We start from the raw sequence: 56471 nt of genomic DNA on the forward strand, positions 1-56471 counted from the left end.
CCCAAGGTATTGGCGGCGATTCGCGATGCTCTGGTTGAGTTGACTCGTTATCCCGATGGTAATGGCTTTGCGCTCAAGTCGCTGTTGGCAGAAAACTGCCGCGTTGACCTGAACCAGGTGACCCTGGGTAATGGTTCCAACGACATCCTTGAGCTGGTCGGTCGTGCCTATCTGGCGCCGGGCCTGAATGCGGTGTTCAGTGAGCATGCGTTTGCGGTCTATCCGATCGTCACTCAGGCCGTTGGCGCTGAGGCGCGCGTGATTCCTGCGAAGGATTGGGGTCATGACCTGCCGGCCATGCTGGCGGCCATTGATGACCAGACCCGTGTCGTGTTTATCGCCAACCCGAACAACCCGACCGGCACCTGGTTCAGCGCCGAGGTGCTGGACAACTTCCTGCAAGACGTGCCGGAGCACGTGCTGGTGGTCCTGGACGAGGCTTATATTGAGTACGCCGAAGGCAGCGACCTGCCGGATGGCCTGGACTTCCTTGCGGCTTATCCGAACCTGCTGGTCTCGCGCACCTTCTCCAAGGCTTACGGCCTGGCGTCGCTGCGGGTCGGCTACGGCCTGTCCACCGCGGTGGTGGCCGATGTGCTGAACCGCGTTCGTCAGCCATTCAACGTCAACAGCCTCGCGCTGGCGGCGGCTTGTGCTGCGGTGCAGGACGCTGAATACCTGGAAGAGGGCCGTCGCCTAAACGAAAGCGGCATGCTGCAGTTGCAGGAAGGTTTCCGTGAGTTGGGCCTGGGCTGGATTCCGTCCAAGGGCAACTTCATCTGTGTCGACCTTGGCCAAGTGGCTGCTCCTGTGTTCCAGGGCCTGCTGCGTGAAGGCGTAATCGTGCGCCCGGTGGCCAACTACGGCATGCCGAACCACCTGCGTATCACCATTGGCTTGCCGGCAGAGAACAGTCGCTTCCTTGAGGCGCTGGCCAAGGTCCTGGATCGTGGTTGATGTCACTGCATTGCAACCTGCTGTGCCTATGATCGGTCGCTTGGTGGTGGTCGGTCTGGGATTGATCGGTGGTTCCTTCGCCAAGGGCTTGCGTGAAAGCGGTCTGTGCGGCGAGGTGGTTGGTGTGGACCTGGATCCGCAATCGCGCAAGCTGGCAGTTGAGCTGGGTGTGGTGGATCGCTGTGAGGCTGATCTGGCGGTTGCCTGTCAGGGCGCGGACGTCATTCAGTTGGCGGTGCCGATCCTGGCCATGGAGAAGCTGCTGGTGCTGTTGGCTGGCATGGACCTGGGGCAGGCAATCCTGACGGATGTCGGCAGTGCCAAGGGCAATGTGGTGCGAGCGGCGCGGCTGGCCTTTGGTGGTATGCCGGCGCGGTTTGTGCCGGGCCATCCGATCGCAGGCTCCGAGCAGAGTGGGGTAGAGGCGTCCAACGCGCAGCTGTTCCGTCGCCATAAGGTGATTCTGACGCCGTTGGATGAAACGGATTCAGCGGCCTTGGCGATGGTTGATCGGCTTTGGCGTGAGCTGGGGGCGGACGTCGAGCATATGCAGGTCGAGCGACACGATGAAGTGTTGGCTGCGACCAGTCATTTGCCGCATCTGCTGGCGTTTGGCCTGGTGGACTCCCTGGCCAAGCGCAACGAGAACCTCGATATTTTCCGCTATGCCGCCGGTGGCTTCCGCGATTTCACAAGGATCGCCGGCAGTGACCCCGTCATGTGGCATGACATCTTCCTCGCCAACCGCGAAGCAGTGTTGCGCACCCTGGATACCTTTCGTAGCGACCTTGACGCCTTGCGCGATGCGGTTGATGCGGGTGATGGTCATCAGTTGTTGGGCGTGTTCACTCGTGCTCGGGTGGCGCGGGAGCATTTCAGCAAGATTCTGGCGCGCCGGGCTTACATGGACACGGTCGTGAATGCCGATAACCTGGTTTTTCTCGCCAGCCCGGGTGGTCGTCTGAGTGGGCGGATTCGGGTGCCGGGGGATAAGTCGATCTCCCATCGATCGATCATGCTGGGGTCCCTGGCGAACGGTATCACCGAAGTCGAAGGCTTCCTTGAGGGCGAAGATGCCCTGGCAACGCTGCAGGCTTTCCGTGACATGGGCGTGGTGATTGAAGGCCCGCATCACGGGCGCGTCACCATTCATGGTGTTGGCTTGCATGGCTTGAAGCCAGCGCCTGGCCCGATCTATCTAGGCAACTCTGGCACTTCCATGCGGCTGTTGTCCGGTTTACTGGCGGCGCAGAGTTTCGACAGTGTCTTGACGGGGGATGCGTCGCTGTCTAAGCGCCCAATGAGTCGTGTGGCCAAGCCATTACGGGAAATGGGGGCGGTTATCGAGACGGGGCCGGAAGGGCGTCCGCCACTGACGATTCGTGGCGGTCAGACGCTTAAAGGCCTGACCTATACGCTGCCGATGGCCAGCGCCCAGGTGAAATCCTGCCTGCTGTTGGCTGGGCTGTATGCCGAGGGCAAAACGGCTATTACCGAGCCTGCACCTACCCGTGACCATACCGAGCGGATGCTGCGTGGTTTTGGTTATCCGGTGGAGGTGGCGGGTGCTACCGCTTCGGTTGAGCCTGGCCATGCGCTGACCGCGACGCATATCGAAGTGCCAGGAGATATTTCTTCCTCGGCGTTTTTCCTGGTAGCGGCCTCGATTGCCGAAGGCTCCGAGCTGTTCCTTGAGCATGTGGGTGTCAATCCGACCCGTACCGGTGTCATTGATATTCTGCGCTTGATGGGCGCCGATATTACGCTGGAGAATCCGCGGGTAGTGGGCGGCGAGCCTGTGGCCGACTTGCGTGTACGGGCGGCTGCGTTGAGCGGGATCGAGATTCCAGAGGCGTTGGTGCCACTGGCTATCGACGAATTCCCCGTGTTGTTCATTGCTGCGGCGTGCGCAGCAGGACGAACGGTGCTGCGCGGAGCCGGGGAGTTGCGGGTCAAGGAGTCTGACCGGATCCAGGTCATGGCCGATGGCCTCCTGGCGTTGGGTGTGAAGTGTGAACCGACTCCTGATGGGATTATCATTGATGGCGGCCTGATGGGCGGCGGCGAAGTCCATTCTCATGGCGATCATCGGATTGCCATGGCGTTCAGCGTGGCTTCCCTGCGTGCTGCTGCGCCGATTCGTATCCATGACTGTGCCAACGTGGCTACGTCTTTTCCGAATTTTCTTACACTGTGTGCCCAAGTCGGCATTCGTGTTGCCCAAGAGGCTCAATTGTGAATATCAAAGCACCGGTGATTACCATCGACGGGCCAAGCGGCTCGGGCAAAGGCACGATCGCCGGCATCCTGGCCAAGCGCCTGGGCTGGTGCCTGCTGGATTCCGGGGCGTTGTACCGCCTGCTGGCGTTCGCGGCGCGTAACCATGGTGTCGATCTGACCAACGAAGAATCTCTCAAGCTGCTGGCGGCGCACCTCGATGTGCAGTTTCTCGGGGCGACGGAAGGTCACCCGCAACGCATCATCCTAGAAGGGGACGATGTTACCGACGACTTGCGTAATGAGCAGGTGGGTGCCTGGGCTTCCCAGGTGGCGGCATTGCCGGCGGTACGTGATGCCTTGCTGCAGCGCCAACGGGCGTTTCAGGAGCCGCCGGGTCTTGTAGCGGATGGTCGCGACATGGGCACGGTAGTGTTTCCCGAGGCTCCGTTGAAGATTTTCCTGACCGCCAGCGCCGAGGAACGAGCCCGTCGCCGATACTTGCAGTTGAAGGGCAAAGTCGATGGTGTTAGTCTGTCGAGTCTGCTAGATGAGATCCGTGCACGCGATGAGCGTGACACCCAGCGTGCGGTAGCCCCGCTAAAGCCGGCGGCTGACGCCATACAGCTGGATTCCACGGAGTTGTCCATTGAGCAGGTGCTGGAACGCATCTTGAGTGAAATCGCCATTCGCGATATCACCGGGTGACTCAGAAGGAGCGCAGGGGACCAGTCTTAGTCCTGCATTCCTTCTTTTATATGAACGTAACCCACACCGTCTGGGGTGTGGCAGATGGGCGTATTCTTCGCCCTTATCAACAGGAATTAAAATGAGCGAAAGCTTTGCGGAACTCTTTGAAGAAAGCCTAAAAACCCTGAACCTTCAGGCTGGCTCCATCATCACCGGTGTTATCGTTGATATCGATTACCAAGCTCGCTGGGTAACCGTTCACGCTGGTCTGAAGTCTGAAGCACTCATCCCGCTTGAGCAGTTCTACAACGACGCTGGCGACCTGACTATCAATGTCGGTGACGAAGTTCACGTTGCGCTGGACTCGGTTGAAGACGGCTTCGGTGAAACCAAGCTCTCCCGTGAAAAAGCCAAGCGCGCTGAATGCTGGATTGTTCTGGAAGCAGCCTTCGCAGCTGAAGAAGTGGTCAAGGGCGTTATCAACGGTAAGGTTAAAGGCGGCTTCACTGTCGACGTTAACGGCATCCGTGCGTTCCTGCCAGGTTCTTTGGTCGACGTTCGTCCAGTGCGCGACACCACGCACCTGGAAGGCAAAGAGCTCGAATTCAAGGTCATCAAGCTCGACCAGAAGCGCAACAACGTTGTCGTTTCCCGTCGCAGCGTCCTGGAAGCAGAGAACTCCGCCGAGCGTGAAGCTCTGCTGGAATCCCTGCAGGAAGGCCAACAAGTCAAAGGTATCGTCAAAAACCTCACCGATTACGGCGCATTCGTCGATCTGGGTGGCGTCGATGGCCTGCTGCACATTACCGACATGGCTTGGAAGCGTATCAAGCATCCATCGGAAATCGTCAATGTTGGCGACGAGATCGATGTCAAGGTTCTGAAGTACGATCGTGAGCGCAACCGTGTCTCCCTGGGCTTGAAGCAGCTGGGCGAAGATCCATGGGTCGCTATCAAAGCTCGTTACCCAGAAAGCACTCGCGTAACCGCGCGCGTTACCAACCTGACCGACTACGGCTGCTTTGCTGAGCTGGAAGAAGGCGTGGAAGGCCTGGTACACGTTTCCGAAATGGACTGGACCAACAAGAACATCCACCCTTCGAAAGTCGTACAAGTCGGCGACGAAGTGGAAGTTATGGTTCTGGACATCGATGAAGAGCGTCGTCGTATCTCCTTGGGCATCAAGCAGTGCAAATCTAACCCATGGGAAGATTTCTCTGGCCAGTTCAACAAGGGCGATAAAATCTCCGGCACCATCAAGTCGATCACCGATTTCGGTATCTTCATTGGTCTGGACGGCGGCATCGACGGCCTGGTTCACCTGTCCGACATCTCCTGGAACGAAGTGGGCGAAGAAGCTGTTCGTCGTTTCAAGAAGGGCGACGAGCTGGACACCGTTATCCTGTCGGTTGACCCAGAGCGCGAGCGCATCTCCCTGGGTATCAAGCAACTGGAAAGCGATCCGTTCTCCGAGTACGTTCAAGAGAACGATAAAGGCGCCATCGTTAAAGGCATCGTGAAGGAAGTTGACGCTAAAGGCGCCATCATCACTCTGGCCGACGATATCGAAGCGACTCTGAAAGCCTCCGAAATCAGCCGTGACCGCGTTGAAGACGCGCGTAACGTTCTGAAAGTTGGCGAAGAAGTAGAAGCCAAGATCATCAGCGTTGACCGCAAGAGCCGCTTGATCTCCCTCTCCATCAAGTCGAAAGACGATGCTGAAGAGAAAGAAGCAATCCAGAGCCTGAAAACGGCCCCGGAAGCTGCTGCACCTGGTGAAACCACCATGGCTGCACTGCTGCGCGAAGCAATGGCTAAGCAGAACTAAGTTCTGTAAGGCAGTAAAAAGGGCGACTTCGGTCGCCCTTTTTTGTGTCTCGAATTCCGTTCCTGCGGGCTGATCGTTGGGGTCGTGTCTTCTGCGGTCTTGTGGCTGCGTTAGTTGATGATTGGTTGTAACAGGCTCTATCTGATGATGCTGGCCGTTGGGTGTCTCCTGTGGCTTCTGAGGAAGTGGGGCGCCAAGCCTCGGACTTACGCTTAAAGCTCTAACTTCTGAAAGATAAGTCAATACTCGGGCTGTTCAAACTGCTCTGGTCATGCTAAAACCTTCGAAGCGCTTTTCCTAGCTGCTTGAAAAAGAAGGGAAAAATATGACGAAGTCGGAGTTGATCGAACGAATTGTCACCCATCAAGGGCTGCTCTCATCCAAGGATGTGGAGTTGGCCATCAAGACTATGCTTGAACAAATGTCCCAATGCCTCGCTACCGGCGATCGCATCGAAATTCGCGGGTTTGGCAGCTTCTCACTGCACTATCGTGCGCCCCGGGTCGGCCGTAACCCGAAGACCGGGCAGTCCGTCAGTCTTGACGGCAAATTCGTGCCCCACTTTAAGCCGGGTAAGGAATTGCGGGATCGGGTGAACGAAGACGAAGAAGGCGTCGTCTGAGTGTTTTTGGGATTAGGAGAAAATTATGCGCGGTGCTAAGCGCGTTGCCTTGGTGCTTATTGTGCTGGTCGTCGTCCTGGCGATCCTGGCGTTCATATTGGAAAATCAGCAGGGCGTTGCCCTGTCGTTTTTTGGGTGGGCTACTGCACAGATGCCCGTATCGGTATTTATTACATTTTCTCTGATTCTTGGAATGGTCATTGGTCCGGTGCTAGGTGTGCTGTTCAGGCGTAAAGGTGTTCGGTGATTTAAGGTGGTCAGCGTAACTAGGTAGGCTGCCTGTCTGATCATAAGGGCAGAAAAATCTCTTGGCGACTTCAGAGTTGTCTTACAGACATGTCAAGTCTTGTAATGTTACCAGTAGATGGCAAAATGCTCGCTGTTCTCGAAAACAGTCATTTTGCGAGCCTCAAGCCTAGCAGCGACGCCGGGTATTGCTGGCCGAATACTATAAGTACAAAAAAACGCAAATAGTCTGCATAACGAGCCCGCAGTTTCTCTTTGAAGGCAGGTTTTTGTTGTGAGTAGTAGCTTCCGCGCTCCGCCGGTCCATTCTTCCGAACAGATTGATCTCATTACGCTTTTTCAGGCTGTCTGGAAGCAAAAAAAGTTGGTTATGGCTGCTACTACAGGCGCCGGGCTGATTGCTGTGATTTATGCGCTCCTCACGCCTCCTCAGTACGAAGTCAGTAGTGTGTTGCGCCCGGCAGCAATCAACGAACTGGATGCGTTGAATCGTTCCGAAATTTATACACTTCCTCCCGGTGATGCACTTGTCAGGGTGGGGGCATCGTTAGAATCTTACGATACTCGTTTGGGTTTTTTTCGTTCAAACCAGAAACTGTTCAAAGCGTTTGAGCAGCCTGGCAGGACCTTGGAGCAGAGCTTCGAAGAGTTCAACCGAAACTCTATTGAGCTCATTCTGCCCGACCCCAAGAAGGCCAACTCCCTCAGTGCCTACATCAAGATTGAGATGAGTTATCCGAAAGGTGTTGATGGCGTCACCATTCTCAACGGTTTCATTGACTATGCGATAGCCACTGAGCGTGAGCAGATTGCGGCGGATCTGGATGTTATCGTAAAAAATAGGATGAACGAACTCAAAGGCAAGATCGATGCTGCCCGTTCCAGCTATGAAGTTGATAAAGAGGCAAGGATCGCGGCTCTTCGGGAAGCGGATAGCTTGCGACGGGCTCAATTGCAGGATGAGCTCAAGGCGCTACGAGCACAACTGAAAACTGGGCGCACTGACCGAGTGGCGCAGTTGAACGAAGCCATTGGTATTGCCATGTCTCTAGGCATCAGAAAGCCCAGTACACCTTCCTCGCTGGGTGAGTCGGACCGTAACGGTTCAACAAGTGTGATGCGCACCGAAATAAACAATCAGCAAATCCCTCTGTATTTCATGGGGGTCGAGGCGCTTGAGGCCGAGCGCACTGCGTTGTTGCAGCGTAAATCGGATGATTTTGCAGAGGGTCGTATCGCGCAGATTGCCAAAGAGCTGCAATTGCTCCAAGCCAATCGTGAAATTGAAGTGCTTAATCGTCGTGAAAACGAAGATCTGTTCCTGGCAGGTGTTCAGCCGGTGCGTGCTGAAGTGGCCCGGTTACGTAACCTGAGCATTGATATGAGCCGACTGAAGTTGGTGACTATCGATAAGCAGGCACTGGAGCCTTTGCGTCCGGTCAAGCCTCAGAAGGCGTTGATTATTCTGCTTGGGCTGATTTTGGGCGGTTTCGTCGGGGCCTTTATTGCCGTGATACGTCATCTTGTCGCAACGCGTCAACCTCGACAGAAACCGGTGGTGCTATCCGTACAGCCTGGCTCACCGACGATGGTGGGTAGCGATGCAGGATTGAGCAAGGCGCAGTAGAGAGTCGTACGGTCGGTGTTTTACTTTCCAGGCAACGTGGGATTTTATTCCGTGAGGAAACTAGCCCGCAACTTGCTGTCTAAACGCACCAGGATCAAAGGTTACAGGCTCCAGGGCTCAATTGGCTCCTAGAGTCGCCGGAGTGACTGGTGTTCGTTGAGCGGGCGACCCTCCTCAGCGGGTTAATCATGTAAAAAGCGGCAGCTCCCGGCCCAGATGGATCATAATCACGCGAGTCGATCAGCTTGGGAGCGATTGTTTTCCTGCACCGAGTATTTTCTGTGTTGTGCAGGAGGTGGCTGCAGGTGCAGGCTCTGCTTTGAAAAATTTACGATTTTACATTGGCAATTTCGGGTTACCGGCCGCTGGCATTGAAATTGCCGCGCAATACCGAGAATCTACGCGCTATTTTTCGCCCGCCTACCTGTGTGTTGGCTTGGTGTAATGCAGGTATTTAAGGAAATTTTACAGATATGAAGGACATCAAACGCAAAGGCATCATCCTCGCTGGCGGCTCGGGTACGCGTTTGCACCCACTGACGTTGGGCGTATCCAAGCAAATGTTGCCGATCTTCGACAAGCCGATGATTTTCTATCCGCTGTCGGTGTTGATGTTGGCTGGCATGCGCGAAATTTTGATTATCTCCACCCCTGAAGATTTGCCTTGCTTTAAAAAGCTCCTGGGTGATGGTAGTCAGTACGGCATCCAGCTCAGCTATGCCGAGCAACCTAGCCCGGACGGTTTGGCTCAGGCTTTCCTGATTGGCGAGGAATTTATTGGTGATGATCCTTGCTGCCTGATCCTTGGCGACAATATTTTTTACGGGCAGCATTTTTCCGATAACTTGCGTTCCGCTATGTCCCAGAAAACCGGTGCGACAGTCTTTGGCTATCACGTATCAGACCCTGAGCGTTTTGGTGTTGTTGAGTTCGATGCCACCGGCCGTGCACTGAGCATCGAAGAAAAACCAACGAAGCCAAAGTCCAACTATGCAGTGACAGGCTTGTACTTCTACGACAATCGAGTTGTAGAAATTGCAAAAAGCATCAAGCCTTCCCCGCGTGGAGAGCTTGAAATTACGGACGTAAACCGTGCCTATCTGGATGACAAATCGTTAACCGTCGAAATGCTGGGACGTGGTTTTGCCTGGCTGGACACGGGCACTCACGAGTCGCTCCTTGAGGCGAGTCATTTCGTTCATACCATCGAGCACCGCCAGGGGTTGAAAGTCGCTTGCCTGGAAGAAATTGCATTTCATAAGGGCTGGATTACCCCAGAGCAACTGGGTGTCCAAGCGGAAAAGCTGAAGAAGACAGGCTATGGTCAGTACTTGCAAAAACTTCTAGAAGAGGCTTCAGAGGCATGAAACTGATTCAGACTGCTATTCCTGACGTCGTGATCATTGAACCGAAGGTTTTTGGCGATGATCGTGGCTGGTTTATGGAAAGCTTTAACGAAGAGCGGTTTCATACAGCGCTTACAGAACTGGGGTTGCCTGTACCGCGAGCCTTTGTTCAGGATAATCACTCCTGTTCGGCAAGGGGCGTGCTGAGGGGGCTGCACTTCCAGCGCGCTCCCCATGCACAAGGCAAACTGGTGCGTGTCGTGCGGGGCGCTGCTTTTGACGTGGCGGTAGATATTCGGCCTGAGTCCAGCACGTACCTGAAATGGGTTGGTGTGCAGTTGGATTGCACCAATAACCATATGCTGTGGATCCCGGAAGGTTTTGCGCACGGCTTCGTTTCGCTAGAAGACGATACTCACTTTCTGTACAAGACCACTGATTACTACGCTAAGGAGTCTGAGGGCGCGCTCCATTGGAGTGATCCAGCTCTCAATATTGAATGGCCTGATGCGGAAAATTATCTCGTTAGTGAAAAGGACGACAACGCGCCAGGGTTGCAAGCCTTTCTGGAGGCACAGCAATGAGTTTGATCGAGATTTTAGATATCCAGTCGAGAGGGGATGAGCGGGGCCAGTTGATCGCTCTAGAGAATAATATAAATATTCCCTTCGAAATCAAACGTGTGTATTACCTTACCGAAACCCGGAAAGACGTTGCTCGTGGTTTTCATGCTCATAAAGAATTGATGCAAGTCGCAGTATGTATATCAGGCCGGTGCCTTATGAAATTGGATGATGGGACCAATCAGGAAGAGGTTTGGTTGGATTCTCCCGTCAAGGCAATTCTCATCAGGAAGATGATTTGGCGTGAAATGCATCAGTTCAGCCCAGATTGTGTGTTGCTCGTCTTGGCGAGTGAGCTTTACAATGAGCAAGATTACATTCGTAATTATTCTGATTTTAAGCTGCTGGCTAAGTCGTATTAATATTCTGTCGATCGCCATGGACTGCAATGACGGTTGTGAATTAGTGTGTTGTATCGAATTTAGTCTGTTGTTTAGTCGGAACGATCAGGTATCTGTAGAATGATAAAATTTTTAGAGTTGAAAGATATAAACAACCGTTGCCGCGACGAACTGGTCGCCGCCTGCACGAGGGTTGTTGACTCCGGTTGGTACATCGGCGGCACTGAACTTCATGATTTTGAGCGCGAATTTGCGGCGTATTGTGGTACTCGGCACTGTATTGGTGTTGCTAACGGTCTTGACGCCTTAGTGTTGGTTATCAGAGCGTGGAAAGAGCTCGGTTACATGAGTGAAGGGGACGAAGTTATCGTTCCTTCCAACACCTACATCGCTAGTGTTCTGGCTATTTCCGAGAATGGACTGGTCCCCGTGCTTGTGGAGCCAGATCCTCGCACACTGAATTTATGTCCGGTTAAAGTCGAATCTGCGATTACGAATAAGACAAAGGCGATTCTTCCTGTTCACCTGTATGGTCGAATGGCTAATATGCCCAAGATTGCGGAAATTGCAAAACGCCACAACCTCTTGGTTCTGGAGGATTCGGCGCAGGCGCACGGTGCGCACATTGATGGTAGAAAGGCGGGTAACTGGGGGGATGCATCGGGATTCAGCTTCTACCCAGGAAAAAATCTCGGTGCACTAGGTGATGCAGGTGCCGTGACAACCAACGATGATAAGTTGGCTGCGACGATTCGAGCATTGGGTAACTACGGATCCTATGAAAAATACAAAAATACTTATCGTGGTGTAAATAGTCGGCTTGATGAAATTCAAGCGGCTTGCCTCTCTGTCAAACTTAAGTACCTAGATGCCCAAACGGCTTATCGTCGTGAAATTGCACAGCTTTATACAACATCAATCACCAATCCGCTTATTAGCCTGCCTGTCAGGTTGGATTTCGATGCGCTCGGTAACTCCAGTCATGTATGGCATGTCTACACAGTGCAGTGCGAACAACGGGATGAGCTTCAGAAGCACTTGTTGGGCCATAACATACAAACATTGATTCACTACCCCATTCCTCCTCATCAACAACAAGCATATGCCGAGCTTGCCGATCAGTCCTATCCGGTTGCGGAGCGTATCCACCAACAGATATTGAGTTTGCCAATCGGTCCTACATTATCTATGGCGGAGGCACAGGCTATTGTCTCGGCGTGTAATAGTTTTGGTCGATATTGATGAACCTTGTTAAAACCAGTCTTTTGAATGGGATCGCTGTCGTCATAAAGATGTTGACCTTGTTGGGCTTGAATAAGGTCCTGGCTATTTATGTCGGACCGAGTGGTTATGCGGCGATCGGTCAGTTTCAGAATGTTGTACAGATGCTGACCACATTTGCCAGTGGTGCTATTAATAATGGGGTGACTAAATATACTGCTGAGTATGCCGAGGAAGAATACCGGCTACACGCTTTGTGGAGGACCTCGGGTACTATTGTTTTAATAGGGGCAACACTTGCCTCACTGTTGATAGCGTTGTTCAGTAAAGAGCTAGCGCTGTGGACGCTGGGTGACGTCGAATTTTCTGGCGTATTTCTTTGCTTTGCCGCTACCTTGGTACTGTTTAGTTTCAATACCTTGCTGTTAGCTGTGTTGAATGGCCGAAAAGAAATTATTCTTTATGTCTTTGCCAATATAGGAGGCAGTCTTTTTTCATTGGTTGTTACCTCGGTAATGGCGATTTACTTCGGGCTTTATGGGGCGCTGGCTGCTCTGGCGATATATCAATCATTAAGTTTTTTGGTGACGATTATTCTCTGTCGGCAGACGACGTGGTTTAAGATTCAATTGTTTTTTGGTGCTGTAGATCGAGCGGCTGCATTGAATTTGGCAAAATTCACTGCCATGGCTTTGACGTCCGCTATATGCATGCCTATTAGCACGATGCTGATTCGAAGTGATATTGCCGCAACGCTCGGCTGGGAAGCAGCAGGATATTGGGAGGCAATGCTTAGGCTGAGTGCTGCATATCTCTTGTTAGTGACTACGACGCTCAGTGTTTACTATTTACCACGTCTGTCAGAACTCGGCACCGCTAGAGAGTTGATTCATGAAATAAAGCAAGGTTATAAAATTATTTTGCCTTTCGCTGTTTTGGCCGGGGTCGTGATGTACTTTGCGCGAGATCTGATAGTATTTTTACTGTTTACAACGGACTTTTCTCCGGTACGTGAGCTATTTGCTTGGCAAATGGTGGGTGACACGTTGAAGATCGGTAGTTGGATTCTTGCTTATCTACTGTTAGGTAAGGCGATGTACAAAATGTACATCATTACGGAAGTTGTTTTTTCTGCATCATACGTATTTTTTGCGTGGTATTTTGTACGGCAGATTGGCTTGGAAGGCGTGGTAGTGGCTTATGCGGTGAACTACGCACTTTACTGGGCGGTCATGGTTGCTTGCGTGGCAGGATATTTTAGGACGATGCGCAGCACTGCATCCGTTAAGGGTAAATAAGGTATATTAGATGCTGACTATTGTTATTCCTGCCTACAATCATGAGCGCTATGTTGTTGAAGGGCTGGCGGCGGCATGCGCGGTTGATTTGCCAGGAACGGAAATAATTATCGTGGATGACGGGTCTACTGACTCGACAAAACTAAAGATAGAGCAGTTTCTTAATGAGAAAACCCCAAGGAATGTTAACTTTGTGGTTAAGGATAATAGCGGTGTTGTTTCGTCGTTGACCCTTGGGCTTGAAATGGCGAAAACCGAGTTCATTTATTTCGTTGCGTCGGACGATGTGCTTTGTCCGGCAGGGCTCGCAGAGTGTGTCCAGAAACTGAAAGATCATCCTCTCGCGATGTTTTGCATCGGTGGTGGGGTGAGCTTTGCTACCGAAGATCCAGAAGTACATACGCCAGTTTATAATAAATCACACGAAAATTTTTTTTCCATGAGTGCTTCGTCTAGAGCTGATGCACTGTATTTGGACTATCCGCAACCCATTCTTATCCAGTCGACAGTTTTTAGGAGCGCTGGCTTGAGAGAGGTCGGTGGTTGGGATCAGCGTGTTATCTTAGACGATTATCCAATGTTTATAAAAATGCTTACTCGATTTCCACTGCTGAACCGGGATTTTTTATATGAGCCGGAACAAATAGTAGTGAAATATAGGCAGCATGGGGCTAATGCCTTTAAAAATATACCTCGGCAATTTTTCATAATAAAACAAATGCTGAATTTTTCAGCGCCTGCGAAAATTTACTCAAAAGCACTGGGTAAAGTGCTTGCGATGCATTTTTTAGGTGCTGTTCGGTTAGGTCGTATCGCTGATGGAGTTGATCTTTTTAGGGGGAGCTCAATTGGTGTCAAGTTGTATTTTTTCTATTATTTTTTGACCTATTCTTTCAGCTTCTTCCGGCGCCGTTTAACTAAGTTAGTGCGGAGAATATTCAGTTGAAATCATCAGGACATGAGCCAACTCATCAATTTCATTTGAGTGGACGCTGGAGAGTGACGACTCCAGGTGCTATTGCGGTATTTGTTTTCGCTGCAATAGCCTCACTGTTGATCGCATTGCGCCCAATGGGTTTTGATTATGATTATCAGAACTACCTAGAGTATTACGATAATATCGTCGCTGGCACCCCCCCAGGAGTTGAGGTCGGTTATCAGGTTCTATCACTGATTTTTGATTATGTTGGAATAGGTTTTGTTGGGGTGCTTTACACATATGCGTTTATCGCATTATATGCAAAATTTAAGTTTTTTCAGAGGGTGGAGAGTAGTTACGGCGTTCGTGAAGGGTTGTTTTTCGGAGTCGTCTATGCACTTGTTTTTTTTCCAGTTTGGGAATTGACGCAAATTCGCAACGCGGCCGCGGTGGCGGTGGTTGCGTTGGCTATTCTTGAAAATCGAAAAACCAGTTCGGTTTTCTATTTTTTATGTGCTGTGCTTTTACATAACGTTAGTTTTTTGATCATCGCTCTGTGGCTCGTTCAGCGTTTTTTCGGGTCGCTGAAGTATCCTATTGTCATTGGCGTGGCGCTGGTAGTTTTTTTGGGACTCGAGTATGCACCTTATTATCAACAGTATGCTGCTGATGTATATAAAGAGGATTTCAATCCGCTCTCGTTAAAGAATTTTTTTATCGTTTTTACATTCTGCTATGTGCAGTTTTCAAAGCGGCCTTTGGCGAAGCACTTTGCATATTATTCGGTGGCTTTGCTGTTGTTTTATCTGGCGATGGGGAAAATGCCAGCCGCTGCTATTCGGGTCGCAGATATTTCACTTTTTTTCGGCTTGTTAGCATTGTCCCTAACGCACCTTCGGTTTGGTTGGCTCTATAAGCTAGTGACTATTCTTGCATTGGGTTACGTTTTTACGAATATCAGTTATTTAGGGGAAAATCCTCTAATTAAGCTGGATGCAATTTCGTGGGCTGGCTGAGGAGTTGGCCTCCTATTTTAGCTGTACTTGAGTTTGATGTTAGAGGTGAAAGTGGCTAAGATTGCTGCAGTAGTAGTCGGTTATATGCCGGAAATAGACGTCCTAGACAAGCTTCTGGTTTCGCTTGCTTCACAGGTGGATATGTTGGTTTTTCTCGATAATGGAGGCTCGTCCCAAGTATTGATGAGCGCTCACGACGAGCGACAATCCCTCGTCTATGTGGATATGGCAGGAAATAAGGGTTTGGGGGCTGCTTTAAACGAAGGCTTCGAGTTAGCGGTCAATGCTGGTATGGAATTTGTGGTTACTTTCGACCAGGACAGTCATGCTGAGCCTGAGTTGATTGCGAATCTTCACGCAGCGATGACTCAAGCAAAATTGAAGGATCCACGCTGTATTGCGGTTAGCCCGACTTTTTTTGACCGCCGTGATGGTAAGAAAATTAATTTCCCATTTTATCAATCGGTTAATGGCGTTATTAAACCGGTGTTTCATTCCGACGACGAGCACGGCTTGGTAAAAGTTGATGTTTTGATTACGTCGGGAATGTTCATCAGCACGCATGCGTGGATTGAAGGCAGTCGGTACAACGATGGGCTGTTCGTCGACTTTACCGATTCCGAGTGGTGTTTTCGGGTTAGAGATCTGGGATATACACTTTACGGATGTCTAAACGTTGAGATGGGACATGCCTTGTCCGATGCGCCACCAGTCAAAATTTTGGGGTTTAGTTTTCTTCGATACTCCCCGGTGCGCCGTTATTTTTTCTTCCGTGGCACGGTCGCAGTGTGTCGGATGAGCCACACTCCCGCATGTTGGAAAAAACGCCTGATGCTGGCATTGATATTACGTTTTTTTGTTAACCTAGTGATCGACAAAAACAAATTTCAGTCCATGAAAATGATGTTGCGTGGAGCGCTCCATGGTTGGCAAAAAAAATTGGGCCCGTTGCGTTAATCTTCGATTGTGATTGAGCGCCCTCGTGCCAGTATGTGGGTTAGGTATTAAAGGTAGAGAGTTATGCAACCACGTATCTTGGTTTTACTCGCAGCATACAATGGTATGCGTTGGATCGCTGAACAGGTCGAATCGATCTTGGGCCAGGAAGAGGTTTCTGTTTTTGTGCTGATCAGTGTCGATCGTTCGGATGATGGCACTGAGAGTTGGGTCGACGAGTTGTGCCTGCGGGATTCAAGGGTTAAATGCCTGGCTCACGGAGAAAGGTTTGGGGGGGCGGCTCGAAATTTCTTTCGTTTGATTAACGAAGCATCTGTTGAAGATTTTGATTACTTTTCATTTGCAGATCAGGATGATATTTGGCTGTCAAACAAGCTGATCAGTGCGACCCGGTTCATGCTTGAGAATAAATCTAATGGTTACTCCGGTAATGTCACTGCATTTTGGCCTGATGGGCGTGAGTCGATCATCGTCAAGTCGCAGCCTCAGGTGGCATTTGACCACTTGTTCGAGGCGGCCGGGCCGGGATGTACGTACGTTTTTTCTCAACCTCTGTTTGTTGAGCTTCAACGAGATATCAATAGTCGGTTTTCGCAGGTGCAGAATGTCACTCTGCATGATTGGTACTGCTATGCCTACAGTCGCTCACGCGGCTTTAAATGGGTGATTGATAGTCGGCCTTACATGCTCTATCGCCAGCATGGCGGTAATCAGGTAGGTGTAAATAGCGGCCATAAAGCATTTAAAAAGCGTTTGTCTCAGGTTTTTGATGGGTGGTGGCTAAACCAGGCTGCGCTGATTGCCAGTATGGTTGGCGTGGCAAATGATCCTTTTGTTCGGCGCTGGATCGGGCTGGGGCGTTGGGACCTGATTCGCCTAGCCGCCAGTGCCTCCAAATGCCGCAGGCGTGCCCGGGACAAGCTGGTTTTCAGTGGATTGTGTTTGGTATTGGCCTTGTTGAGGCAAAAGAAATGAAAGCTCAGTTATTGGTCACCGGCAGCAGTGGTTTCGTCGGAAGTCACCTGATTCAGCAGCTAATGGGCCGTACAGAATACGATGTACGTGCCCTTGTCCGCCGTTTGCCCGATGTTATGGCGACAGGTGTTGATTACGCAGTACTCCCCGATTTTTCTACTGTGACGGCAGAGAGTCCCTCACTGCTTGGTATTGACGTCGTTGTTCATCTCGCATCGCGTGTGCATGTCATGAATGATACGGAATCCGATCCTCTCGAAGCGTTTCGCCGGGTGAACGTGGGCCATACGCTTCAATTGGCTCGCAGCGCCGTAGCAGCTGGGGCGAAGCGTTTCATCTTCGTCAGTTCAGTCAAGGTGAATGGCGAGCAGACAGCGATCGGCAAGCCATACACTGAAACCGATATTCCTTCTCCGGTGGATCCGTATGGCATCTCCAAAATGGAAGCCGAGGACGCACTCAGAGAACTTGCAGCGCAAACAGGTCTTGAGGTCGTCATTGTCCGTCCTGTGCTGGTTTACGGTCCGGGCGTGAAGGCCAATTTTGCGAATATGATGAAGTGGCTGAAAAAGGGCGTTCCATTGCCGTTTGGTGCGATCGGTAACCAGCGCAGTCTTGTGGCACTAGATAACTTGGTCAGTTTTATTTTGACCTGCGTGTCTCATCCGGCCGCTGCTCACCAGACTTTCCTGGTCAGCGATGGTGAAGATGTATCAACCGCTCAATTATTAATTCGATTAGGCGAGTCCTTGAGTTCGCCCGCCAGACTAATCTCGGTTCCTGAGTGGTTGTTGGTGCTAGGAGCCACGCTACTGGGTCGCAAGGCACTATCCCAGCGGCTGTGTGGCTCGCTGCAAGTGGATATTACAAAATCCCGGCAACTATTGGGCTGGGCGCCAATCGTCACCCTTAAAACGGGTCTTGACGCAACCGCGCAACATTACCTTAGTGAGCAAACTCAATGACGTATTGGTACATCCTTCCCCTTGTCGCGCTTGCGTCCCTGTTACTGACAGCTGTGCTGCGTCAATACGCGCTGCGCCGTAGCATTATTGATATTCCTAATGCGCGCAGCTCTCATACGGTTCCAACGCCCAGAGGGGGAGGGGTTGCAATTGTACTGACGTTCGCACTTTCACTGCTGGTAATGGCAGCCCTGCAACTGGTGCCGATTGCTGAAAGTCTCGCGTTCCTAGGGTCAGGTCTATTGATCGCGGTGATCGGCTTTATGGACGATCATGGTCACATAGCAGCACGTTGGCGGTTGGTAGGACATTTTATTGCCGCTATCTGGGCGCTTTTTTGGATGCAAGGATTACCTTCAATTACGGTATTTGGTTTTTCCTTGAGTCTTGGATGGTTTGGGCATTTACTCGCCACACTTTACCTAGTCTGGATGTTGAATCTTTATAACTTCATGGATGGTATAGACGGCATTGCCAGTCTTGAGGCGATTTGTGCGTGCATCGGTTTGTCGATTATTTATTTTCTTAGTGGTCATGAGGCATTGATATGGACGCCTCTATTGCTGGCCATGGCCGTTATAGGATTCCTGTACTGGAACTTCCCACCTGCTAGAATTTTCATGGGAGATGCGGGGAGTGGGTTTCTTGGCATTATTCTGGGAGTTCTTTCCATACAGGCAGCCTGGGTTGGCAGCGAGTTTTTTTTCGCCTGGCTGATCATGCTGGGAGTTTTTGTAGTGGACGCAACCTTTACCCTTGGCCGACGGCTGGCCCGTGGAGACAAGGCCTATGAGGCGCATCGCAGCCATGCATACCAATTTGCATCTCGTCAATTTGGAAGGCACCTGCCGATAACGTTGTCTATTGGTGTTATCAACGTTGTCTGGCTTCTCCCCTTGGCGCTTTGCGTTACGTTACTGGGAATGGATGGGGCTCTGGGTGTAGTAGTTGCATATGCGCCTTTACTATTGTTGGCGGTAAAGTACAAGGCTGGTATGCGTGAATAGGTACCTTGGTGAGGTATGGGCTGACCACTTTTTTCTTTTCATGCAGGCTTAACCTGTATGATCGGGGAGCTTCCCGAAAAGTACGGCAATCGTTGGTTGCCGTTCGCAGAAGCACTAGATAGTCGCTGGTCGTTAAGAGTTTTAATCTAATTGTGAGTAGTAAAGGTCGTCAAAAAAACATGGATAAATTACGGACACTCCTGCTGAACCTACCTCGCAGGCAAAAGCGTATCCTGCAGGTCATTGCCGACATCATGTTGGTCTGGCTTGCCCTTTGGATGGCATTTGTTGTTCGTCTCGGGATCGACGAGTTAGTCAACCCCATCATCCTGCATTCATGGTTGTTCATCAGCGCTCCAATCATCTCTATCCCGCTGTTTATCCGTTTTGGCATGTACCGCGCCGTAATGCGTTACTTCGGTAACGATGCGCTCATCGCAATCATCAAGGCCGTCAGCCTGTCGGCGTTGATTCTCGGGGTTGTCGTCTATTGGTACAGCAACCACGAAAACGTGGTCCCACGCTCGATCGTGTTCAACTACTGGTGGCTCAGCCTGATCATGATTGGCGGTTTGCGTCTGGCCATGCGTCAGTACTTTTTGGGCGACTGGTTTGCAGCGGCCCAGCATGTACCGTTTACCAGTCGCGATGACGGCCTGACCAAAGTCGCGATCTACGGCGCAGGCGCTGCCGGTAATCAGTTGGTTGCAGCGCTTCGCATGGGACGGGTCATGCGTCCGGTGGCGTTTATCGATGACGACAGTAGCATTTCTGATCGTGTCATCTCTGGCCTCCAGGTGTTCAAGCCCAAGCACATTCAACAGATGATCGACACCACAGGGGCCCAGGAAATCCTGTTGGCCATTCCATCGTCCAATCGTGCGCGGCGTCGGGAGATTCTCGGCCTGTTGGAAGGGTTTCCGTTGCACGTACGTAGTGTGCCGGGTTTCATGGACCTTGCCAGTGGCCGGGTGAAGGTCGATGACATTCAGGAAGTGGATATTGCCGACTTGCTGGGACGTGATACCGTGCCGGCCCAAGGCGATCTGCTCGAGCATTGCGTCAAGGGGCAAAGCGTCCTGGTGACCGGTGCCGGGGGGTCTATTGGCTCCGAGCTTTGCCGGCAGATCCTGGCGCTGCGGCCAACCACTTTGTTGCTGTTCGAACACAGTGAGTTCAACCTTTACAGCATCCTGTCCGAGCTTGAGCTGCGTATCACCCGTGAGTCGCTGCCTGTTCGCTTGCTACCGATTCTAGGGTCGGTGCGCAACCAGACAAAACTGTTCGACGTGATGAAGACCTGGCACGTTGATACGGTCTACCACGCTGCAGCTTACAAACATGTCCCGATGGTTGAGCACAACATTGCCGAAGGCGTCCTGAACAACGTCATTGGTACCTTGAACACTGCTCAGGCGGCGCTTCAGGCGGGAGTTTCCAACTTCGTGCTGATCTCCACGGACAAGGCTGTTCGCCCGACCAATGTAATGGGCAGTACCAAGCGTTTGGCCGAGATGACCTTGCAAGCGCTGAGTCGCGAATTGGCACCGGTGTTGTTTGGCGACAATGCCAACATTTCTCGCGTCAACAAAACCCGTTTCACCATGGTGCGCTTTGGCAATGTACTGGGCTCGTCCGGCTCGGTTATTCCGTTGTTTCACAAGCAGATCAAATCAGGTGGGCCGCTCACGGTCACTCATCCCAAGATCACGCGTTACTTCATGACGATTCCTGAAGCGGCCCAATTGGTGATTCAGGCGGGCTCCATGGGGCAGGGCGGGGATGTGTTCGTGCTTGATATGGGCGAGCCGGTGAGAATTGTCGAACTGGCAGAGAAGATGATTCATCTTTCAGGTCTTAGCGTTCGCTCGGACAAAAATCCCCATGGTGATATCGCCATTGAGTTCACTGGGTTGCGCCCCGGTGAGAAACTATACGAGGAACTGCTGATTGGTGACAACGTTGTGGCCACCCAACACCCGATGATCATGAGTGCCAATGAGGACCATCTGGCGTGGGAGATATTCAAAGGCAAACTGACTGAGCTACTCGCGGCTGTTGAGTCGGACGACTACAGCAAGGTCCGTCAACTGCTGCGCGATACGGTCAGCGGGTATGCTCCGGATGGCGAGATCGTGGACTGGATTTACCAGCAGCGTCGCCTAGAGCCTAAAGTCCAAGGATAGGTGCTCCATAAATCCCGCATTCATAGTCACCACCTGGCCCCTGTGCTGTGCTCCCGATTCCTGTCGGAGCCAGCACCTTCTAATGATGCATCCCAGCGCAAAATTCGAACAAGCCCAATCTCTGCCCTATCTCGTCGACTTCCGAAGATCCATCGATGGGCTCGCCGTTATGATCGAACTGGAGATCCAGGTCGCGGTGTTTGACCCGGTGCTTTTCGTGTTCCTCAACAGTCCGCCCAACACACTTTGCGTGATTAAGTGAGCGTCCACCGTAAGCGGATGGCGAACACATCTTACTTCGCCTCACATTGATCCGCTTCCAACTTCTATAAGGCTCCGTCTCGCGAAGAGGTGTGAGTAGGTCGTGGGAGCGATGCGATCATTTGATCAAAGGCCGCCACCGCATACCTTCCATCAATGCTTTTCAAGGTTGGTATTTCTGAAGGAAAGCCAAATCGCACTTTGCCGGGAAGCACTTCATTCATAGCTGAGTACCAGGTCAGCAGAGCATGTTGGAGGCGCACGTGTAGCTCGAACTTACTCCGGCGACGGGTGGTGTCTGCTTTGGCTCGTTCGCGCGCTAGCTGAGGCTCTATGGAGCCAATAATGTAATAGTCAGCAAAGCCAATACGTCCTTGTGCGATAGTTTCTCTTGTGGCGTCCAACTCTATTCGCCAGTCGTGTTCGCTCGCCTCGCCGACCTGCCAAAGGCTCCAAATGTAGTGGAGCTTGAGAGGGTCACTGTCACACAACGCCCACGAAGAAATGTCTTCCATGGCCAGCGCCGTTTGCCAGCGATCCACGTTTCGCTCTGCCCAAAAAGCTGCTGCTCCCGCTGGATCCTTTAGTCGATCCGGCTCGTTTTCAAAACGGCCGTTTTCCGGAATGACATGTTGCCCTCCATGCTTAGTACACCAAGTGGTTTTCCCGCTGGCGCTGATACCTTCAACAACCAAAATCATCGTTATGACTACTCCCTTAATGGCGTCATCCTTGTAAGTCTCAAAGCATCGGGGCTTACGTGGTTTCTGCGGCCACCCACTGATGCGGTAGCAGTTGCCCAATCTCACTCGCCCGCTGCGTCGGCAGCCCTGTGTCAGCACATCTTCCAGATAGGCATACGGATCATGCCCATTCATGCGTGCCGACTGGATCAGACTCATGATCGCCGCCGCCCGTTGCCACTGCGAAGCGACCCGGCAAACGACCAGTTCGAGCGCCCAAGCGCCCGCGGTAGGATTTAATTCTCGTATCAGTTGTCATCGATGAGCAAGCACTGTCAGCGCTGTCCAGTATTTGAGGCTGTAACCCAGCGCCTTGGCGATGACCGATTCCTCATCCGCATGCTGTCTCTGGGTGATTATTCAGGTATGAAGTGCGTCGATGAGCAGCGCTGTTTTTTCCTGCCATATTCGCTGCCGGACACTCGGCTCCAGCTCGCGTGCCTCTCGCTCAATTTCATACAAGGCCGCGATGTAATGCAGCGCTTTTTTGGCCATCTGACTCTTATTGGTTGCGTACAATCCGAAGAATTTTTGCGTGCATGCAGCCGATCTCCGTGATACCCGTTTCAAAGCCAACCTTGCCGCCAGCGAAGTCATCGCCGACCAGCTTTCCGTTCCGGCTGCGGAGGAAGACACGGGTGTATTCGCCAACACCACTCTGGCTGAAGTCGTAAACGACCGCAGCCAGATCGAAAATCTGCCTGGTGGTGTAGGCCCACTCTTGGGTTTAACTGCTGTGACATGGGTCTTCAAGATTGCGATTAAAGTATCGCTTCTTGGCGTCCGCTGCGCGGGAACAAGTCCAGAGTGTTTTCCGGACGGTTACACTTAAATCACGCTTTCATCAAGTGGATGAGCAAGTACCGAATTTTGACTCGTCAAGCTGAACATCAGTTGCGGCTTGCCGAAAAGAGAACCTAGAGTTGCTCGCACATTGTATTTACTGCATGCATCGAATATCTGATCAGGAGCAGTATGATGAGAGATTGTTACGTACGATTCTGTGAGCACTCGAGGGGGGAATTCCCTTCGGCTGACTCGACTCATCGACACGCCCAAAGGCGCGATGGCCAGCGCTGAGAGCGCGAAGGCCAACGCTCCGGGTACTGCTTGGGCAGCCTCAGTGGCTTATGAAGTGGGCAATGGATCAGCTCACAGGTGTCGTCTAGCTGCGCGTGCTGCCATATTGAAGCCGGTGCAGTTTATGGAGTACTTACTGAGATTTTGCTCGACAGCCTTGTTTTTGTTGCCTCAACGGCATCTTTTGTTATAGCGAAAATAAAGTCGAGATCGGTCTCTCCAGTTTTACGGGCCCCCATCTTTTCGTGAAACGATATGACGCGCTCATTTCCTTTTCTGACATCAAAATGTGATTTCTGGAAACCAAGGTGATCAAAGGCAAACTTGTAAACTAAGAAGGCGCTTTCCAAAGCAGCATATTTTGTTTTGTCTTCGTTGAGAATCCAGCTTCCCCAACAAAAGGAGTCCTCAGTTAAATCGTAAACTCGTACGGTACCGCAGGGTACTCCATCGTTTCTTTCAATGATGAAGTAATATTGGCTGCCTTGCGTTTCATCATTTTTGTATTTCTTTATCCACTCTTTTTGTGCTTCTACACTTGGATTTACTGAGGACAGAAACTGATTGTACTTTTCATCTAATCGTAGCTTCAACACGAAATCGGCATCACTTTCTTCAATTAGACGTAGCTTTACCGTTTTTGATTGCAGATCCATGGCTTGCTCCCTTTGAGGCGTCATTCGTTGGGTGACATGATAGCTGGCTTCCTCTGATTATTGAACTGTGGAAGCTCCTCTTGTTAACACCCTGTAACGCAACCATTTTTGACTTACCCACGACATCGCCTAAGTTTGAAAAGCAGCTTCGGAAAGCTGCTTTTCTCACTGATGTCATGGAGCGTCTCTGTTATGCGTAAAACTACTTTTTCCTCCCTCTTTTTCGCTTTCCTGGCCAGCGTTTCCCTGGCTACCAACGCAGCCCCCGCCGTTAAGCCCGAGGTTTCCACCCCCATCGCCGTTCAAATGACCAAGGCCGAGCAAACCGGCAAGGTCAATCTCAATTCAGCGGACGCCGAGACCCTCAGGCGTGATCTGTTTGGGATCGGTGCAGCCAAAGCCAGGGCGATTATTGCTTACCGTGAAAGCAACGGGCCGTTTACGGCGGTTGATGAGTTGCTGGAGGTGAAGGGGATTGGTAAATCGCTTCTGGAAAAGAATCGCGACAGGCTGGAAGTCAATTGAGGATCTATATGTAAGCCAAGAGGCCGGTCATTGACCGGCCTTCTTTTTGTCTCTGATTTGCGGGTCTACTTGTGTTTTCAGGTTCCCGCGCACCACCTCCAGTATCTACGACCCAACTCCGAAAATGCTCATCAATGGGCCACCCTGATCCGACGAAGTCTGTGCCCCTTGGAAAGGTAGCTATCAATAAACGCTTCCAACAGTTGCCCCTGGCTGTACCTTCACCACTCTTCACAAATGTGTGTCCACCCACACTCACCGACATCTGAGTTGGCACGAATAGTGATTACCTCTTGCACAACGATTGTTGAACAATCAAGAGGTGTCCATGGGTATCACATTGTCACTGGCTGATCAGATTGCCTTGGAGCTTCGAGCTGACATTACCGGTGGGCGACTGTTGCCTGGCATGGCGCTGGTCGAGGCAGAGCTGGTCAGGGCCTACAACGCCTCACGCAATACCATTCGCGAGGCATTGCATCGCCTCGGCCAAGAGGGTTTGACCCGCTATGTGCGTAACAAAGGAGTGATGGTCCGGCGGCTGGAGCGCGATGAGGTGCGCGACCTGTTTGTCGTCCGCCGCACGTTGGAGTTACAGGCAATTGCTGTGGGTCGACCCTTGTCGGCTGAGCAGTGTGACCGCATGCAGGTGGCGATCGAAGCCACCACCCTGGCTCGGGAGCGTGAAGACTGGCGCTCTGTGGCAACCCACAGCCTGGGCTTTCACCAGCAGATTGTCGGCTTGATGTGCAGCCCGTTGTTCGATGAGTTCTTTGCCCAGGTGATCGCGCAGTTGCGCCTGGTGTTTTGCGCCGCCCCTGATGAACAACATTTCCAGTCACCTTGGCTGGAACGGGATCGAGAGATTTACGCGTTATTGGCACAAGGCAATAAGCCGGCGGCAGGGGAGGCGATGAGTCTGTATCTGGACGACTCGGAGCGCCTGTCGCTGGCCCTGTTTACTCACTCTGATGGAGGACGTTCACCATGTATAAAGACTATCCCGCCGCTTACCAGGTGAGCAAAGGCTCGGCCTTGCAGGTCGACAAGGCGTTCTACGAACGGATTCGCGATGCTGTTGATCAACGCACGCTGATTGAACAGTTCGAAGTGCCGATCCGCACCGGGCAGGCGTGGAAGGTTCCGGCCGGTCACGTGTTTCGGGTGACCACGCCGGTGGGGCCGCAGGTAGGTGATTTCAACGTGTGGAATGCCAATGACCCACGCGAGCGTTTATGGGCGGCGCGTACCCGGCAGTTGCAGGGTGCCCATGTCAGTACCCACGACCGACTCTGGTCGAATCTGCCGTTCCTGAGGCCATTGGTGACCATCACTGATGACAGCCTGGCCGGTTATGGCATTGATGAACACGGTGGGCGTTTGCACGATTTGCTGGGCACGCGCTGCGATCCCTATGTGAACAAGATGCTGACGGGGGAGGACTTCCACCACCATTGCCATTCAAACCTGACCCGTGCAGTGTTGCCCCACGGGCTGACGGAGTTTGATGTGCATGATGTGCTGAATATCTTTCAGTGCACCGGGCTCAATCACGACGACATGTACTTTATGAAGGCCTGTCCTGCGCAGAAAGGTGACTACCTGGAGTTCTTTGCCGAGATTGATTTGCTGTGCGCGCTGTCGACATGCCCGGGCGGGGATCTGTCACTGCCGATGTGGGGGCCGGATGCACAGGATCCGCTGACCGTGTGCCGTCCGTTGGGGGTGGAGATTTATCGATTGGAAGACGGGTTGCTCGCAGGCTGGAGCCAACCCGAACGTGCTGCCTATAAAGGCCAGCACGGGTTGCATATCGCCAAGGCGGATTGGGAATAATCCTGATCAGCGATCCTGTGAGTCCTTGGCATCCGCCTGGGCGTTGCGTTCGGCCACGCGTTTGCGTTGTTCGTCCGTCAATTCCACCTTGTTGGCGCTGTCACGCAGCATCAACAATCCACCGACGATCGAACCGATCGCAACCACCAGAATCAACCAGGCATACCAGGGCATAACGCTCTCCTTGAGGCAGCTTGCCGTAGGAGGATTTCCCACGGCAATAACAGCTTTGAGCTACGGGGTTTATCAGTGGTTCCATTGTAGCCCCGTTCTGCCTCAAGACTCAGAGTCCGGTCAACATCGCGTCAGCCGGTGCGTCGGCGCGATCCTGCGCAGTCAGTTGGAAGTAGACATAACCCACCGCCATGAAACCGAGGAAAATCAGCCCGATCAGCGTGTTGAACCAGGCCATCGCCACCAGGCACACCACGGCCAGCACCAGGGCGATGCCGGGAACGATGGGGTAACCGGGGGCACGGAAGGTGCGTTCCAGCAACGGTTCGGTTTTGCGCAGTTTGAACAGGCTGAGCATGCTCATGATGTACATCACAATGGCACCGAACACCGCCATGGTGATCATTGCTGCGGTGAGGGTCATGCCACCCAGGTTGATCAGGCCATCGCTGTAGATCGCAGCGATACCGACGACACCACCGGCGATGATTGCCCGATGGGGCGTCTGAAAGCGCGACAGTTTGGCGAGGAAAGAGGGCAAGTAACCGGCGCGCGCCAAGGCAAAGAACTGGCGAGAGTAGCCAAGGATAATGCCGTGGAAACTGGCCACCAGCCCAAACAAGCCAATCCACACCAGCATGTGCAGCCAACCTGAACTGTCACCGACGACGGTTTTCATCGCTTGTGGCAGTGGGTCGTTGATGTTCGACAGCGTGCGCCAGTCACCCACGCCGCCGGCGAAGAACATCACGCCCATCGCCAGGATTACCAGAGTCAGGATGCCACTGATGTAGGCCTTGGGGATCGTGCGTTTCGGATCCTTGGCTTCTTCGGCGGCCATGGCGGCGCCTTCGATGGCGAGGAAGAACCAGATGGCAAAGGGAATTGCGGCAAACATCCCGGCAATAGCAGGCGCGCCGAAGGTGTCGGAGCCAGCCCAGCCATTGAGGGCGAAGTTGCTGAAACTGAAGGCTGGCGCGACTACCCCCATAAACACCAGCAGTTCGGCCACGGCCAGCACGCAGACGACCAGCTCAAAGGTCGCCGCCAGTTTGACCCCGAGAATATTCAGACCCATGAACACAATGTAGGCGCCCACGGCGGCGTGTTTCGGGTCGAGGGCCGGAAACTGCACATTCAGGTAAGCCCCGATCGCCAGCGCGATGGCCGGTGGGGCGAAGACAAATTCAATCAGTGTCGCTAACCCTGCAATCAAGCCGCCTTTCTCGCCAAACGCCCGACGGCTGTAGGCAAAGGGGCCTCCTGCATGGGGAATTGCGGTAGTCAGCTCGGTGAAACTGAAGATAAAGCAGGTGTACATGGCGGCGACCATCAATGAGGTCACCAAAAAGCCCAGGGTACCGGCCACGCCCCAGCCATAGCTCCAGCCAAAGTATTCCCCGGAAATCACCAGCCCGACGGCGATACCCCATAAATGCAAGGTGCCCAAGGTCGGTTTGAGTTGTGTGTTCATCGTGTTGCTCCCTGAACGGTGTGTAATGTTTCAGGACGTTGCAGTGGTCATGCCATTCCCGGCAACGGTGTCGTAAAGCGGTTCCGCTGTCGCCTGGGGGACGGTTTTGCGTTTGAATACGTTCCTTGCTGCACCAGATAAGTGCGGTGGTGATGCTGACGGCGCCATCGCGGGCAAGCCCGGCTCCCACAGGTGACAGCACTCCAATGTGGGAGCCGGGCTAGCCCGCGATGAGGCCCTCAAAGCCCCCCAAAACCCCAGTGTAAACCCCGCATAAACCCACTCTTTACGCGCTCTTTACGCCCTGCCCATACCCTCGCTCTCGTTCCTTTACGGCGCACCTGCGGACAATACCCCTACACACGGCAATCGCCGTACGACGGAGAACTTCCATGAGCGTTCTGGACGGGGTGTCACTGCTGTTGGCTGTGGCGCTGTTCATTTATCTGCTGGTTGCGCTGTTACGCGCGGATCGGAACTAGGAGCGGCTATGCACAGTTATGACTATTGGCTGATCATTGCCTTCTTTGCCTTGGTACTGATTCCGGCGCCCTTTTTGGGGCGGTTTTACTACAAGGTCATGGAAGGCCAGCGCACGTGGCTGACCCCGGTTTTCGGTCCGGTGGAGCGTGTGTGTTATCGCATCGCTGGCGTTGACTCGCAGGAAGAGCAGAGCTGGCAGAAGTATGCCCTGGCCTTGCTCGCCTTCAACCTTGCAGGGTTTGTGTTGCTGTTCGCGATTCTGTTGTTCCAGGACTATCTGCCCCTCAATCCGCAGAAACTGCCAGGTCAGGAATGGACGCTGGCCTTCAACACTGCAATCAGTTTCATGACCAACACCAATTGGCAGTCCTACAGCGGTGAAGCCTCCCTGAGCTACCTCAGCCAGATGGCCGGCCTTACCGTGCAGAACTTCGTCAGCGCCGCCACCGGTTTGGCGGTGCTGGTCGCGCTGTGCCGTGGTATCGGTCGCAAATCCACCAAGACCCTGGGCAACTTCTGGGTCGATATGACCCGCGCCACCCTCTACGGTTTGTTGCCGTTGTGCCTGGTGCTCGCGTTGTTCCTGGTGTGGCAGGGCGTGCCGCAAACCTTCGCCCATTACGTTGATGCGGTGACGATGCAAGGTGTGGATCAAGTGATCCCCTTGGGTCCGGCCGCCAGCCAGATTGCGATCAAGCAACTGGGCACCAACGGCGGTGGTTTCTTCGGGGTCAACTCGGCGCATCCGTTCGAGGATCCGACCGCCTGGGCCAACCTGTTCGAAGTGGCATCCATCATCCTGATCCCGGTGGCGTTAGTGTTCACCTTTGGCCATTACGTAAAAGACCTGCGTCAGAGCCGAGCGATCCTCGGTTGTATGTTGGCGCTGTTCCTCATCGGCGGCGCGACTTCGCTGTGGTCCGAATACCAGCCCAACCCGACCCTGAACAACCCGGCCGTCGAACAGACCGCGCCGCAGGAGGGCAAGGAGGCACGCTTCGGCACCACCGGTACGGTGTTGTGGTCGGTGACCACCACCGCTGCATCCAACGGTTCGGTGAACGGCATGCAGGACAGCCTCAGCCCCCTGAGCGGGATGGTCGCGCTGGTCAACATGATGGTCGGCGAAGTGATTTTCGGCGGCGTCGGTGCCGGTATGTACGGCATGTTGCTCAATGTGTTGATTGCGGTGTTCCTCGCCGGCCTGATGATCGGACGTACCCCGGAATACCTGGGCAAGAAACTCCAGGCCAAGGAAGTGCAATTGCTGGTAGTGACCTTGATGGTGATGCCCGTCGGCGTACTGGTACTTGGCGCCATTGCCGCCAGCCTGCCTGGCCCGGCCAGTGCCATCAGCAATCCCGGCCCTCATGGTTTCAGCCAGTTGCTCTACGCGTACACCTCGGCCAGTGCCAACAACGGTTCGGCGTTTGGCGGTTTCAGTGCCAACACTCCGTTCCACAACCTGATGCTCGGCCTTGGCATGTTGATCGGTCGCTTCGGCTACATCCTCCCGGTACTGGCCTTGGCCGGCAGCCTGGCGATGAAGAAAACCGCACCGATTGGCCAGAACAGCTTTCCGACCCATGGCCCGCTGTTCGTGACCCTGTTGACCGTGACCATTTTGCTGGTGGGCGGCCTGAGCTTCTTGCCGACACTGGCACTGGGCCCTATCGCTGAACACTTGAGCATGGGCTTCTAAAGGGATATGAAAATGAATATGCCTGCAAAAAACGCAGCTCCCGTGAACGCTCAGGAGCCGGCTAAAACCGCAATCTCGGCCCTGTGGCGACCGGCGATGATCCAGGCGTTCGTCAAGCTGGACCCGCGCCAGTTGCAACGTTCACCCGTGATGCTGGTGGTCGAACTGACCGCGATCCTCACCACCGTGTTGTGCTTTGTGCCGGACACCTCAGTACCGACCTACGTCGCCGTCCAAATCGCCGTATGGCTGTGGTTCACCGTGCTGTTCGCTAACTTCGCCGAAGCCTTGGCGGAAGGTCGCGGCAAGGCCCGTGCCGACAGCCTAAAGGCCGGCAGCGAAGGCCTCAGTGCGCGCCGCAAGGAAGCCGATGGCAGCTTCCAGGTCGTGCCAGCCGCAAGCCTGCGTAAAGGCGACGTGGTACGGGTTGCCGCCGGGGAAATGATCCCCGGTGACGGCGAGGTCATTGAAGGTATCGCTGCCGTCAACGAAGCGGCGATCACCGGCGAATCTGCACCGGTGATCCGTGAGTCCGGCGGCGACCGCTCGGCGGTCACTGGCAACACCCGCCTGGTTTCGGACTGGTTGGTGATCCGTATCACCGTCAATCCAGGTGAGTCGACACTGGACCGCATGATCGCCCTGGTAGAAGGCGCCAAACGCCAGAAAACTCCCAACGAAATCGCGCTGGATATCCTGCTGATCGGCCTGACGCTGATCTTCCTGCTGGTGGTGGTGACCCTGCAGCCGTTCGCCCACTTTGCCAATGGCAGCCTGCCGTTGGTGTTCCTGGTGGCGCTGTTGGTCACGCTGATTCCTACCACCATCGGTGGCCTGTTGTCGGCTATCGGTATCGCCGGTATGGATCGCCTGGTGCGCTTGAACGTGATCGCCAAGTCCGGCCGCGCCGTGGAAGCGGCGGGGGATGTGCATGTGCTGTTGCTGGACAAGACCGGCACCATCACGTTTGGTAACCGTCGTTGCACGGCGGTGGTTGCCGCACCCGGTGTCAACGGCAAGGAACTGGCCGAGGGGGCGTTGTTCGCCTCGTTGGCCGACGATACCGCTGAAGGCAAGTCCATCGTCGAGTACCTGCGGGCGTTGCACCCTCAGGCCGAGCCATCGGCTGAAGAGCTGACCGTGGTGCCGTTCAGCGCCGAAACACGCCTGTCCGGCGTCGATTACAAAGGCCGTGTGTTCCGTAAAGGCGCCGTGGATTCGCTACTGGCATTTATCGGCCTGCAACGCAGTGATCTGCAACCGGCGCTGTCCCGGGAAATCGACAAGATCGCCCAGAGTGGCGGCACCCCGTTGCTGGTGTGCGCCGATGGCAAATTGCTGGGGGCGATTCACCTCAAGGACGTGGTCAAACCCGGCATCCGTGAGCGTTTCGCCGAGCTGCGCAAATTGGGAATCCGTACGGTAATGGTGACCGGCGACAACCCGTTGACCGCCGCAGCGATTGCCGCTGAAGCGGGCGTCGATGACGTGCTGGCCGAAGCCACACCGGAGAAAAAACTGGCGCGTATTCGCCATGAACAGAATGACGGTCGTCTGGTGGCGATGTGCGGTGACGGCGCCAACGACGCCCCGGCGCTGGCCCAGGCCGACGTCGGCATGGCGATGAACGACGGCACTCAGGCCGCCCGTGAAGCGGCCAACATGGTCGACCTCGACAGCGACCCTACCAAGCTGCTGGACGTGGTGCAGATCGGCAAGGAGTTGCTGGTAACCCGTGGCGCATTGACGACCTTTTCCATCGCCAACGACGTGGCCAAGTACTTCGCGATCCTGCCGGCGCTGTTCGCCTCGATCTACCCGCAACTGGGTGTGCTCAACGTGATGCACCTGCAAAGCCCGCAGAGCGCGATCCTCTCGGCCATCGTGTTCAACGCGCTGATTATCGTGGTGCTGATCCCGTTGGCACTGCGTGGTGTGCGTGTACACGCGGCGAGTGCGGCAGCATTGCTGCGGCGCAACCTGTTGATTTATGGCCTGGGCGGGCTTCTGGTGCCGTTCGTGGGGATCAAGGCGATCGACATGCTGTTGACCGCACTGCACCTGGTGTAACCGGCTGATTTTTGTGGCGAGCGGGCTTGCCCGCGTTGGGCTGCGCAGCAGCCCCAGTAGGACCGCCGCATTCTTTCAGACAGAGTGAGGTGGCCGGTCTAGGGGCCGCTGCGCAGCCCAACGGGGGCAAGCCTCCTCGCCACGGGTTTCAGTTGTGTCAGAAATTGATGTGTTCAACGAATTGAGGAATATGAAATGTCCAACATGATCCGCCCGGCCCTGAGCCTGCTGGTGTTGATGACCCTGATCACCGGCGTGGCTTATCCCCTGGTTGTCACCGGTGTGGCACAAGTGGCGTTCCCTGATCAAGCCAACGGCAGCCTGGTACACGATGCCAGTGGCAAGGTCCGCGGTTCAAGCTTGATTGCCCAGGATTTCACCGGCGACAGCTGGTTTCATCCACGGCCATCTGCCGGAGCATTTGCTACCGTCTCCAGTAGCGCCAGCAACCTGGGGCCAAGCAACCCGGCGTTGGCTACCCGTGTGTTCGACGATGCCAATAAACTGTTGGTGTCGAGCCAGGGCCCGGTGCCTCTGGCGATGTTGACTACCTCTGGCAGCGGTCTTGATCCACACTTGCCACCACAAGCAATTGCCTATCAACTGGCGCGGGTTGCAGCGGCGCGTAATCTGCCGGTGTCGACCCTGGAACGCTTGATGGATGAGCACATCGAAAGCCCGCTGGTGGGCCCGCCGGTGGTGAATGTGCTGGCGTTGAACATGGCTTTGGAAAAGTTGTAAACAGGGGGGCCGCCATTCGACTTGCTCGCGAATGGCGGACTCAAGAAATCCACATCAACACCTGAAGGAAGACCTCCCGCATGAGCGACTCCGGCCGCGCCGATGCCCTGTTAGCCGACTTGCCCCGGGACGGCCGTGGCCGGCTCAAAGTGTTTCTCGGTGCCGCCCCCGGTGTCGGCAAGACCTACGCCATGCTCCAGGCCGCCCATACCCAACTGCGTCAGGGCGTGCGACTGGTCGCCGGTGTAGTGGAGACCCATGGCCGCGCCGAGACCGAAGCCTTGCTCAGCGGCCTGCCGCAACAGCCGTTGCTGCGCTCGGAATACCGCGGCGTGATGCTGGAGGAAATGGACCTCGACGGTCTGCTCGCCGCCAAGCCCAAGCTGGTGCTGGTAGATGAACTGGCCCACAGCAACGCTCCCGGCAGCCGCCACGAAAAGCGCTGGCAGGACATTCAGGAACTGCTGGCGGCCGGCATCAACGTGTTCACCACCGTCAACGTGCAGCATCTGGAAAGCCTCAACGACCAAGTGCGTGGCATCACCGGCGTCCAGGTGCGTGAAACCCTGCCTGACTGGGTATTGCAGGAGGCCGATGAGCTGTTGCTGATCGACCTGCCATCCCGCGAGCTGCTGGAGCGCCTGCGAGACGGTAAGGTCTACGTGCCGGAACAGGCTCGGGCGGCTATCGATGCGTTCTTCACCCAGACCAATCTCATGGCTTTGCGCGAGCTGGCGATGCAGACCGCGGCGGCCCACGTCGACGATGACTTGACCCAAGGCTATCGGCAACTGGGCCAGGCTGCACCGACGGTGCGCGGGCGGCTGTTGGTGGGCGTGGACGGTGATGCCCAGGCCGAGCGGCTGGTGCGTCACGCCAGCCGTGTGGCTCAGCGTCGGCATTTGCCCTGGAGCCTGGTGCACGTGGACAACGGCCGAGTACGGGATGAGCAATCGCGACTGCGCCTGCAAAACGCTCAGCAACTGGCCGAACGCCTGGGCGGTGAAGTGGTGTTGCTGCGGGCGGGAGAAGTGGCCAAGACCCTGATCCAGCACGCCGTCGAACGTCGCGCCAGCCTCGTGTTGGTGGGTCAATCGCGGCCGCGCTGGCATCGTCGGGTGTTCGGTGGCGGACTGGCCTCGCGGCTATTGCGCAATGCCCGTGGTCTGGAAATCAACGTCCTTGACAGCGACGACGCCCCGACCCCGCCACGTATGCCGGATGTGCGTGGCCTGGTGTGGTTCGACTATGCCCTTGCGGTGCTAGCGACCGTGCTGGCCGCCGGTGTGGCCTGGGCGGTGTCCAGTGTTCTGCCGTTGCCCAACATTTCGTTGGTGTTCCTCGCCGCCGTGTTGCTGGTAGCGGTGCGCAGTAGCCTGGGCCCATCGCTGGCCTGTGCGGCGCTGTCATTCCTGACCTACGACTTCCTGTTTATTCCGCCGAACTTCTCCTTCGCCATCCAGCGTGAAGAAGACGTGCTGACCCTGTTGTTCTTCCTGCTGATGGCCGCGTTGACCGGTAACCTGGCCGCTCGCCAACGCCGGCAACTGCAAGCCCTGCGTGACACCCAGGAAGAAACCAGCGAACTGCTCGACCTGTCGCGCAAACTCACTGCCGCCACTGATCGCCAGGCGGTGATCAGCGCGGCGGCTCATCACCTTGAAGACTGGAACGACCTGCACCTATGCCTGGTCAATCGCGACGGGCAGGGTGACTGGAAAGTCGATACCGGCGGCCCGATCACCTTCACCGAGGCTGAGCGCGCCGCTGCCGATTGGGCTTGGCAGCACGACCAGCCAGCGGGTATGGGCACCGGCACTTTACCGTTTGGTCGCTGGTGGTGGTGGCCATTGTCCGGCGAAGAAGGCCCGTTGGGTTTGCTGGGCGTCAGCCCCAAAGCCGGCCGGGAGTTGAGCGGCCAACGCCGTCGCTTGCTCACCGCGTTGAGCCAGCCACTGGCTCAGGCGCTGGCCCGGGCCCAATTGGCCCAGGAGCTGGAAGCCGCTCGCCTGCACGGTGAAACCGAACAATTGCGCAGTGCCTTGTTGGCGTCGGTGTCTCATGATTTGCGCACGCCGCTGACCTCCATGCGCGGCAGCATCGACAGCCTGTTGGCCCTCGGCGAGGCCATCCCGCTGGAAGATCGCCGGGAATTGCTGGAAGGTACCCGCGACGAAGCCGAGCGTCTGGACCGCTATATTCAGAACCTGCTGGACATGACACGCCTGGGCCACGGTGCCTTGAAGCTGGCGCGGGATTGGGTGTCGCCCGGCGATATCGTCGGCAGCTCGTTGGGCCGCTTGCGCGCGGTGCTGGCGCCGTTGCAGGTCACGGCTGATGTTCCAGCCGAACTGCCGTTGTTGTACGTGCACGCGGCATTGATCGAGCAGGCGCTGGTGAATGTGCTGGAAAACGCCGCGCGTTTCTCGCCGCCCCACGGCCGTTTGCAACTACGCGCCGGCGTGCTCGACCAGCAGTTGTTTTTTGCGGTCAGCGATGAAGGCCCGGGGATTCCCGAGGATGAGCGGGCGAAGATTTTCGACATGTTCTACACCGCCGCCCGCGGTGATCGCGGAGGGCAGGGCACCGGGCTCGGCTTGGCGATCTGCCAGGGCATGGTCGGTGCCCACGGCGGGCATATCAGTGTGGCGGAGGGCATTGAAGGGCGGGGCACTTGCATCACCTTATTTCTGCCTTTGCAGGCCCAGCCTGGCCTGGAAAGCGAACCTTGAGCTACCCTCTTTTTTTCACGGATTTTGATTGGACACCATGAGCCAGACTGCGACGATTTTGGTCATTGACGACGAACCGCAGATCCGCAAGTTCTTGCGCATCAGCCTGGCCTCCCAGGGCTACAAAGTAATCGAGGCCGGGACCGGCAACGAAGGCCTGGCCCAGGCCGCCTTGAGTAAACCGGACCTGTTGGTCCTCGACCTCGGCCTGCCGGACATGGACGGCCAGCAAGTACTGCGCGAGTTTCGTGAATGGTCGACGGTGCCGGTGTTGGTGCTGTCGGTGCGTGCCAGCGAAGTACAGAAGGTCGAGGCGCTGGATAACGGCGCCAATGACTACGTGACCAAACCCTTCGGTATCCAGGAGTTCCTTGCCCGTGTGCGGGCCCTGTTACGTCAGGCACCGGCGGGTGAGGCCCAGGAAGCGGCGTTGCGCTTCGGGCCGCTGACCGTCGACTTGGCCTATCGTCGGGTGTTGCTGGACGGCGCCGAAGTGGCCCTGACCCGCAAGGAATATGCGGTGCTGGCGCAACTGGCGCGGCATCCCGGCCGAGTGATTACCCAACAGCAATTGCTCAAGGATATCTGGGGCCCGACCCATACCGAAGACAGTCATTACCTGCGGATCGTCGTGGGGCATTTGCGTCAGAAGCTGGCGGATGATCCGACCCAGCCGAGGTTTATCGTGACCGAGGCGGGGGTTGGGTATCGGTTGTTGAATACCGAGGGCTGATACCTGATAGATGTGTGGTGCCCGTATGGACGCCTTCGCGGGCTTGCTCGCGAAGGCGTCAGTAGCCACACAGAAAATTCATTGCTGCTCACTCTCATACCGATCCAACGTATCGCTGGCAATCTCCCGCCCCAGGGCGATCAATTCCGGCGCCTTGTAGAACTCGAAAAATCGGCACACCCGCTTCGGCACGTTGATCAGAATGTCCGGTGGGTAACCGGCGATCTTGTACTGCGCCAGTGAAGTCTGCATCACCTCGAAGCTCTGGTTGATCAGGTCCAGCAGCGATGCAGGGCCAACGTTGTCGATGATGAATGAACCGGTGGCGGACTTCGGCGCTCCGGCCTTTTCCGGCGCGGCGGCAGGCTGTTGTGCTTCGGGTTCGGCGGACTCCAGCCACGGGTTGATGTCGGCGGCTTGGGCTTGCAGGGCTTCCTGCTCCAGCAGCAGTAACTGCTCGGCCTGCTTGCGGCGAAATGGCAAGTGCGAACCCAGCGAACGTACCAGGTTGTCAAAGCGGCTCTTGAACGCAGGTGGACGTTGAATCACCGGCAGTTGGTAGTGCTTCTGGTTAGTGGAGTTGAGGTTGACTGCGATGATCAGATCGCAGTGGCTCGACACCACCGGCACGATGGGCAGCGGGTTGAGCAGGCCGCCGTCCACCAACATACGGTTGCCTTGCATCACCGGGGTGAACAGGCTGGGAATGGCGGCTGAAGCACGCATGGCCTGATGCAGGCAGCCTTCCTGGAACCAGATTTCCTGCTGGTTGGTCAGGTCGGTGGCCACCGCGGTGTAGGGGATACGCAGGTCTTCGATATTGATCTCGCCGACGATCTTGCGAATCTGTCCGAAGACCTTTTCGCCGCGTATGGCACCGAGACGAAAGCTCACGTCCACCAGGCGCAGTACGTCCAGGTAGTCCAGGCTTTCGATCCAGTTTCGATACTCGTCCAGCTTGCCCGCGGCGTAGATTCCGCCCACTACCGCACCCATGGAACAGCCGGCAATACAGGCGATGTCATAGCCGCGTTTTTCGATCTCTTCGATCACTCCGATATGGGCGTAACCCCGAGCACCGCCGGAGCCCAGCACCAATGCAACACGTTTCTTCATGATCTGAGTCCTTCGTAAAACAGGTGCCCACAATGCACCCATCGAGAGGTGGCTTCAATATTCGCTGCCTACGTGGATTATTTTTGCGAGGGAGACATTCTGCTCGGGTATGCTTCGGCAATAGGACTTTGGATTTCAGGCTGCCTGACAAGGCACTTTTTGTTGTAGGCAACGTCTACTTACCACGACTGTTTTTCTTTTTTTGAGGTGTCATTGATGAAAGCCTGGATGTGTTTGCCTGTGATCGTATTGGCGCTGGCCGGTTGCGCAGGAAAAACTGCTTATCGCGACAGCTGTGCTTCGCAGTTGGATTCGGCCTGGAAAGAGCTGGACCTGGCCAAGGCTGAAGGCTTCGCTGGCACCGTGAGTTACTCCAAGGCCCTGTCCCTGCTGACCGGTGCCAAGACCCAGCAGCAATTCGAAGCCTTCGAAGGATGCTCCAACAAGGCCGAGAAAGCCCGCTTCTACATTCGTGAGTCTCGTGCTGGGCGTTGATCCCGATCACCGTGTCATGGAGTAGTAGTCGTTAAGGTGGTGCGTGGCGCTGGCTGCATCAGGCGCCCCGATGATGAACAGGGGAAGTAAGCATGTCTGCCTTGGTAGATCAGTTGGTCGCTCAGGTCATTGGCCTGGAAGTTGGGTTGCTGAACTGCCAGGCGCGCCTTGCAGCGGTCACCGATGATGAAGCCTTGCACGACCTGCGTACTACCGTACGACGCCTGCGCAGCCTGCTGCGGCCGTTGCGTGGTTTACCCGGTGTCGAACAATTGGAGGCCGCCGCCAGTGGCGTCGGCCAACTGACCACGCCACTGCGGGACCGTGAGGTCCTGGCGGCCTATCTTCACCAGCACGGCCATCATGAGGCCGCTGCCCGCCGTATGGCTCAACAGTCGGATGCGTATCGCCAAGTGGCCCGAGGGCCGGAGCTGGCACAACTGTTGTTGATCCTTGATGCATTCCCGCGGTTTATCCGCGCGTCTCAGCGGCAAAAGCTGCTCAGGGGCCTGCGTCCACGCATTGAAAAGCGCCTGGCCAAGCAGTGGCAGAAACTGGATGTGGCGTTGCACGACCCCGACCATGACCGTCATCGCTTGCGCCTGCTGATCAAGCGGGTGCGCTATGCGGCGCAGGCTTATCCGCAACTGGGGAAGTTGCCGGACAAAGCCATGTCACGACTCAAGTCTGCTCAGGGCGCGCTGGGTGACTGGCACGATTGCTGGCAATGGCTGGCCCAGGCTGAACACCAGGTGGATTTGCAACCCTGCGTCGCCGTTTGGCATCGGACTGTGTCCGAAGCGGAAGGGCGGGCGGATCGAGTGCTGGATAAATTGAGCGCCGACTGTTTCACGAATAAGGCCTAAGGCTTATCTGTCCGCTTGTTTGGCCGGAATAGGTGGTGTGCCGTAGCCGCGCGCTGGTTAAGATCCCTCAACCGTTTTTCGTTGAATTGAGGTCGCCATGCGCTTTTGTGATTTGCTCGACGCTGCCCGTAGCCATCCCCTGGACGTGACGATCCCGGCCGAGTGGGCCCAGGGCCGAGCCACATTTGGTGGCCTGGTCGCCGCCTTGCAGTACGAAGCCCTGCGCGCCAAAGTGCCGGCAGATCGACCGCTGCGCTCGTTGGCCATTACCTTTGTCGGCCCGGTGGCGCCGGATTTGCCGGCCAGTTATCAAGTCGAAGTGCTGCGTGAAGGCAAGGCCGTCAGCCAGTTGCTGGGCCGGGTGGTGCAGAACGGTGAGGTGATGACCCTGGTACAAGCCAGCTTCGGCGCTTCGCGGCCTTCGCAGATTAATGTCGTGGCCGAACCGGCACCTACCTTCAAACACTGGGACGAGTGCCAGGAACTGCCCTATATCAAAGGCGTGACCCCCGAGTTCATGCGCCATCTGGCCATGCGCTGGAGTGTGGGTGGCCTGCCATTCACCGGTAACAAATCTCGCGAGATGGGCGGCTGGGTGCGCTTGCGTGGGGATGTGAAGGAAGAGCCATTGACTGAGGCCTACATCCTCGCATTGGTGGATGCTTGGCCGCCGGCCCTGTTACCTCACCTGACCCAGCCGGCGCCGGGCAGCACGTTGACTTGGACCATCGAATTCGTTCAACCCTTGCAGGACCTCACCACGCTGGACTGGTGCCAGTACCATGTGCAGATCGAGCATGCCCGCGACGGCTATGGTCATGCTGCCGCCGCGCTTTGGAGCCCCACCGGGCAGTTGATGGCCCTGAGCCGGCAGACCGTGGTGGTGTTCGCTTAGGCCCTCAGACCAACAGGTGCCGATCGCTGGAGGCGTTAGCCGTACGAGCCTCCAGGCTGCGGCCATGGTGTTGCAGGGCCATGGCTGCCAGCAACCCGACAACCCCGACGGCAACACTGGCCAAGTTCAAGCTGAACACTCCGGAGGCAATCAGCAGAAAACCGATGATGAACAGTGGCAGTGCAATCAGTTGCAGAACCTGATTGGTCGAATGCTGATGGCTCTGTGGGTGATTGCGCCATTGCCAGGCGGGAATGTTTGGATGACGTTTGCCCATGATCAAATCCTCTGTTCTGAAACAACTTGAACAGAGTTTAGGTTGGGCTGGATAGCCAGGCGAATCAAGGCTGGCTATCGAGGCTATAGCTATAACTTCAATTGACCAATCGCCCGGCTCAATTCCCCGGCCAACGTGGCCAGCTCATTGCTCGTGGTTGCCGAATCCACGGTCTGTTGCACGGTGTTTTCAGTGACGTCACGAATACTCACCACCGCCCGGTTCATCTCTTCGGCCACGTGACTTTGCTGTTCGGCGGCAACGGCGATCTGGGTGTTGCTTTCACGCATCTGCGCCACGGCACCGGTGATCTGCGCGAGTGCTGCACGGGCTTCCTGGGCCTGTTGCACGCAGTCGTCGGCCTTGAACGAGCTTTCCTGCATGAAGTCCACCGCATCCCGAGTGCCGGCCTGCAGGGCCGAAACCATGCGGGTGATTTCGTCGGTGGAGCTTTGTACGCGTTTGGCCAGGTTGCGCACCTCGTCGGCGACTACCGCAAAGCCACGGCCCATTTCCCCGGCACGGGCCGCCTCGATGGCAGCGTTGAGGGCCAGCAGGTTGGTTTGTTCCGCGATGCTGTGAATCACGCCGACCACGCCGTTGATTTTCTGGCTGTCCTCGGCCAGCTTCTGGATCATCTCAGCGGTTTGTTGAACGCCTGTGGATAACCCGGCAATCGAGCGTTGCACACGGCCTACCACTTCCTGGCCGCTGCCGGCCAGGGTGTCGGCGGTCTGCGACAGATCACGGGTGGCGCTGGCATGCTGGGCGATGTGGTACACGGTAGCGGTCATCTCATTGATGGCCGTGGCGGCCTGGTCGGTTTCGCTTTGCTGGCCGAGCATGCCGTGCTGGACTTCATTCATGCTGCTGGCCAGGCGTGCGGCCCCTTCGTCCAGTTGCCTGGCGGTGCGCGCCACAGTGTTGACCACGCGTTGATAGCCGGCTTGCATGGCGTTGAACGCACTGGCCATCTGGCCGACCTCATCAGTGCAGGCCAGCGGCACGCGGGCCGATAAATCGCCGGTTTTTTCCACATGCAGCATCACGTCTTTCAAGGTGTTGAGCTGGCTGAGCAGGAAGCGGATCAGCAGTTGCGAGGCGCCGAGCATGGCCAGCATCAGGATCATCACCGCTACGGCGTAGTTGGCGAAGCGCTCAGTGAACACCTGGCTCAAACTTGGTGCATAAGCCAGTACGGCAACCTGCTGGCCGTCGGGCCGGGCGATCACGTCGGCACCCATCAGCGGGTTTTCACCGAACAGCGGCATGTGATTGAACTCAACCCAACCGCTGGCTGTGCTCAGGGCTGACAGATCCTTGTCTGCCAACTGTGGGATCTGACCCCGTGCGAACGTCAGCCATTGCTCGCCTTTGGGCAGCGCCTGATTCGCGGGCCAGGCGCCGAGCAATTGTCCCTGAGCCAGCGCGGAGGTTTGGGAGGCTTGGCTGCGGGCCTGTTGTTCGAGCTGTACTGCGTACAGCACCAGCAGCAGCGTGGTGATGAAGGCGACCGCATTGACGGCCCAGAATTTGTACTTCAGTGAGATGTTGCTAAGCCAGGCACCCATGGAAGGTTTTCTCTGATAGCGGAAACAGCATTGGCAAGGTGCCATTATTGTGCCGCTACTCAGGGAAAGGGCCTTGATGTGGGTCAATGTGCCGCGTCAATCCGGCACAGGCAGTCCGAAAAAGGCGCGGGCGCAGGCGGTACTGTGTTGGGCCAGATCGTCTGTGCTTTCTTCACGATGCAAGGCGACTTCGCGCAACACTTCTGGCAGATAGGCGGGTTCATTACGGCCGTTCTTTGGTTTGGGGCGCAGGGTGCGTGGCAAAAGGTATGGCGCATCGCTTTCCAGCATCAGACGGCCTCGGGGAATTTCCCTGACTAAGGGATGCAGGTGTGTCCCACGACGCTCATCACAGATCCACCCGGTAATGCCGATATGCAAGTCCAGGTCGAGGTAGCTGAACAGAGCGCGCTGTTCACCGGTGAAGCAGTGCACCACGGCGGCGGACAGGTGATCGCGATAGTCCCGAAGGATTTCCAGCAAGCGCTGGTTGGCGTCCCGTTCATGGAGAAACACCGGTAACTTGAGCTCCACGGCCAGGGCCAGGTGTTCTTCGAGGACTTTTTCCTGTTGCGGGCGTGGCGAGAAATCCCGGTTGAAATCCAGCCCACATTCACCCACCGCGCGCACGCGGTTTTCCTTGAGCAGCGCTCGCAGGCGTTGTGCGCTGTCAGCATTCCAGTCGCTGGCGCTATGGGGGTGAATACCGGCGGTGGCGAATAACCGTTGGTCAGTTTCATCCAGTCGATGACAGAGCTCCAGGGCCTGCTCGCTGCCCTCCACACTGGTGCCGGTGAGGACCAATTGGCTGACCCCGGCGGCATACGCACGGTCCAGTACGGCCTGGTGCTTGTCGTCGAAACTTGGGTTGGTCAGGTTGACGCCGATATCAATGAGTTGCATGGTGCTATCTCCGCCTGCGGTCGGAAAGCATATCAGAGCTGTAGATTTATAAGAAAAGCCAAGAACTACAACGAGTTGAAGCTGTCTTTGTATGTCACGAGTGACACCGTGTTTGGCCGAGTGCCTTCCACCGTGCCGCCCTTGCAACCAAAGCCTGCGCTCACGGCGCTCTGTTTCTGTCCCCCAATGCCTTGTCGTAGATGAGTTGTTGGGCCGTATTCTTTCCGGAGAGCGGATGATCCGACCCTCGGCGTTGCTCATGCTGTGCCTGACGTTACTGCTGCCTCCGGCGGCGGTTGCGCGTCTGCCCGGGCCGCCAGAAGCGGCCAAGCCGGGCAAGGTCCGCGACCTTGCCGAAATTCGCAACAGCCGCACCTTGCGTGTATTGGTCAACCAGAGCCGCAATAGCTCGGGTGAAGTCCAGGGCCAGGCCATCGGTGCTGAGTACCATCGACTGCGCGCCTTCGAGCAATACCTCAACGGCCACGCCCGCGACGGTCAGGCAATCAACCTCAAGATTATTCCCAAGGCCAAGGACCAGTTGCTGGGCGCGCTGGCGCGTGGCGAAGGGGATCTGGTAGCGCCCGGAGAACTGCTGGATCTGAAGGCGACGCACAAGATCAGCACCAGCGACCCGATTGTCAGTGACGTGCCTCTGTGGCTCGTCGGGGTCAAGGGCGAGCGACGGTTTACCCGATTGGAGCAGTTGTCCGGCCGGACCCTGGCCCTGACCACTGGCAGTGCGGCTGGGGAGGCGGTAAACCAGATCAACCAGAAGCTGGCGTTGCGCAAGTTGCCGCCGGTGAAAGTGGAGTGGGTCGATCCCAGTCTGGCCGTGGAGGACGTGCTGGAGATGGTCCAGGCCGGTATTTTCCACCTGACCATCGTCGAGCGCCCGATTGCCGAGCGTTGGTCGAAGGTCCTGCCCAAGTTGCGCTTTGATCGACAAGTGACGATCAGGGAGCCGGGCGAAGAATACTGGTTTGTCCGCCAGGACGCCGCAATGTTGCGGGCCAGCATTGACCGCTTCCTGAAGACCTACAAGACCCCAGCCGATCAGGATGTTGCCTTCCAGCGTGTCTACCGTCGCCTGTATCAAGTGCGTTATCCATTGGCCCGGGCTGACCGCCAGCGCCTGGAAAAGCTACGGCCGGTGTTGCAGAAACATGCTCGGGAGCAGGGGATGGACTGGCTGAACCTGGCCGCTGTGGCGTTCAAGGAGTCATCCCTTGATCCCAGTGCAAAAAGTGCCAGCGGCCCCACCGGCCTGATGCAGATCACACCGTCAGCCGCCCAGCGGGTAGGGGTCAACAATATTCAGACCCTGGACAGCAATGTGCAGGCAAGCGCGCGTTACTTGGCGCTGATCCGTCGCAAGTTTTTCGCCAGCCCCAAACTTAACGAGCGTGAGCGCATGGCGTTTATCCTGGCGGCCTACAACATGGGCCCGGAACGGGTACAAGGCATGCGCGCCGAGGCCCGGCGACGGGGCTTGAATCCCAATCAGTGGTTTTTCCAGGTCGAACGCATTGCCATGGAGCAGGTGGGAATGGGCGGCGTCAGCTATGTTAATAGCGTCAACAAGTACTATTTGGCGTTTGATCGGGAGCGGGATTCCCTTGAACCGCCGACGCCGAAGATTGCCTCACGCAAATAATCGATTAAATCGATATTAATTCGGCATTTTTTCGGCTTTTATCATTCCTTAAACTGATTAATATAGCGGCCAACCAACCCCTATCTTGAAAAGGATTTACCAGCATGAGCCCAGTGATCAAAAGCCTTCTGTCCACCCGCGCCGGCTACGGCCTGACAGTCCTGCGAATTTTTGTTGGTATCGTCTTCGCTGCCCACGGTTCGCAAAAGCTCTTCGGCTGGTTCGGCGGTGGTGGTTTGGCCGGCACTGCACAGTGGATGGAAAGTATCGGTCTGGCTCCGGGCACCCTAATGGCGCTGCTGTCGGGTGGTACTGAGTTCTTCGCCGGCCTGGCACTGATCATCGGTTTGCTGGCGCGGCCTGCGGCACTGGGCCTGAGCATTATTTCGTTGGTGGCGATCTTCTCGGTGCACATCCATAACGGGCTGTTCATGGCCAACAACGGTTATGAGTTTGCGCTGGCCTTGCTGGGTGGCACTATCGCCGTGATGCTGGAAGGTGCTGGCAAATTGTCTGCCGACCGTGCAATCGCCAACTGAGATATTGCAAGTCCCTTAAAAGGCCCGCCCGTGCGGGCCTTTTCGTTGCTCGGGATTCTTGACACCGCCCCACAGGCTTCTCTAGGATGCTGCTTATGCGCCGATTTAAACAGCTAATTGCGGGGCGCCACAGGTGACTGAGAACAGTCCCGACAGAAACCTGATCCAGGTTTCGAAATACCGCTAAAGCGCTGGTTCGGTGTTGCCTCTCACCTGCCCGCAGACTTTTGAGGCAGAGACACGACACGATGAATGCACTACGCCCTCTCATACGCTTGGCCCCGATCACTGCGGGTCTCACTCAGCGCAATCCGAAAATCCTGCTGGGTGGCAAACATCAGCCTACGCTATTGCGTTATCTGGATGGTTGGCCGCGCCGCACTGGCAGGCCTTCGGCCTTTCTGATCCAGTTTGTCGACGACGGTGATTCTCTTTCCCGCTTTGCCACCGACAGTTTTGACCTGGCGGTCATTCAAGCGCCAAGTGCCAGCGAGGCTGGCGAAGTTATCCGGCAATTGACCCGTATCTCACGGCAAGGGTTGATTACACGGCGTTGAGCCGTCTCAGTAATGGATCGCCGAGGGTGGGAACTGACGATATCGGCGGGACAGGAAAACACCCAGGGCTATCAGGCTGAGTATCAGCGGTAGCGTAACGGTGTTGAGCAGTTTTACGTTTCGCTCCAAAGCGTAGACCTTCGCGTAGGCCTGAATTTTTAATGCGTGAAGCTCCATGGGTAAGCGCAGACGTTCTTTGTTGAGCGCTTGCAGCAGCGGGTTTGGTGTGACCACTCCTGTACTGAATGACGGCAGTTGGAGGGATTGCCATTCCTTTTCCGTCTGGTCCAGGCGCAGCTCCAGTGCGGCAGATTTTTCACGGTAATCCTGCGCAGCGTCGTTGCGTAACTTCTCCAGTACCAGCAGTGGTCGGCGGATGCCTGCATGGGGCCGAATGTTCATCAGCGTATCGGGACCGGAAAGGTTGTCCAATGTATTGAGGACAAACCTCGCATTACCTGAATACGTGATGCTTTTCCCATTGCGGTCCTGTATCGCGCTCCATACACGGTCGCTGAGCAGGTCGGTGTCGGCGATCACCACCACATGAATGTGGGCCGCTTTTTGCAAACCGGTATTCTGGACGTTGGTATCACCCGCAAATGCTGAGTACGCAGGCCCCTGAATACGGGCGGCGATGACATGGCGTTGTCCGCGAGTTGTGGCCTCGTTGTTCAATGAGTCAAATTCGGTTGGGCTGGCGAAGCGGCCAGCATCAAACAGGGCTGCTTGGCCCGAGCTTTGGAGCAGGGGAGTGAAGGTGGTACGGCTCTTTTTAAGCGCAATAAGTGCGCCACTGCTTAACACCGTCACAGTGCCCAGCTTCCAGGTGCTGACGTCGTTCTGTGCCATTGCCTGGCGCGGCAAGGTAAGTGCTGCCGGATGGCGGATGGGTGGATGCCCGTCGGTGAGAACAACCGGGGTGGCGTAGAGGCGATCGGCGAGTACTTTATGAGCAGGCATCTGCAGCCCCCAAGCGGTCAACATTCCTGGCAGGTTCGAGTATTTGTCTGATGTTTCTGGGCTGGTGTCCAGTTCGCTCAACGGATCAATAAATAACATCAGCTTGCCACCGCCCTGTACAAACTGGTCAATGGCATACAAGGTTCGATCGGGTAATCGTTTGGGATGAACCAGCATCAGGGTTTTAACATGATCGGGAATCTGTTCGATATCGTTCGCCAGGCTCATCAGGTTGAAGTGCCGACGAATCTCCTGGAGTAATCGCCAGGGAGGCGAGGTTGTTCGGTTATGCTCATCCCGTTCGCCATCCATCGGCAGCCCTGATATCAGGCCTATAACGGCTTGTTCGGGATGGGTCACCTTGGAGATCAGATGGCTGATCTCATACTCCAGTAACGACTCCTGACCGGGGCTGAAGGACTCGATTTTTTGTGCAGCATTGTTCGCATTGACCCCGACAAGGCCGAAGAACCCTTGCTTGCCGTCCAGGCCCAATAGCTTGGCTTTGTATTCATCCTCGGAAAAAGGCATGGGATCGATAAGGTGCAATCTGATTTTGCCATTTGCGGCTTTTTCGTACTCTTTGAGCAGTGTCTCGACATCCCTACCGTAACGCTCCAACACGGCGCTCTTTTGAGGGTGTTTTCTCGAGTTGAAAAAGTACAGATCCATGGAGTGCTCGAGTGTGGCGAGCATGGTGTTGGTGGGTTCGGACAGCGTGTGGATTTTTTGCTCTGACAGGTACAGCCGGGTATTGGGGAGTTTCAGTGCCCATACCAGATTGAAAGCGAGAAAGAGTAATAGTGTGACGATAAGTGTGATGGCGATGCTTATGAGAGGTTTCATCGAGGTCTTTCCTTCTCAGCCTTTTTTTTTAAATTTCAGGGTGACGATTGTTGCGACGAGAAACGCAAGAATCATGCTGAGGAAGTACGAAAGGTCTTGCAGTGTCAGAACGCCGTTACCGATCGTGTCAAAGCGCGCCGATGGACTTAGAGAAATTAAATTTTCGATAATCCAGGCCGGGGTGTGATAGTCAAAGGCATCGAGAATAGATGACAGTCCGCTGGCTGTAAGCAGCAAGCAAAGAGTTAAAGTAAAGATAATGAATCGGTGGCAGGTCAGTGCACAGATAAAGCAACCTCCCGCCAGATAAGCACCTGCTAATAACCAGCTCCCGAAGAACTGTATTGCAATGGTTTCATTCTCGGGGAGTCCTAAGTAGTTGACGGTAATAACCGTTGGGAATGTTAATAGCAGGGCTAATCCTGAAATCGTCCAGGCCGCGAAAAATTTTCCGAGTGCCAGTTCGAAAACGTTTATGGGTAAGGTGTTCAGGAAGTCGAGTGCGCCTTCTTTTCCTTCATCTGACCAAAGTTGTGTGCAAAGTACGGGAATAAGGAAAAGATAAAGCCAAGGGTGAAACCGGAAAAAAGGGTACAGGTCGGTACTGTCATGTTCCAGAAATGTGCCTAGCTGAAAGCCAGCAATAGTGGACACCAGTAAGAAAGCTGCAATACAGAGATAAGTGGCAGGTGAAGAAAAGTAACTGCCAAGCTGTCGCTTGAATATGACGGGTAACAGTTTCAATTTGAGGCCTCTTGGCTCAGGTGGTGAACCACATCATTCAAGCGTCCAGGCTCCACCTGCAGCGAGTTGATTTTCCAGCGACGGTTGGCAATCAATGTGTTGATATGGGGATAGATAATTTGGCCTGGCATTGCCAGTACTGTCACGGTGCCTGGCGTATGCCGGTGCTCCTCGATTCCTGCAACACCCGGCAGCACGGCTAGCGCGAGTAGATCCAGTGGACCATCGACTGTCAGGGTGACTGCCTGAAAATGGCGGGAGCTGTGCTTCAGTGCTGACACAGGCAGGTCTGCCATTAAGCGACCGTCAGCGATGATCAACGCGCGGTCGCAGATACAGGCAACTTCTTCGGGGTTACGGGAGGCAATGATGACGCTCATCTCGCTCGCCAACGAGGTGATGAGGGTCCTGATGTTGTGTTTTTGATGGGGCGCGAGGCCCTCGGTGGGTTCATCCAGCAACAATAAGGCCGGATCATGAAGGATGGCTTGGGCGATCGCTACTTGGCGTTTCAGTCCTGCAGGCAGGGTATCAATGCAGTATTTGAGGGTGCGCCTGAGGTCCAGTCGGTCGACCGCGCGGTCCACCATTTTGCGTTTGTTTTTGCCATGGAACCCACGAACGTCAGCAATAAAATCAAGAAAGACCTTCACCGTAATTGAGTGATGACTACTCAAGGTTTCTGGTTGGTAGCCTATTATCTTTTTTGCCTGTAGAGGCTGAAGGCCTAGATCAATTCCAAATATACTTATATGGCCAGAGGAGGGGGCGAGCGCTCCTGATAGCATTTTCATCATTGTTGTTTTACCTGCGCCGTCATGTCCGAGCAGTCCCAGGCTTTCTTTATGTTCGCCACGAAAAGAAATATCTTTTATAACGCTTCTTCTACTAATGGTTTTTGTTAGGTTTGTTATCTCTATCATTATATTTTTCTGTTGGGTAGGTGCACTGGATGGGGGGCGATCCGGGTGAAACGTTGGCGTTATGAAAAATAAAGGCTTGAAAAGTTGCGGTCAGCAGGCGCCGTGTATTGGGGTTGCAAAAATGGTACGTTCAAAGTCGGGCGTTGGATATGCCGGAAAAGCTAAATAGGATAATCCCTACGTACAAGCAGGTTAATCATTGAGATGATTAGGCTGTTTCGGCTGACTTTTACTGTTGATTTGGTGTTTTATATGGGTTTTAAGTTCTAATAATTTAAAAGGGAACCTGATTTTCATGATGCTTTTACGCACTCTTGTTCTTGAACGATCTGGTCAGGACACTCCGGTTAATGGTGCGCTGCTTTGTGGCTTTTCCGTAGCTCAGGTCTCATCGAACTTTCTGGCCTATAGCCTGGATGAAGAGACGGAGCCCGGCAGTTCACGGGTATACATTGCAGCGTTACGTAAGAAGTCTGAACGGTATTTTTTGGGAGGAATTGATTCCAAGAGCGACTTGCAGGTAGCGATGCAAGTTTTCAAGCAAATCCTTACGTTGGCTGCCGGGCCTGGTAGTAAGCCGGGAAGCGTATCGGAGCCCCAGATTCCCTACCATTTTGTTGATTTGAAGGGGTGCAAGCTGCCGCCGGCGCGTCCAGAGGACCACCACTCGTTGACGATCAAAAAGACGCTAGTGATGAAAGTGATCACACTAGGGACTTCGGTACCGGGTTTGCCAGCTATCGAAAGTACCTCGTTGATTGTCCCTTCGATTCGTTTTTCCTCACACATGGTGGCTCCACCCAGGGCCTTGAGACAAATCGAGCCGGAGTCATGCGAGACGCTGTTACAGGCCCCTGCTGTTGCACCTGTAGCGCAGCAACTTGCTGAGTCTGCGCAGCAAGTGCACGTTGAACCAATGTTGCAAACGGTGTTGGAAGAGTCCTTTCCCGTGACTTTGCATCCTGTGCCGGACCAGCAGGCGAGGGAAGCGCCCGAGCGTGAAACTGCACCGGTTCCTCCTGTCGAGGAGGAGCGGGTATCGCTCTTTGAGGTGGACAATACGCTGACCAATCTTGCTCGGGTGGCTCAAGAACTGACGCAGCAGAAAAATACTGTACTCAAGCAGGAGGAAGAGCTTGCTCAGTCTCGCAGTCTGTTGCAGCAGGAAAAAGCCAGTTGGGAGCTAACGAAGCAACAGGAGGCCGGTCGAGCCTCCGAAAAAGAGCTCGCTCTGCAACAGCAGGCCCAGATGTTGAATACTCGTGAAGAGCAATTGCAGGGGCGTGCTGAGGGGCAACAGGCGCAACAGCACCGGCTGGAAGAGTGGGTGCGCGATCTGGAGCGTCAAGCCATTGAGTCACACAGTCACGACCTGGCAGTCCGTCATAGGGAGGAGCAATTGGCCGTAGGGCTGTCGCACTTATCCCGTTTCAGGGCTGGCCTCAGGGAGGTGCTCCATAATGTGGATGAAGTGCTCGGCGCTGGTCATGACCAGGACGGGAGTGTAGAGCCGCAACCTCAAGCTGATGGAGAGGCGCCTGTGTAACGGTTGGGTGAGCCAAGTCTGGCTACTTTCCCCCGTTCATTTATCATCGACGCCAGTCAACTGAAGTCAGACGATTGTGGTCTTCTGCTTGATATCGCAATGTGTCCGAATAAAGGGAAATTTCCAGGGGATGTATAGCTTTTGAGTACCAAGCTGATTACCAAAGAAGGTCATGAAGCGCTAAAGAAAGAGCTTGATTACCTGTGGCGAGAAAAGCGCCCCGATACCACCCGTAAAGTGACGTGGGCTGCCTCATTGGGGGACAGAAGCGAAAACGCGGATTATCAGTACAACAAGAAACTGTTGCGCGAGATTGATCGTCGGGTGCGTTACTTGCGCAAGCGCCTGGAGGACATGCGCGTGGTCGAGTACATGCCCGAGCAGGAAGGCCGGGTGTTTTTCGGCGCCTGGGTGGACATTGAAAACGAGCAGGGCGAGACCAAGCGCTTTCGCATCGTCGGCTACGACGAAATTTACGAGCGCATGGACTACATCTCCATCGACTCGCCCATGGCCAGGGCGTTGCTCCGAAAGGAAGTGGATGACGAAGCCATGGTGCAGACCCCCAGTGGCGAGGTGTGCTGGTGGATTACTGCTATCGAGTATGTGAAGTAGGCATTGATGGCCCGCGCTCCGCGTCGCGAGCGGGCCATCAGTTTTTTCAGCCTTCGCGCAACACGGTCAATGGGCTGGCATTCAAGGCCCGCCGTGTACCGAATACGCCGGCACCGCCAATCAGCACCGCACCGATGACGGGAAGAACCAGCAGCCACGGGTGAGGGTGCCAGGGCAGGTCAAAGGCGTAGCGGTACAACACCAGGGTTACCAACTCCGTCCCCAGCGCTGCCAGCAAGCCGCTGACAGCCCCCAGCAATCCGAACTCGATACGCCGAGCCGTGACCAGCAACTTGCGCTCGGCCCCCAGGGCGCGCAGCAAGGCGCCTTGACGGATACGTTCATCCAGGGTGGCCTGCAGGCCGGAGAACAGCACCGCCATTCCCGCTGCCAGCACAAACAACAGCACATACTCCACTGCCAGGGTGACCTGGGCCAGAATGCTGCGCAGTTGGGCAAGCAGCGCCTCGACCTGCAGGATAGTCACTGCCGGGAAGGCCCGGGACAGGTCGACGATCTGCTGGTCATGGCCGGCTGCCAGGTAAAAACTGGTCAAGTAGGTGGCTGGCAGGTCTTTCAGGGTTCCCGGCTGGAAGATCATGAAGAAGTTGGGCTGGAAGTTGTCCCAGTTGATCTCTCGCAGGCTGGTGACCCGCGCTTCGCGGTTTTCCCCACCCACGGTGAAAACCAGGTGATCGTTGAGTTTCAGCTTCAGGCTTTCGGCAACCTTGGCCTCCACCGAAACACCGGGAACATCGTCGGTCGGTTGCGCCGACCACCAGGAACCGGCTGTAAGGCTATTGCCCGGTGGCAGGTCGGCGGCCCAGGTAAGGCTCAAGTCGCGCTGGATCGCGCGATCACCGCTAGAATCCTTGCTGACAAGTTCCTGTACCGGCTTGCCATTGATACTGATCAGACGGCCCGGCACCACGGGATACAAGGGGGCCGCCTGTGCCTGCAATTCCAGCAGGCGCGCGCCGAAGGCGTCCTTGTCTGCTGGCAGGATGTTCAAGGCAAAGTAATTGGGAGCGTCCTTGGGGAGCTGGTTTTGCCAGGTGTCCAGCAGTTCGCCCCGCAGCAACGCGATTAGCCCCATGGCGAGCAGGATCAGGCCAAATGCCAGGGATTGTCCGGCTGCCGCCAGAGGATGGCGCAGCAACTGCCCCAGCCCAAGGCGCCAGGGCAGGGATGCTCGGGCCAGCAACCGCCGCAGGCTTTGCAACAGCAGCAGGAGCAGGCCGCCAAGGATCAGCGCAGCCAACACACCACCGCCGAGCAGGGCGAAGGTCAGCACCAGGTCCAGGCTCAAGCGCCACATGATCAGGCCCAGGGCGAACAGTGCCGCACCATAGACCATCCAGGTGCTGGAAGGGATTGGCAACAGGTCGCGCCGCAATACCCGCAGTGGTGGCACTCGACCCAACGCCGCCAGCGGCGGCAGGGCAAAGCCGGCGAGGGCGACCAATCCGGTGCCGATCCCTGCGACGGCGGGTAACAGGCCACCTGGCGGAACGTCCGCGGGTAGCAGGTCATGCAGCAGATAAAACAGTCCCAACTGCGCCAGCCAGCCGAGCAGGGCACCTGTAAGGCTGGCCAGAAGCCCCAGCACGGTCAGTTGCAGGCTGAACAACAACATCGTTTCGCGGCGCGACAAGCCGAGGCAGCGCAGCAACGCACTGGCGTCAAAACGTCGGCTGGCGAAGCGATTCGCCGAGAGTGCCACGGCTACGCCGGACAGCAACACGGCCACCAGGCTGGCCATGTTCAGGTAGCGCTCGGCTTTGCCCAAGGCTCCGCCGATTTGCTGGTTGCCGTCTCGCGCATCCTGCAGGCGCTGGTTGGCAGCGAGACCGGGCTTGACCAGATCGCGATAGGTTTGCAGGGCTGTGCCCACTTGCGGCGCGCGCCAGAGCTCGCGATAGCTGACCCGACTGCCAGGCTGAACCACGCCGGTGGCCTCAAGGTCGGCCAGGTTGATCATCACCCGGGGGGTGAGGCTGTACAGATTGCCGGCGCGATCCGGTTCATAGGTCAATACGCGGCTCATGCGCAGCGTCTTCATGCCGACGTCGATGCTGTCGCCGACCTTCATGGCCAGCGCGGTCAGCAAGCGTGCTTCAACCCACGCCTCGCCGGGTTTTGGACCGCCTCCCAGGGTTTCCTCGCCGAAGGGCTCGGCGGCGCTTTTCAGCTGGCCGCGCAGCGGGTATTGCTCGTTGACGGCCTTGATACTGGATAGCTGGATGCCATTGTCGGTGGCAATGACGCTGGAGAACTCCACGACCCGGGCATGCTCCAGGCCCAGTTCGGTCCCGCTTTTGATTTGTTCGGGCCGGGCTGGCGAGCTGCCTTCCAGTACCAGGTCGGCGCCCAGGAACTCGGTGGCGCGCAACATCATGGCGCCATTCAAGCGCGCTCCGAAGTAACCGATGGCAGTACTGGCGGCGACGGCCACCAGCAAGGCGAAGAACAGTACACGCAACTCGCCGGCGCGGGCGTCGCGCAACAATTGGCGCAGGGCAAGGCTGAACAGGCGCAACAGCGGCAAACGTGCCATCAAGGCTCCAGGGACGCGACCATCAGGCCGGCTTCAAGACGGATCAGACGTCGGCAACGATGGGCCAGGCGCTCGTCGTGGGTCACTAATACCAGGGTCGTGCCGTTTTCCTGGTTCAGTTCGAACAACAGGTCGCTGATGCGCTCGCCGGTGTGGCTGTCGAGGTTGCCGGTGGGTTCATCGGCAAACAGCACGTCCGGTTCGGCGGCGAAGGCCCGGGCAATGGCCACCCGTTGTTGCTCGCCACCTGAGAGCTGGCGCGGTGAGTGGGTCAGGCGCTGGCCCAGACCGACCCGCTCAAGCAGGTGTTTGGCACGCTCGCGGGCGTCCTTGCGGCCGTCCAGCTCCAAGGGCAGCATGACGTTTTCCAGGGCGTTGAGGCTGTCGAGTAACTGGAAGGACTGGAAGACGAAGCCGACGTGTTCGGCGCGGATTCGTGCGCGCTGGTCTTCGTCGAGGGTGCTGAGGGCTTGCCCTGCGAGGGTGACTTCGCCACTGCTGGGCAGGTCGAGGCCGGCCAGCAGGCCCAGGAGGGTGGATTTTCCGGAACCGGAACTGCCGACGATGGCCAGGCTATCGCCCTTGTTCAGTTCCAGGCTCAGTTGGTGCAGGATGGTCAGTTCACCTTCCGCGCTGGGAACCACTTTGCTAAGGTTTCGCGCGGTGAGAATGCTTGCGCCCATGGAGAATCCGATGCGAATGTGGTTTTTGAGTGCTGGCCTGGCCTTGATGTGCATGGCCCAGAACGCAGCGGCGGGTACAGTCCTGATCGTTGGCGATAGTATCAGTGCCGGTTTCGGCCTGGATACCAGCAAAGGGTGGGTCGCATTGCTTGAGCAGCGGCTCAAGAGCGAAGGTTTCGACGACAGAGTAGTCAATGCCTCCATTAGCGGCGACACCAGCGCTGGTGGCCTGGCGCGCCTGCCGGCGGCGCTTGCAGAGCATAAACCGGACCTGGTGATCCTTGAGCTGGGAGGCAATGATGGGCTGCGTGGGCAGCCGCCAGCTCAATTGAAACAAAATCTTGCGTCGATGATCGACCAGTCCAAGGCCGGTGGTGCCAAAGTGCTGCTGCTGGGCATGCAGTTGCCGCCCAACTACGGTCCTAAATACACCACTGCGTTTGCAGAGGTCTATGGCGCGTTAGCCAAGGAAAAACAGATCCCGCTGGTGCCGTTTTTCCTTGAGGGAATCGGTGGGCATCCGGAGCTGATGCAGGCCGATCAATTGCATCCGGCGGTCGGTGCCCAGGGCAAGTTGCTGGAAAATGTCTGGCCGACGCTAAAACCGCTGCTATGACGCTTTTCTAGTAGCGGTCTTTCGGCTAAGGTGGCGCCCCCCCGATTTGGAGCCCTCGATGTCGCGCCCTGCCTGGTCCCTGTTTGCCTATCAACTGATCGAGCCTGACGAGCAGTTGGATTTGTTCGCCTGCCAGGAAGTCCGGGTGCATTTGGTGACGCGTCAACTGGAGTTGGGCGGCTCGATCGATCGCACCCTCTGTGGCACGTTGCTGCCTGCCCAGCCGCGGTGGTCATCGGTGGATCGCTCGATCTTCCAGGACCAGCGTTTGTGCCCGTTATGCCGAGCGATCCTCGAATCCCAGAAGCGCGGCACCCCGCCGATCTGGCCGGAGCTGCGATTCGAGCTTTGAATGTGGGTGCCCGCCGGGCACCCGTGTACAATCAATGTTTACTACCCGTCGATCTGCGAAGGTATTCCCGGATGTTGTCTCGCCTTTCCGCTGTCACCTGCTGCCTGTCTCTCGCCGCGCTTTGCGCAGCTGGTTCTGCTGCAGCCTTGCAGTTACCTTTGCCGCCGCCGGGTGAAGACATTGTCGGCCAGGTCCAGGTGATCAAGGCCAAATACGAAGATACCTTTGCCGATCTGGGCACCACGTACGACCTGGGCTACTCGGAGATGGTTGCGGCCAACCCGGGCGTTGATGCCTGGTTGCCGGGCGCGGGTACCGAAATCGTACTGCCGACGCGTTTCATCCTGCCATCGGGTCCCCGTGAAGGCATTGTGATCAACCTCGCGGAGTACCGGTTGTACTACTACCCCAAGGGCCAGAACGTCGTTTACACCTTCCCGCTGGGGATTGGTCGTGAAGGCTGGGGCTCGCCGATTGCCCACACCAGCATCATCGCCAAGACGCCGAACCCGACCTGGACCCCTCCGGCTTCGATCAAGGCTGAGCACGCCGCCAACGGCGACCCGCTGCCCAACGTGGTGCCAGCCGGCCCTGACAATCCGCTGGGACCTTTCAAGTTCACCCTGGGCACGCCGGGCTACCTGATTCACGGTTCCAATATGAAATTTGGTATCGGTACCCGTACCAGCCACGGCTGCTTCCGCATGTTCAACAACAACGTGCTGGAAATGGCTGGCATGGTGCCGGTGGGTACTTCTGTGCGGATCATCAACGACGCGTACAAGTTTGGCTCAGCCGGTGGCAAGGTCTATCTGGAAGCGCATACACCATTGAACGATGATGGCACGCCGTCGGTGGTGGACAAGCACACTGCGGTGATTAACGCATTGCTCAAACGTGAAGACCTGTCCAATAACCTTCGGGTCAATTGGGATCAGGTGCGTGACGTGGTCGCAGCGGAAGATGGCCTGCCGACGGAAATCGGTGTGCCGGGCGGGGCGCCGATGGTGTCGAGCACGCCGGTCGACTTGCAGCAATAACGCCACAGGATCTACAACCCGTCATGGCCTTGCGCGATGACGGGTTTTTTATTGCCCCTTGTTCTGATACCAGATTGCGGGCAATAAAAAAGCCGATCCAAAAATGGATCGGCTTGATAATAACCCCGAAGGACTATTACTTGCGGCTTGCTTTCTCAAGCATGCGCAGAGCGCGCTCGTTAGCTTCGTCAGCAGTCTGTTGTGCTTTTTGAGCAGCAGCCAGAGCTTCATCAGCTTTACGATAGGCTTCGTCTGCACGAGCCTGGGAGCGAGCTGCTGCGTCTTCAGTTGCAGTCAGACGAGCTTCGGTTTCTTTGGAGACGCTGCTGCAACCGGTAGCCAGAACTGCGGCCAGAGCCAGAGCAGAGAATTTCAGAACGTTGTTCATCGTGTTCCCCTTCAAGGACTTTCTATTAATGGCTACTTTCTCAGAGTGAGCTAATAGCCGGCGTACATACT

At 55.8% G+C, this 56471-nt stretch carries 52 protein-coding genes and 2 pseudogenes (1 of these 54 running past the window's edge); 39 read left to right on the forward strand and 15 right to left on the reverse strand.

Annotated features, from left to right (window positions below):
* The 19 genes from hisC to HKK55_RS05580 form a co-directional block, all read left to right on the forward strand.
* Positions 1 to 957, forward strand: partial view of a histidinol-phosphate transaminase gene (gene hisC / locus HKK55_RS05490; RefSeq protein ID WP_169353703.1) — the 3' portion only. Its footprint begins 156 nt before the window's first position; only the last 957 of its 1113 coding nucleotides appear in the window; its start codon lies beyond the left edge, outside the window; its stop codon occupies positions 955 to 957.
* A gap of 28 nt (positions 958 to 985) precedes the next feature.
* The gene (locus tag HKK55_RS05495; protein ID WP_237151357.1) at positions 986 to 3196 is read left to right on the forward strand and encodes a bifunctional prephenate dehydrogenase/3-phosphoshikimate 1-carboxyvinyltransferase; all 2211 of its coding nucleotides are present in this window, start codon (positions 986 to 988) and stop codon (positions 3194 to 3196) included.
* A complete protein-coding gene (cmk, locus tag HKK55_RS05500) occupies positions 3193 to 3882 on the forward strand; it encodes a (d)CMP kinase (RefSeq protein ID WP_169353705.1) in 690 nt (229 codons plus the stop codon). Before HKK55_RS05495 ends, cmk begins: the two co-directional genes overlap by 4 nt.
* A gap of 121 nt (positions 3883 to 4003) precedes the next feature.
* A complete protein-coding gene (gene rpsA / locus HKK55_RS05505) occupies positions 4004 to 5692 on the forward strand; it encodes a 30S ribosomal protein S1 (protein WP_169353706.1) in 1689 nt (562 codons plus the stop codon).
* Between the two features lie 325 nt (positions 5693 to 6017).
* Positions 6018 to 6314, forward strand: coding sequence for an integration host factor subunit beta (ihfB, locus tag HKK55_RS05510; protein ID WP_122427614.1), 297 nt, complete (start codon positions 6018 to 6020; stop codon positions 6312 to 6314).
* A gap of 25 nt (positions 6315 to 6339) precedes the next feature.
* Positions 6340 to 6561: a lipopolysaccharide assembly protein LapA domain-containing protein gene (locus tag HKK55_RS05515; RefSeq protein WP_169353707.1), complete on the forward strand. Its 222-nt coding sequence runs from the start codon at positions 6340 to 6342 to the stop codon at positions 6559 to 6561.
* A gap of 273 nt (positions 6562 to 6834) precedes the next feature.
* Positions 6835 to 8187, forward strand: coding sequence for a Wzz/FepE/Etk N-terminal domain-containing protein (locus HKK55_RS05520; RefSeq protein WP_178128829.1), 1353 nt, complete (start codon positions 6835 to 6837; stop codon positions 8185 to 8187).
* A gap of 473 nt (positions 8188 to 8660) precedes the next feature.
* The gene (gene rfbA / locus HKK55_RS05525) at positions 8661 to 9554 is read left to right on the forward strand and encodes a glucose-1-phosphate thymidylyltransferase RfbA (RefSeq protein ID WP_169353708.1); all 894 of its coding nucleotides are present in this window, start codon (positions 8661 to 8663) and stop codon (positions 9552 to 9554) included.
* Positions 9551 to 10117 (forward strand): dTDP-4-dehydrorhamnose 3,5-epimerase, encoded by a 567-nt coding sequence (gene rfbC / locus HKK55_RS05530; protein WP_169353709.1) that lies wholly within the window; start codon positions 9551 to 9553, stop codon positions 10115 to 10117. Before rfbA ends, rfbC begins: the two co-directional genes overlap by 4 nt.
* Positions 10114 to 10518, forward strand: a complete 405-nt coding sequence (locus HKK55_RS05535) for an FdtA/QdtA family cupin domain-containing protein (RefSeq protein WP_169353710.1) — start codon at positions 10114 to 10116, stop codon at positions 10516 to 10518. The genes rfbC and HKK55_RS05535 overlap by 4 nt, the downstream gene beginning before the upstream one ends.
* A gap of 99 nt (positions 10519 to 10617) precedes the next feature.
* A complete protein-coding gene (locus HKK55_RS05540) occupies positions 10618 to 11739 on the forward strand; it encodes a DegT/DnrJ/EryC1/StrS aminotransferase family protein (RefSeq protein ID WP_169353711.1) in 1122 nt (373 codons plus the stop codon).
* Positions 11739 to 13016 carry an O-antigen translocase gene (locus tag HKK55_RS05545; RefSeq protein WP_169353712.1) on the forward strand — a complete coding sequence of 426 codons (1278 nt, stop codon included), beginning with the start codon at positions 11739 to 11741 and terminating at the stop codon, positions 13014 to 13016. Before HKK55_RS05540 ends, HKK55_RS05545 begins: the two co-directional genes overlap by 1 nt.
* Positions 13017 to 13026: 10 nt before the next feature.
* Positions 13027 to 13962, forward strand: coding sequence for a glycosyltransferase family 2 protein (locus tag HKK55_RS05550; RefSeq protein WP_169353713.1), 936 nt, complete (start codon positions 13027 to 13029; stop codon positions 13960 to 13962).
* Complete coding sequence (locus HKK55_RS05555) at positions 13959 to 14951, forward strand: EpsG family protein (protein WP_169353714.1); 993 nt, start codon at positions 13959 to 13961, stop codon at positions 14949 to 14951. Before HKK55_RS05550 ends, HKK55_RS05555 begins: the two co-directional genes overlap by 4 nt.
* Before the next feature lie 51 nt (positions 14952 to 15002).
* Positions 15003 to 15908, forward strand: coding sequence for a glycosyltransferase family 2 protein (locus HKK55_RS05560; protein ID WP_169353715.1), 906 nt, complete (start codon positions 15003 to 15005; stop codon positions 15906 to 15908).
* Between the two features lie 63 nt (positions 15909 to 15971).
* Positions 15972 to 16883, forward strand: a complete 912-nt coding sequence (locus tag HKK55_RS05565; RefSeq protein WP_169353716.1) for a glycosyltransferase — start codon at positions 15972 to 15974, stop codon at positions 16881 to 16883.
* On the forward strand, positions 16880 to 17848 hold the full coding sequence (locus HKK55_RS05570) for an SDR family oxidoreductase (protein ID WP_169353717.1): 969 nt from the start codon (positions 16880 to 16882) through the stop codon (positions 17846 to 17848). Before HKK55_RS05565 ends, HKK55_RS05570 begins: the two co-directional genes overlap by 4 nt.
* Entirely contained in the window at positions 17845 to 18855 is a 1011-nt protein-coding gene (locus HKK55_RS05575; protein WP_169353718.1) for a glycosyltransferase family 4 protein, read from the forward strand. Before HKK55_RS05570 ends, HKK55_RS05575 begins: the two co-directional genes overlap by 4 nt.
* Positions 18856 to 19034: 179 nt before the next feature.
* A complete protein-coding gene (locus HKK55_RS05580) occupies positions 19035 to 21041 on the forward strand; it encodes a nucleoside-diphosphate sugar epimerase/dehydratase (protein ID WP_169353719.1) in 2007 nt (668 codons plus the stop codon).
* 326 nt (positions 21042 to 21367) lie between these two features.
* On the opposite strand, the gene HKK55_RS05585 is transcribed toward HKK55_RS05580, so the two are convergent.
* The 3 genes and pseudogenes from HKK55_RS05585 to HKK55_RS05595 all read right to left on the reverse strand — a co-directional run bounded on the left by HKK55_RS05585 (position 21368) and on the right by HKK55_RS05595 (position 23781).
* A complete protein-coding gene (locus HKK55_RS05585; protein ID WP_169353720.1) occupies positions 21368 to 22003 on the reverse strand; it encodes a hypothetical protein in 636 nt (211 codons plus the stop codon).
* A gap of 55 nt (positions 22004 to 22058) precedes the next feature.
* Positions 22059 to 22763: pseudogene (locus HKK55_RS05590) on the reverse strand (transposase); the annotation flags it as partial.
* Positions 22764 to 23247: 484 nt separating this feature from the next.
* A complete protein-coding gene (locus HKK55_RS05595) occupies positions 23248 to 23781 on the reverse strand; it encodes a GNAT family N-acetyltransferase (RefSeq protein ID WP_169353721.1) in 534 nt (177 codons plus the stop codon).
* A 192-nt stretch (positions 23782 to 23973) separates the two neighbouring features.
* Between HKK55_RS05595 and HKK55_RS05600 the strand changes: the two genes are divergently transcribed.
* The 3 genes from HKK55_RS05600 (at position 23974) to HKK55_RS05610 (ending at position 26142) form a co-directional block, all read left to right on the forward strand.
* Positions 23974 to 24306, forward strand: a complete 333-nt coding sequence (locus HKK55_RS05600) for a ComEA family DNA-binding protein (RefSeq protein ID WP_169353722.1) — start codon at positions 23974 to 23976, stop codon at positions 24304 to 24306.
* A 328-nt stretch (positions 24307 to 24634) separates the two neighbouring features.
* On the forward strand, positions 24635 to 25327 hold the full coding sequence (locus tag HKK55_RS05605) for a GntR family transcriptional regulator (protein ID WP_169353723.1): 693 nt from the start codon (positions 24635 to 24637) through the stop codon (positions 25325 to 25327).
* A complete protein-coding gene (locus HKK55_RS05610) occupies positions 25294 to 26142 on the forward strand; it encodes a DUF1989 domain-containing protein (protein ID WP_169353724.1) in 849 nt (282 codons plus the stop codon). Before HKK55_RS05605 ends, HKK55_RS05610 begins: the two co-directional genes overlap by 34 nt.
* A gap of 6 nt (positions 26143 to 26148) precedes the next feature.
* On the opposite strand, the gene HKK55_RS05615 is transcribed toward HKK55_RS05610, so the two are convergent.
* Complete coding sequence (locus HKK55_RS05615; protein ID WP_169353725.1) at positions 26149 to 26316, reverse strand: DUF2897 family protein; 168 nt, start codon at positions 26314 to 26316, stop codon at positions 26149 to 26151.
* A 109-nt stretch (positions 26317 to 26425) separates the two neighbouring features.
* Positions 26426 to 27790: an ethanolamine permease gene (gene eat / locus HKK55_RS05620; RefSeq protein ID WP_169353726.1), complete on the reverse strand. Its 1365-nt coding sequence runs from the start codon at positions 27788 to 27790 to the stop codon at positions 26426 to 26428.
* Between the two features lie 392 nt (positions 27791 to 28182).
* On the opposite strand from eat, the gene kdpF reads away from it, so the two are divergent.
* The 6 genes from kdpF to HKK55_RS05650 all read left to right on the forward strand — a co-directional run bounded on the left by kdpF (position 28183) and on the right by HKK55_RS05650 (position 36251).
* Entirely contained in the window at positions 28183 to 28272 is a 90-nt protein-coding gene (kdpF, locus tag HKK55_RS05625; RefSeq protein WP_003218754.1) for a K(+)-transporting ATPase subunit F, read from the forward strand.
* Between the two features lie 8 nt (positions 28273 to 28280).
* Positions 28281 to 29975: a potassium-transporting ATPase subunit KdpA gene (kdpA, locus tag HKK55_RS05630; protein WP_169353727.1), complete on the forward strand. Its 1695-nt coding sequence runs from the start codon at positions 28281 to 28283 to the stop codon at positions 29973 to 29975.
* A gap of 12 nt (positions 29976 to 29987) precedes the next feature.
* Entirely contained in the window at positions 29988 to 32045 is a 2058-nt protein-coding gene (gene kdpB, locus HKK55_RS05635; protein ID WP_178128830.1) for a potassium-transporting ATPase subunit KdpB, read from the forward strand.
* 195 nt (positions 32046 to 32240) lie between these two features.
* Entirely contained in the window at positions 32241 to 32786 is a 546-nt protein-coding gene (gene kdpC / locus HKK55_RS05640) for a potassium-transporting ATPase subunit KdpC (RefSeq protein ID WP_169353729.1), read from the forward strand.
* An 80-nt stretch (positions 32787 to 32866) separates the two neighbouring features.
* Positions 32867 to 35518, forward strand: coding sequence for a sensor histidine kinase KdpD (locus tag HKK55_RS05645; protein ID WP_169353730.1), 2652 nt, complete (start codon positions 32867 to 32869; stop codon positions 35516 to 35518).
* 37 nt (positions 35519 to 35555) lie between these two features.
* Positions 35556 to 36251 (forward strand): response regulator, encoded by a 696-nt coding sequence (locus HKK55_RS05650; RefSeq protein WP_169353731.1) that lies wholly within the window; start codon positions 35556 to 35558, stop codon positions 36249 to 36251.
* A gap of 78 nt (positions 36252 to 36329) precedes the next feature.
* Here HKK55_RS05650 and HKK55_RS05655 read toward each other — a convergent pair whose 3' ends face one another.
* The gene (locus tag HKK55_RS05655) at positions 36330 to 37367 is read right to left on the reverse strand and encodes a patatin-like phospholipase family protein (protein ID WP_169353732.1); all 1038 of its coding nucleotides are present in this window, start codon (positions 37365 to 37367) and stop codon (positions 36330 to 36332) included.
* Between the two features lie 216 nt (positions 37368 to 37583).
* On the opposite strand from HKK55_RS05655, the gene HKK55_RS05660 reads away from it, so the two are divergent.
* The 3 genes from HKK55_RS05660 (at position 37584) to HKK55_RS05670 (ending at position 39623) form a co-directional block, all read left to right on the forward strand.
* Entirely contained in the window at positions 37584 to 37862 is a 279-nt protein-coding gene (locus tag HKK55_RS05660) for a hypothetical protein (protein ID WP_155584321.1), read from the forward strand.
* 92 nt (positions 37863 to 37954) lie between these two features.
* Positions 37955 to 38728: a CHAD domain-containing protein gene (locus HKK55_RS05665; protein ID WP_169353733.1), complete on the forward strand. Its 774-nt coding sequence runs from the start codon at positions 37955 to 37957 to the stop codon at positions 38726 to 38728.
* Between the two features lie 97 nt (positions 38729 to 38825).
* Entirely contained in the window at positions 38826 to 39623 is a 798-nt protein-coding gene (locus tag HKK55_RS05670; protein ID WP_169353734.1) for an acyl-CoA thioesterase II, read from the forward strand.
* A gap of 43 nt (positions 39624 to 39666) precedes the next feature.
* Here HKK55_RS05670 and HKK55_RS05675 read toward each other — a convergent pair.
* The 3 genes and pseudogenes from HKK55_RS05675 to HKK55_RS05685 all read right to left on the reverse strand — a co-directional run.
* Positions 39667 to 39900: pseudogene (locus HKK55_RS05675) on the reverse strand (terminase); the annotation flags it as partial.
* A gap of 89 nt (positions 39901 to 39989) precedes the next feature.
* Positions 39990 to 41471, reverse strand: coding sequence for a methyl-accepting chemotaxis protein (locus HKK55_RS05680; protein WP_169353736.1), 1482 nt, complete (start codon positions 41469 to 41471; stop codon positions 39990 to 39992).
* Positions 41472 to 41567: 96 nt separating this feature from the next.
* Positions 41568 to 42374 carry a TatD family hydrolase gene (locus HKK55_RS05685; protein WP_169353737.1) on the reverse strand — a complete coding sequence of 269 codons (807 nt, stop codon included), beginning with the start codon at positions 42372 to 42374 and terminating at the stop codon, positions 41568 to 41570.
* A 235-nt stretch (positions 42375 to 42609) separates the two neighbouring features.
* Between HKK55_RS05685 and HKK55_RS05690 the strand changes: the two genes are divergently transcribed.
* The 3 genes from HKK55_RS05690 to HKK55_RS05700 all read left to right on the forward strand — a co-directional run bounded on the left by HKK55_RS05690 (position 42610) and on the right by HKK55_RS05700 (position 45127).
* Positions 42610 to 44031, forward strand: a complete 1422-nt coding sequence (locus HKK55_RS05690) for a transglycosylase SLT domain-containing protein (protein WP_169353738.1) — start codon at positions 42610 to 42612, stop codon at positions 44029 to 44031.
* Between the two features lie 104 nt (positions 44032 to 44135).
* A complete protein-coding gene (locus HKK55_RS05695) occupies positions 44136 to 44570 on the forward strand; it encodes a DoxX family protein (protein WP_169353739.1) in 435 nt (144 codons plus the stop codon).
* Positions 44571 to 44818: 248 nt separating this feature from the next.
* Positions 44819 to 45127 carry a class I SAM-dependent methyltransferase gene (locus tag HKK55_RS05700; RefSeq protein ID WP_169353740.1) on the forward strand — a complete coding sequence of 103 codons (309 nt, stop codon included), beginning with the start codon at positions 44819 to 44821 and terminating at the stop codon, positions 45125 to 45127.
* 6 nt (positions 45128 to 45133) lie between these two features.
* Here HKK55_RS05700 and HKK55_RS05705 read toward each other — a convergent pair whose 3' ends face one another.
* The 3 genes from HKK55_RS05705 to HKK55_RS05715 are packed head-to-tail and all read right to left on the reverse strand — an operon-like array spanning position 45134 to position 48603.
* The gene (locus HKK55_RS05705) at positions 45134 to 46936 is read right to left on the reverse strand and encodes a Gldg family protein (protein ID WP_169353741.1); all 1803 of its coding nucleotides are present in this window, start codon (positions 46934 to 46936) and stop codon (positions 45134 to 45136) included.
* Positions 46937 to 46951: 15 nt separating this feature from the next.
* Positions 46952 to 47680, reverse strand: a complete 729-nt coding sequence (locus tag HKK55_RS05710; RefSeq protein WP_169353742.1) for an ABC transporter permease — start codon at positions 47678 to 47680, stop codon at positions 46952 to 46954.
* Positions 47677 to 48603, reverse strand: a complete 927-nt coding sequence (locus HKK55_RS05715; protein ID WP_169353743.1) for an ABC transporter ATP-binding protein — start codon at positions 48601 to 48603, stop codon at positions 47677 to 47679. Before HKK55_RS05715 ends, HKK55_RS05710 begins: the two co-directional genes overlap by 4 nt.
* Before the next feature lie 295 nt (positions 48604 to 48898).
* On the opposite strand from HKK55_RS05715, the gene HKK55_RS05720 reads away from it, so the two are divergent.
* Positions 48899 to 50149, forward strand: coding sequence for a hypothetical protein (locus tag HKK55_RS05720; protein ID WP_169353744.1), 1251 nt, complete (start codon positions 48899 to 48901; stop codon positions 50147 to 50149).
* A 141-nt stretch (positions 50150 to 50290) separates the two neighbouring features.
* The gene (gene greB / locus HKK55_RS05725; RefSeq protein ID WP_169353745.1) at positions 50291 to 50764 is read left to right on the forward strand and encodes a transcription elongation factor GreB; all 474 of its coding nucleotides are present in this window, start codon (positions 50291 to 50293) and stop codon (positions 50762 to 50764) included.
* Positions 50765 to 50810: 46 nt separating this feature from the next.
* Here the strand turns inward: greB and HKK55_RS05730 are convergent, their stop codons facing one another.
* Together HKK55_RS05730 and HKK55_RS05735 are read right to left on the reverse strand one after the other, a co-directional pair.
* Positions 50811 to 53321, reverse strand: coding sequence for an ABC transporter permease (locus HKK55_RS05730; protein ID WP_169353746.1), 2511 nt, complete (start codon positions 53319 to 53321; stop codon positions 50811 to 50813).
* Positions 53321 to 54004 (reverse strand): ABC transporter ATP-binding protein, encoded by a 684-nt coding sequence (locus tag HKK55_RS05735; RefSeq protein ID WP_169353747.1) that lies wholly within the window; start codon positions 54002 to 54004, stop codon positions 53321 to 53323. The genes HKK55_RS05730 and HKK55_RS05735 overlap by 1 nt, the downstream gene beginning before the upstream one ends.
* Positions 54005 to 54014: 10 nt before the next feature.
* On the opposite strand from HKK55_RS05735, the gene HKK55_RS05740 reads away from it, so the two are divergent.
* The 3 genes from HKK55_RS05740 to HKK55_RS05750 all read left to right on the forward strand — a co-directional run bounded on the left by HKK55_RS05740 (position 54015) and on the right by HKK55_RS05750 (position 56012).
* Positions 54015 to 54620 carry an arylesterase gene (locus HKK55_RS05740; protein WP_169353748.1) on the forward strand — a complete coding sequence of 202 codons (606 nt, stop codon included), beginning with the start codon at positions 54015 to 54017 and terminating at the stop codon, positions 54618 to 54620.
* A gap of 58 nt (positions 54621 to 54678) precedes the next feature.
* The gene (locus tag HKK55_RS05745; protein WP_003218723.1) at positions 54679 to 54972 is read left to right on the forward strand and encodes a hypothetical protein; all 294 of its coding nucleotides are present in this window, start codon (positions 54679 to 54681) and stop codon (positions 54970 to 54972) included.
* Positions 54973 to 55043: 71 nt separating this feature from the next.
* Positions 55044 to 56012, forward strand: coding sequence for a L,D-transpeptidase family protein (locus tag HKK55_RS05750; protein ID WP_169353749.1), 969 nt, complete (start codon positions 55044 to 55046; stop codon positions 56010 to 56012).
* Between the two features lie 136 nt (positions 56013 to 56148).
* Here HKK55_RS05750 and oprI read toward each other — a convergent pair whose 3' ends face one another.
* A complete protein-coding gene (oprI, locus tag HKK55_RS05755; RefSeq protein WP_003172710.1) occupies positions 56149 to 56400 on the reverse strand; it encodes an outer membrane lipoprotei OprI in 252 nt (83 codons plus the stop codon).
* Between the last annotated feature and the right edge of the window lie 71 nt (positions 56401 to 56471).

This window comes from Pseudomonas sp. ADAK18, assembly GCF_012935695.1.
Classification (GTDB): domain Bacteria; phylum Pseudomonadota; class Gammaproteobacteria; order Pseudomonadales; family Pseudomonadaceae; genus Aquipseudomonas.

Excerpts from the sequence above, each read along its gene's own strand:
- HKK55_RS05665 (WP_169353733.1), top strand. The coding sequence starts at position 37,955 with ATGTCTGCCTTGGTAGATCAGTTGGTCGCTCAGGTCATTGGCCTGGAA.
- HKK55_RS05605 (WP_169353723.1), top strand. The coding sequence starts at position 24,635 with ATGGGTATCACATTGTCACTGGCTGATCAGATTGCCTTGGAGCTTCGA.
- HKK55_RS05575 (WP_169353718.1), top strand. The coding sequence starts at position 17,845 with ATGACGTATTGGTACATCCTTCCCCTTGTCGCGCTTGCGTCCCTGTTA.
- HKK55_RS05685 (WP_169353737.1), bottom strand. The coding sequence starts at position 42,374 with ATGCAACTCATTGATATCGGCGTCAACCTGACCAACCCAAGTTTCGAC.
- rfbA (WP_169353708.1), top strand. The coding sequence starts at position 8,661 with ATGAAGGACATCAAACGCAAAGGCATCATCCTCGCTGGCGGCTCGGGT.
- HKK55_RS05750 (WP_169353749.1), top strand. The coding sequence starts at position 55,044 with ATGTTGTCTCGCCTTTCCGCTGTCACCTGCTGCCTGTCTCTCGCCGCG.
- kdpB (WP_178128830.1), top strand. The coding sequence starts at position 29,988 with ATGAATATGCCTGCAAAAAACGCAGCTCCCGTGAACGCTCAGGAGCCG.
- HKK55_RS05610 (WP_169353724.1), top strand. The coding sequence starts at position 25,294 with ATGTATAAAGACTATCCCGCCGCTTACCAGGTGAGCAAAGGCTCGGCC.
- HKK55_RS05615 (WP_169353725.1), bottom strand. The coding sequence starts at position 26,316 with ATGCCCTGGTATGCCTGGTTGATTCTGGTGGTTGCGATCGGTTCGATC.
- HKK55_RS05740 (WP_169353748.1), top strand. The coding sequence starts at position 54,015 with ATGCGAATGTGGTTTTTGAGTGCTGGCCTGGCCTTGATGTGCATGGCC.
- HKK55_RS05715 (WP_169353743.1), bottom strand. The coding sequence starts at position 48,603 with ATGATAGAGATAACAAACCTAACAAAAACCATTAGTAGAAGAAGCGTT.
- HKK55_RS05600 (WP_169353722.1), top strand. The coding sequence starts at position 23,974 with ATGCGTAAAACTACTTTTTCCTCCCTCTTTTTCGCTTTCCTGGCCAGC.
- HKK55_RS05585 (WP_169353720.1), bottom strand. The coding sequence starts at position 22,003 with ATGATTTTGGTTGTTGAAGGTATCAGCGCCAGCGGGAAAACCACTTGG.
- HKK55_RS05660 (WP_155584321.1), top strand. The coding sequence starts at position 37,584 with ATGAAAGCCTGGATGTGTTTGCCTGTGATCGTATTGGCGCTGGCCGGT.
- HKK55_RS05720 (WP_169353744.1), top strand. The coding sequence starts at position 48,899 with ATGATGCTTTTACGCACTCTTGTTCTTGAACGATCTGGTCAGGACACT.
- HKK55_RS05705 (WP_169353741.1), bottom strand. The coding sequence starts at position 46,936 with ATGAAACCTCTCATAAGCATCGCCATCACACTTATCGTCACACTATTA.
- HKK55_RS05535 (WP_169353710.1), top strand. The coding sequence starts at position 10,114 with ATGAGTTTGATCGAGATTTTAGATATCCAGTCGAGAGGGGATGAGCGG.
- HKK55_RS05645 (WP_169353730.1), top strand. The coding sequence starts at position 32,867 with ATGAGCGACTCCGGCCGCGCCGATGCCCTGTTAGCCGACTTGCCCCGG.
- kdpA (WP_169353727.1), top strand. The coding sequence starts at position 28,281 with ATGCACAGTTATGACTATTGGCTGATCATTGCCTTCTTTGCCTTGGTA.
- HKK55_RS05565 (WP_169353716.1), top strand. The coding sequence starts at position 15,972 with ATGCAACCACGTATCTTGGTTTTACTCGCAGCATACAATGGTATGCGT.
- HKK55_RS05550 (WP_169353713.1), top strand. The coding sequence starts at position 13,027 with ATGCTGACTATTGTTATTCCTGCCTACAATCATGAGCGCTATGTTGTT.
- rfbC (WP_169353709.1), top strand. The coding sequence starts at position 9,551 with ATGAAACTGATTCAGACTGCTATTCCTGACGTCGTGATCATTGAACCG.
- HKK55_RS05730 (WP_169353746.1), bottom strand. The coding sequence starts at position 53,321 with ATGGCACGTTTGCCGCTGTTGCGCCTGTTCAGCCTTGCCCTGCGCCAA.
- HKK55_RS05690 (WP_169353738.1), top strand. The coding sequence starts at position 42,610 with ATGATCCGACCCTCGGCGTTGCTCATGCTGTGCCTGACGTTACTGCTG.
- kdpC (WP_169353729.1), top strand. The coding sequence starts at position 32,241 with ATGTCCAACATGATCCGCCCGGCCCTGAGCCTGCTGGTGTTGATGACC.
- eat (WP_169353726.1), bottom strand. The coding sequence starts at position 27,790 with ATGAACACACAACTCAAACCGACCTTGGGCACCTTGCATTTATGGGGT.
- HKK55_RS05700 (WP_169353740.1), top strand. The coding sequence starts at position 44,819 with ATGAATGCACTACGCCCTCTCATACGCTTGGCCCCGATCACTGCGGGT.
- HKK55_RS05745 (WP_003218723.1), top strand. The coding sequence starts at position 54,679 with ATGTCGCGCCCTGCCTGGTCCCTGTTTGCCTATCAACTGATCGAGCCT.
- HKK55_RS05670 (WP_169353734.1), top strand. The coding sequence starts at position 38,826 with ATGCGCTTTTGTGATTTGCTCGACGCTGCCCGTAGCCATCCCCTGGAC.
- HKK55_RS05495 (WP_237151357.1), top strand. The coding sequence starts at position 986 with ATGATCGGTCGCTTGGTGGTGGTCGGTCTGGGATTGATCGGTGGTTCC.
- HKK55_RS05595 (WP_169353721.1), bottom strand. The coding sequence starts at position 23,781 with ATGGATCTGCAATCAAAAACGGTAAAGCTACGTCTAATTGAAGAAAGT.
- HKK55_RS05540 (WP_169353711.1), top strand. The coding sequence starts at position 10,618 with ATGATAAAATTTTTAGAGTTGAAAGATATAAACAACCGTTGCCGCGAC.
- HKK55_RS05570 (WP_169353717.1), top strand. The coding sequence starts at position 16,880 with ATGAAAGCTCAGTTATTGGTCACCGGCAGCAGTGGTTTCGTCGGAAGT.
- HKK55_RS05735 (WP_169353747.1), bottom strand. The coding sequence starts at position 54,004 with ATGGGCGCAAGCATTCTCACCGCGCGAAACCTTAGCAAAGTGGTTCCC.
- HKK55_RS05695 (WP_169353739.1), top strand. The coding sequence starts at position 44,136 with ATGAGCCCAGTGATCAAAAGCCTTCTGTCCACCCGCGCCGGCTACGGC.
- HKK55_RS05580 (WP_169353719.1), top strand. The coding sequence starts at position 19,035 with ATGGATAAATTACGGACACTCCTGCTGAACCTACCTCGCAGGCAAAAG.
- oprI (WP_003172710.1), bottom strand. The coding sequence starts at position 56,400 with ATGAACAACGTTCTGAAATTCTCTGCTCTGGCTCTGGCCGCAGTTCTG.
- HKK55_RS05655 (WP_169353732.1), bottom strand. The coding sequence starts at position 37,367 with ATGAAGAAACGTGTTGCATTGGTGCTGGGCTCCGGCGGTGCTCGGGGT.
- HKK55_RS05680 (WP_169353736.1), bottom strand. The coding sequence starts at position 41,471 with ATGGGTGCCTGGCTTAGCAACATCTCACTGAAGTACAAATTCTGGGCC.
- kdpF (WP_003218754.1), top strand. The coding sequence starts at position 28,183 with ATGAGCGTTCTGGACGGGGTGTCACTGCTGTTGGCTGTGGCGCTGTTC.
- rpsA (WP_169353706.1), top strand. The coding sequence starts at position 4,004 with ATGAGCGAAAGCTTTGCGGAACTCTTTGAAGAAAGCCTAAAAACCCTG.
- HKK55_RS05545 (WP_169353712.1), top strand. The coding sequence starts at position 11,739 with ATGAACCTTGTTAAAACCAGTCTTTTGAATGGGATCGCTGTCGTCATA.
- HKK55_RS05650 (WP_169353731.1), top strand. The coding sequence starts at position 35,556 with ATGAGCCAGACTGCGACGATTTTGGTCATTGACGACGAACCGCAGATC.
- ihfB (WP_122427614.1), top strand. The coding sequence starts at position 6,018 with ATGACGAAGTCGGAGTTGATCGAACGAATTGTCACCCATCAAGGGCTG.
- HKK55_RS05515 (WP_169353707.1), top strand. The coding sequence starts at position 6,340 with ATGCGCGGTGCTAAGCGCGTTGCCTTGGTGCTTATTGTGCTGGTCGTC.